This is a genomic window from Sporosarcina sp. FSL K6-1508, assembly GCF_038007465.1.
GTDB lineage: Bacteria > Bacillota > Bacilli > Bacillales_A > Planococcaceae > Sporosarcina > Sporosarcina psychrophila_B.
The window spans coordinates 710,001-767,671 of sequence record NZ_JBBOXF010000001.1 but is presented as its reverse complement, the minus strand read 5'-3'; the positions used below and the strand labels follow the sequence as shown (position 1 = coordinate 767,671).

At 43.3% G+C, this 57,671-nt stretch carries 53 protein-coding genes, 9 tRNA genes, 3 rRNA genes and 1 pseudogene (2 of these 66 cut by a window edge); 54 read left to right on the top strand and 12 right to left on the bottom strand.

Translation table 11 applies throughout. From position 1 onward, the window contains the following. From glmU to spoVT, 7 genes are all read left to right on the top strand, one after another. Positions 1–850, top strand: partial view of a bifunctional UDP-N-acetylglucosamine diphosphorylase/glucosamine-1-phosphate N-acetyltransferase GlmU gene (gene glmU, locus MKZ11_RS03560; RefSeq protein ID WP_340792662.1) — the 3' portion only. Its footprint begins 521 nt before the window's first position; only the last 850 of its 1,371 coding nucleotides appear in the window; its start codon lies beyond the left edge, outside the window; it ends in the stop codon at positions 848–850. 14 nt (positions 851–864) lie between these two features. Further along, entirely contained in the window at positions 865–1,824 is a 960-nt protein-coding gene (locus tag MKZ11_RS03555; RefSeq protein WP_340792661.1) for a ribose-phosphate diphosphokinase, read from the top strand. Between the two features lie 84 nt (positions 1,825–1,908). Next, a complete protein-coding gene (locus MKZ11_RS03550) occupies positions 1,909–2,544 on the top strand; it encodes a 50S ribosomal protein L25/general stress protein Ctc (RefSeq protein ID WP_340792660.1) in 636 nt (211 codons plus the stop codon). A gap of 70 nt (positions 2,545–2,614) precedes the next feature. After that, a complete protein-coding gene (pth, locus tag MKZ11_RS03545; protein ID WP_340792659.1) occupies positions 2,615–3,178 on the top strand; it encodes an aminoacyl-tRNA hydrolase in 564 nt (187 codons plus the stop codon). Positions 3,179–3,232: 54 nt separating this feature from the next. Beyond that, complete coding sequence (locus MKZ11_RS03540; protein WP_340792658.1) at positions 3,233–3,463, top strand: anti-sigma-F factor Fin; 231 nt, start codon at positions 3,233–3,235, stop codon at positions 3,461–3,463. Positions 3,464–3,631: 168 nt separating this feature from the next. Beyond that, on the top strand, positions 3,632–7,162 hold the full coding sequence (gene mfd / locus MKZ11_RS03535) for a transcription-repair coupling factor (RefSeq protein ID WP_340792657.1): 3,531 nt from the start codon (positions 3,632–3,634) through the stop codon (positions 7,160–7,162). Between the two features lie 90 nt (positions 7,163–7,252). Next, on the top strand, positions 7,253–7,789 hold the full coding sequence (gene spoVT / locus MKZ11_RS03530) for a stage V sporulation protein T (RefSeq protein WP_340792656.1): 537 nt from the start codon (positions 7,253–7,255) through the stop codon (positions 7,787–7,789). 45 nt (positions 7,790–7,834) lie between these two features. On the opposite strand, the gene MKZ11_RS03525 is transcribed toward spoVT, so the two are convergent. Both MKZ11_RS03525 and MKZ11_RS03520 read right to left on the bottom strand, forming a co-directional pair. Then, a complete protein-coding gene (locus MKZ11_RS03525; RefSeq protein WP_340792655.1) occupies positions 7,835–8,524 on the bottom strand; it encodes a hypothetical protein in 690 nt (229 codons plus the stop codon). Next, the gene (locus tag MKZ11_RS03520) at positions 8,517–9,341 is read right to left on the bottom strand and encodes an ABC transporter ATP-binding protein (RefSeq protein ID WP_340792654.1); all 825 of its coding nucleotides are present in this window, start codon (positions 9,339–9,341) and stop codon (positions 8,517–8,519) included. The genes MKZ11_RS03525 and MKZ11_RS03520 overlap by 8 nt, the downstream gene beginning before the upstream one ends. Positions 9,342–9,531: 190 nt before the next feature. On the opposite strand from MKZ11_RS03520, the gene MKZ11_RS03515 reads away from it, so the two are divergent. Further along, complete coding sequence (locus tag MKZ11_RS03515) at positions 9,532–10,515, top strand: ABC transporter substrate-binding protein (protein WP_340792653.1); 984 nt, start codon at positions 9,532–9,534, stop codon at positions 10,513–10,515. Beyond that, positions 10,515–12,479, top strand: a complete 1,965-nt coding sequence (locus MKZ11_RS03510; protein WP_340792652.1) for an iron ABC transporter permease — start codon at positions 10,515–10,517, stop codon at positions 12,477–12,479. Before MKZ11_RS03515 ends, MKZ11_RS03510 begins: the two co-directional genes overlap by 1 nt. Before the next feature lie 35 nt (positions 12,480–12,514). Here the strand turns inward: MKZ11_RS03510 and MKZ11_RS03505 are convergent, their stop codons facing one another. The 4 genes from MKZ11_RS03505 to MKZ11_RS03490 form a co-directional block, all read right to left on the bottom strand. Beyond that, the gene (locus MKZ11_RS03505) at positions 12,515–13,210 is read right to left on the bottom strand and encodes an ABC transporter permease (RefSeq protein WP_340792651.1); all 696 of its coding nucleotides are present in this window, start codon (positions 13,208–13,210) and stop codon (positions 12,515–12,517) included. After that, complete coding sequence (locus MKZ11_RS03500) at positions 13,203–14,126, bottom strand: ABC transporter ATP-binding protein (protein ID WP_340792650.1); 924 nt, start codon at positions 14,124–14,126, stop codon at positions 13,203–13,205. Before MKZ11_RS03500 ends, MKZ11_RS03505 begins: the two co-directional genes overlap by 8 nt. Positions 14,127–14,542: 416 nt before the next feature. Then, entirely contained in the window at positions 14,543–15,472 is a 930-nt protein-coding gene (locus tag MKZ11_RS03495) for a sensor histidine kinase (RefSeq protein WP_340792649.1), read from the bottom strand. Position 15,473: 1 nt separating this feature from the next. Then, positions 15,474–16,169, bottom strand: a complete 696-nt coding sequence (locus MKZ11_RS03490) for a response regulator transcription factor (RefSeq protein ID WP_340792648.1) — start codon at positions 16,167–16,169, stop codon at positions 15,474–15,476. Positions 16,170–16,716: 547 nt separating this feature from the next. Here MKZ11_RS03490 and MKZ11_RS03485 point away from each other — a divergent pair. Beyond that, a complete protein-coding gene (locus MKZ11_RS03485) occupies positions 16,717–16,917 on the top strand; it encodes a hypothetical protein (RefSeq protein ID WP_340792647.1) in 201 nt (66 codons plus the stop codon). 580 nt (positions 16,918–17,497) lie between these two features. Here the strand turns inward: MKZ11_RS03485 and MKZ11_RS03480 are convergent. From MKZ11_RS03480 to garR, 4 genes are read right to left on the bottom strand one after another with little or no spacing between them, the layout of a single operon-like run. Further along, complete coding sequence (locus tag MKZ11_RS03480) at positions 17,498–18,820, bottom strand: gluconate:H+ symporter (RefSeq protein ID WP_340792646.1); 1,323 nt, start codon at positions 18,818–18,820, stop codon at positions 17,498–17,500. Between the two features lie 58 nt (positions 18,821–18,878). Then, positions 18,879–19,718, bottom strand: a complete 840-nt coding sequence (locus MKZ11_RS03475) for a class II fructose-bisphosphate aldolase (protein WP_340792645.1) — start codon at positions 19,716–19,718, stop codon at positions 18,879–18,881. 37 nt (positions 19,719–19,755) lie between these two features. Next, the gene (locus MKZ11_RS03470; protein WP_445326975.1) at positions 19,756–21,201 is read right to left on the bottom strand and encodes a four-carbon acid sugar kinase family protein; all 1,446 of its coding nucleotides are present in this window, start codon (positions 21,199–21,201) and stop codon (positions 19,756–19,758) included. 3 nt (positions 21,202–21,204) lie between these two features. Beyond that, positions 21,205–22,098 (bottom strand): 2-hydroxy-3-oxopropionate reductase, encoded by an 894-nt coding sequence (gene garR / locus MKZ11_RS03465; RefSeq protein WP_340792644.1) that lies wholly within the window; start codon positions 22,096–22,098, stop codon positions 21,205–21,207. A 218-nt stretch (positions 22,099–22,316) separates the two neighbouring features. Between garR and MKZ11_RS03460 the strand changes: the two genes are divergently transcribed. From MKZ11_RS03460 to MKZ11_RS03420, 9 genes and pseudogenes are all read left to right on the top strand, one after another. Next, a complete protein-coding gene (locus MKZ11_RS03460) occupies positions 22,317–22,982 on the top strand; it encodes a GntR family transcriptional regulator (RefSeq protein WP_340792643.1) in 666 nt (221 codons plus the stop codon). 101 nt (positions 22,983–23,083) lie between these two features. Further along, entirely contained in the window at positions 23,084–23,536 is a 453-nt protein-coding gene (locus tag MKZ11_RS03455) for a DUF4362 domain-containing protein (RefSeq protein WP_340792642.1), read from the top strand. A 59-nt stretch (positions 23,537–23,595) separates the two neighbouring features. Beyond that, positions 23,596–23,733 (top strand): hypothetical protein, encoded by a 138-nt coding sequence (locus MKZ11_RS03450; protein WP_340792641.1) that lies wholly within the window; start codon positions 23,596–23,598, stop codon positions 23,731–23,733. A 188-nt stretch (positions 23,734–23,921) separates the two neighbouring features. Then, positions 23,922–24,317: a VOC family protein gene (locus MKZ11_RS03445; protein ID WP_340792640.1), complete on the top strand. Its 396-nt coding sequence runs from the start codon at positions 23,922–23,924 to the stop codon at positions 24,315–24,317. Between the two features lie 24 nt (positions 24,318–24,341). Then, positions 24,342–24,479 (top strand): annotated as a pseudogene (locus MKZ11_RS03440) (cysteine hydrolase); the annotation flags it as partial. Between the two features lie 307 nt (positions 24,480–24,786). Continuing rightward, positions 24,787–25,989 carry an MFS transporter gene (locus tag MKZ11_RS03435; RefSeq protein ID WP_340792639.1) on the top strand — a complete coding sequence of 401 codons (1,203 nt, stop codon included), beginning with the start codon at positions 24,787–24,789 and terminating at the stop codon, positions 25,987–25,989. Between the two features lie 186 nt (positions 25,990–26,175). Beyond that, a complete protein-coding gene (locus tag MKZ11_RS03430; RefSeq protein WP_340792638.1) occupies positions 26,176–26,907 on the top strand; it encodes a metallophosphoesterase family protein in 732 nt (243 codons plus the stop codon). Positions 26,908–27,069: 162 nt separating this feature from the next. Beyond that, complete coding sequence (locus tag MKZ11_RS03425; protein WP_340792637.1) at positions 27,070–27,486, top strand: MarR family winged helix-turn-helix transcriptional regulator; 417 nt, start codon at positions 27,070–27,072, stop codon at positions 27,484–27,486. Next, positions 27,477–27,830, top strand: a complete 354-nt coding sequence (locus MKZ11_RS03420) for a DUF3147 family protein (protein ID WP_340792636.1) — start codon at positions 27,477–27,479, stop codon at positions 27,828–27,830. The genes MKZ11_RS03425 and MKZ11_RS03420 overlap by 10 nt, the downstream gene beginning before the upstream one ends. 75 nt (positions 27,831–27,905) lie before the next feature. Here the strand turns inward: MKZ11_RS03420 and MKZ11_RS03415 are convergent, their stop codons facing one another. Further along, positions 27,906–28,079 (bottom strand): aspartyl-phosphate phosphatase Spo0E family protein, encoded by a 174-nt coding sequence (locus tag MKZ11_RS03415; RefSeq protein ID WP_340792635.1) that lies wholly within the window; start codon positions 28,077–28,079, stop codon positions 27,906–27,908. 199 nt (positions 28,080–28,278) lie between these two features. Here MKZ11_RS03415 and MKZ11_RS03410 point away from each other — a divergent pair, with 199 nt between their 5' ends. From MKZ11_RS03410 to MKZ11_RS03375, 8 genes are all read left to right on the top strand, one after another. Continuing rightward, positions 28,279–29,868 carry a putative polysaccharide biosynthesis protein gene (locus MKZ11_RS03410; RefSeq protein ID WP_340792634.1) on the top strand — a complete coding sequence of 530 codons (1,590 nt, stop codon included), beginning with the start codon at positions 28,279–28,281 and terminating at the stop codon, positions 29,866–29,868. Between the two features lie 11 nt (positions 29,869–29,879). Further along, entirely contained in the window at positions 29,880–31,349 is a 1,470-nt protein-coding gene (gene mazG / locus MKZ11_RS03405; RefSeq protein WP_445326974.1) for a nucleoside triphosphate pyrophosphohydrolase, read from the top strand. After that, the gene (locus MKZ11_RS03400) at positions 31,336–31,626 is read left to right on the top strand and encodes an RNA-binding S4 domain-containing protein (RefSeq protein WP_207151349.1); all 291 of its coding nucleotides are present in this window, start codon (positions 31,336–31,338) and stop codon (positions 31,624–31,626) included. Before mazG ends, MKZ11_RS03400 begins: the two co-directional genes overlap by 14 nt. Positions 31,627–31,714: 88 nt before the next feature. Then, the gene (yabP, locus tag MKZ11_RS03395; RefSeq protein WP_179393596.1) at positions 31,715–32,011 is read left to right on the top strand and encodes a sporulation protein YabP; all 297 of its coding nucleotides are present in this window, start codon (positions 31,715–31,717) and stop codon (positions 32,009–32,011) included. Continuing rightward, a complete protein-coding gene (gene yabQ / locus MKZ11_RS03390; protein ID WP_340792633.1) occupies positions 32,008–32,475 on the top strand; it encodes a spore cortex biosynthesis protein YabQ in 468 nt (155 codons plus the stop codon). The genes yabP and yabQ overlap by 4 nt, the downstream gene beginning before the upstream one ends. A gap of 54 nt (positions 32,476–32,529) precedes the next feature. Next, a complete protein-coding gene (locus MKZ11_RS03385) occupies positions 32,530–32,949 on the top strand; it encodes an FtsB family cell division protein (protein ID WP_340792632.1) in 420 nt (139 codons plus the stop codon). Between the two features lie 128 nt (positions 32,950–33,077). Further along, on the top strand, positions 33,078–33,503 hold the full coding sequence (locus tag MKZ11_RS03380; RefSeq protein ID WP_340792631.1) for a S1 domain-containing RNA-binding protein: 426 nt from the start codon (positions 33,078–33,080) through the stop codon (positions 33,501–33,503). Positions 33,504–33,871: 368 nt separating this feature from the next. Continuing rightward, positions 33,872–34,027, top strand: coding sequence for a hypothetical protein (locus MKZ11_RS03375; RefSeq protein WP_340792630.1), 156 nt, complete (start codon positions 33,872–33,874; stop codon positions 34,025–34,027). Positions 34,028–34,316: 289 nt separating this feature from the next. Here MKZ11_RS03375 and MKZ11_RS03370 read toward each other — a convergent pair. Then, positions 34,317–34,390, bottom strand: a tRNA-Met gene (locus MKZ11_RS03370). A 214-nt stretch (positions 34,391–34,604) separates the two neighbouring features. On the opposite strand from MKZ11_RS03370, the gene MKZ11_RS03365 reads away from it, so the two are divergent. From MKZ11_RS03365 to MKZ11_RS03235, 27 genes are all read left to right on the top strand, one after another. Further along, positions 34,605–37,022, top strand: coding sequence for a SpoIIE family protein phosphatase (locus MKZ11_RS03365; RefSeq protein ID WP_340792629.1), 2,418 nt, complete (start codon positions 34,605–34,607; stop codon positions 37,020–37,022). An 84-nt stretch (positions 37,023–37,106) separates the two neighbouring features. Beyond that, on the top strand, positions 37,107–38,510 hold the full coding sequence (gene tilS, locus MKZ11_RS03360; protein WP_340792628.1) for a tRNA lysidine(34) synthetase TilS: 1,404 nt from the start codon (positions 37,107–37,109) through the stop codon (positions 38,508–38,510). A gap of 29 nt (positions 38,511–38,539) precedes the next feature. After that, the gene (gene hpt, locus MKZ11_RS03355) at positions 38,540–39,082 is read left to right on the top strand and encodes a hypoxanthine phosphoribosyltransferase (RefSeq protein ID WP_340792627.1); all 543 of its coding nucleotides are present in this window, start codon (positions 38,540–38,542) and stop codon (positions 39,080–39,082) included. 204 nt (positions 39,083–39,286) lie between these two features. Further along, positions 39,287–41,314 (top strand): ATP-dependent zinc metalloprotease FtsH, encoded by a 2,028-nt coding sequence (ftsH, locus tag MKZ11_RS03350; protein ID WP_340792626.1) that lies wholly within the window; start codon positions 39,287–39,289, stop codon positions 41,312–41,314. A 107-nt stretch (positions 41,315–41,421) separates the two neighbouring features. After that, positions 41,422–42,186 carry a type III pantothenate kinase gene (locus MKZ11_RS03345; RefSeq protein ID WP_340796903.1) on the top strand — a complete coding sequence of 255 codons (765 nt, stop codon included), beginning with the start codon at positions 41,422–41,424 and terminating at the stop codon, positions 42,184–42,186. A gap of 18 nt (positions 42,187–42,204) precedes the next feature. Beyond that, the gene (gene hslO, locus MKZ11_RS03340; protein ID WP_340792625.1) at positions 42,205–43,092 is read left to right on the top strand and encodes an Hsp33 family molecular chaperone HslO; all 888 of its coding nucleotides are present in this window, start codon (positions 42,205–42,207) and stop codon (positions 43,090–43,092) included. Further along, complete coding sequence (locus MKZ11_RS03335) at positions 43,070–43,993, top strand: peptidyl-prolyl cis-trans isomerase (RefSeq protein ID WP_340792624.1); 924 nt, start codon at positions 43,070–43,072, stop codon at positions 43,991–43,993. The genes hslO and MKZ11_RS03335 overlap by 23 nt, the downstream gene beginning before the upstream one ends. Positions 43,994–44,184: 191 nt before the next feature. Continuing rightward, on the top strand, positions 44,185–45,108 hold the full coding sequence (cysK, locus tag MKZ11_RS03330; protein ID WP_340792623.1) for a cysteine synthase A: 924 nt from the start codon (positions 44,185–44,187) through the stop codon (positions 45,106–45,108). Between the two features lie 231 nt (positions 45,109–45,339). Beyond that, entirely contained in the window at positions 45,340–46,749 is a 1,410-nt protein-coding gene (locus tag MKZ11_RS03325; RefSeq protein WP_340792622.1) for an anthranilate synthase component I family protein, read from the top strand. Positions 46,750–46,765: 16 nt separating this feature from the next. Continuing rightward, a complete protein-coding gene (gene pabC, locus MKZ11_RS03320) occupies positions 46,766–47,620 on the top strand; it encodes an aminodeoxychorismate lyase (protein WP_340792621.1) in 855 nt (284 codons plus the stop codon). Further along, positions 47,620–48,471 (top strand): dihydropteroate synthase, encoded by an 852-nt coding sequence (folP, locus tag MKZ11_RS03315; protein WP_340792620.1) that lies wholly within the window; start codon positions 47,620–47,622, stop codon positions 48,469–48,471. The genes pabC and folP overlap by 1 nt, the downstream gene beginning before the upstream one ends. 11 nt (positions 48,472–48,482) lie before the next feature. Then, positions 48,483–48,851 (top strand): dihydroneopterin aldolase, encoded by a 369-nt coding sequence (gene folB, locus MKZ11_RS03310; protein ID WP_340792619.1) that lies wholly within the window; start codon positions 48,483–48,485, stop codon positions 48,849–48,851. Continuing rightward, on the top strand, positions 48,848–49,369 hold the full coding sequence (folK, locus tag MKZ11_RS03305) for a 2-amino-4-hydroxy-6-hydroxymethyldihydropteridine diphosphokinase (protein WP_340792618.1): 522 nt from the start codon (positions 48,848–48,850) through the stop codon (positions 49,367–49,369). Before folB ends, folK begins: the two co-directional genes overlap by 4 nt. Positions 49,370–49,513: 144 nt before the next feature. Next, positions 49,514–49,609: a tRNA-dihydrouridine synthase gene (locus MKZ11_RS03300; protein ID WP_340792617.1), complete on the top strand. Its 96-nt coding sequence runs from the start codon at positions 49,514–49,516 to the stop codon at positions 49,607–49,609. Between the two features lie 252 nt (positions 49,610–49,861). After that, positions 49,862–51,352: a lysine--tRNA ligase gene (gene lysS / locus MKZ11_RS03295; RefSeq protein ID WP_340792616.1), complete on the top strand. Its 1,491-nt coding sequence runs from the start codon at positions 49,862–49,864 to the stop codon at positions 51,350–51,352. 40 nt (positions 51,353–51,392) lie between these two features. Next, entirely contained in the window at positions 51,393–51,545 is a 153-nt protein-coding gene (locus MKZ11_RS03290; RefSeq protein ID WP_340792615.1) for a hypothetical protein, read from the top strand. A 268-nt stretch (positions 51,546–51,813) separates the two neighbouring features. After that, positions 51,814–53,365, top strand: a 16S ribosomal RNA gene (locus MKZ11_RS03285). A 325-nt stretch (positions 53,366–53,690) separates the two neighbouring features. Next, positions 53,691–56,623 (top strand): 23S ribosomal RNA (locus MKZ11_RS03280). 152 nt (positions 56,624–56,775) lie between these two features. Next, positions 56,776–56,891, top strand: a 5S ribosomal RNA gene (gene rrf, locus MKZ11_RS03275). Together the 16S, 23S and 5S rRNA genes with 8 tRNA genes alongside form the textbook arrangement of a ribosomal RNA operon. Before the next feature lie 62 nt (positions 56,892–56,953). Next, a tRNA-Val gene (locus MKZ11_RS03270) sits at positions 56,954–57,029 on the top strand. A gap of 25 nt (positions 57,030–57,054) precedes the next feature. Then, positions 57,055–57,130: transfer RNA gene (locus MKZ11_RS03265), tRNA-Thr, on the top strand. 6 nt (positions 57,131–57,136) lie between these two features. Then, positions 57,137–57,212: transfer RNA gene (locus MKZ11_RS03260), tRNA-Lys, on the top strand. A 31-nt stretch (positions 57,213–57,243) separates the two neighbouring features. Then, a tRNA-Leu gene (locus MKZ11_RS03255) sits at positions 57,244–57,325 on the top strand. Between the two features lie 8 nt (positions 57,326–57,333). After that, positions 57,334–57,408: transfer RNA gene (locus tag MKZ11_RS03250), tRNA-Gly, on the top strand. Positions 57,409–57,415: 7 nt separating this feature from the next. Continuing rightward, positions 57,416–57,504: transfer RNA gene (locus MKZ11_RS03245), tRNA-Leu, on the top strand. A gap of 40 nt (positions 57,505–57,544) precedes the next feature. Beyond that, positions 57,545–57,621: transfer RNA gene (locus MKZ11_RS03240), tRNA-Arg, on the top strand. Positions 57,622–57,645: 24 nt separating this feature from the next. Then, a tRNA-Pro gene (locus tag MKZ11_RS03235) sits at positions 57,646–57,671 on the top strand (it continues 51 nt past the right edge of the window).

The window sequence follows — 57,671 nt, the reverse complement described above, 5'->3', positions numbered from 1 at the left end:
TTGTTTTGATAATCGGACCCTTTTTGAAACATTGAAAAAGGTGAAAAATAATAATGCGCAGGGCGAATATTATCTACCGGATGTTGTCGGTATTTTGCAATCCGAAAACGCACTCGTATCAGCCTATGTGACAGAAGACTTCAGTGAAACAATTGGCATCAATGATCGTGTTGTCTTAGCGGAGGCAGAACGTGTCATGCGCAGGCGTATTGCTGAAAAGCATATGCGCAATGGTGTAACGATTATCAGTCCTGAAAACACATATATAAGTGCGGCAGCCGAAATTGGACGTGATACAGTTCTTCAACCCGGAACGATGATTGAAGGATCTACTGTTATTGGTAACAAATGCGTAATTGGGCCGAATAGCCAGATTGTTGACAGTGTTATCGGTGATCGTACGACCGTGCATTCGTCTGTTGTATTATCCAGCAGAATCGGTTCAGCTACGACAATAGGTCCGTTCGCACATATCCGTCCCGATTCTGACCTTGGCAACAGCGTGAAAATCGGCAACTTCGTTGAAGTGAAAAAGTCAACACTTGGCGAGGGTAGCAAAGTATCCCATTTGAGTTATATCGGTGACGCAAAAGTAGGGGCACGTGTAAATGTAGGCTGTGGCACAATTACCGTTAACTATGATGGGAAGAACAAGCACCTAACAACAATTGAAGATGATGCTTTTGTGGGCTGTAATTCCAATTTAGTTGCTCCGGTTACAGTTGGAAAAGGTGCATATGTAGCAGCTGGATCGACAATTACTAAAAATGTACCAGAAAGTTCACTTGCAATTGCGCGCGCGCGCCAGGAGAATAAAGAAGGATATGCTAACAAACTAAATCTCAATTAAACAGGGGGAACATGATGGCTAATCACTATCCTAACGATAAACTGAAGATATTCTCTTTGAATTCGAACCAAACACTTGCGGAGCAAGTAGCGGAAAAAATCGGACGCCCACTCGGCAAATGCTCTGTCAAACAATTTAGTGACGGAGAAGTCCAAATTAATATCGAAGAAAGTATCCGTGGCTGCGATGTATTTGTTATCCAGTCGACATCGTACCCTGTCAATGAAAACTTGATGGAACTTCTTATTATGATTGACGCGTTGAAACGTGCATCCGCACGTACAATCAATGTCGTTATGCCTTACTATGGTTATGCACGTCAAGACCGTAAAGCGCGTTCACGTGAACCGATTACGGCGAAACTTGTTGCAAATCTTCTTGAAACAGCAGGAGCGCACCGCGTTATTGCAATTGATCTTCATGCACCGCAAATTCAAGGTTTCTTTGATATTCCAATCGATCATCTTGTTGCTGAACCAATCCTTACAGAGTACTTTAAAGGAAAAGGCATTAACAGTGACGAACTAGTAATAGTATCACCCGATCATGGCGGTGTCACACGTGCGCGTAAGATGGCTGACCGCATGAAGGCACCTATTGCCATTATCGATAAGCGTCGTCCTCGTCCAAACGTTGCTGAAGTTATGAATATCGTTGGGAATGTTGAAGGGAAAACAGCTATTCTAATTGACGATATTATCGACACAGCAGGGACAATTACGATTGCGGCAAGCGCTTTAATCGAAAGTGGAGCAAAAGAAGTGTATGCTTGTTGTACACACCCCGTGTTGTCGGGCCCGGCAATTGAACGAATAGACAATTCAATGATCAAAGAATTGATCATTACGAATTCAATCGAACTGCCGGAAACGAAACAGTCTCCGAAAATTAAACAGCTTTCTATTGCTTCGTTGCTTGCAGAAGCGATTGTACGGGTGTTCGAAGAGAAATCTGTCAGCACATTATTTGATTGAACTAAATTTAGATGTTTCATGTCGCTTGTCATTGGGTATTTATTAATTAACACAACTTTTTTTAAAGAAGGGTGATTAAATACAATGAGTACAACCATACAATCAGAAGCGAGAGTACCAGCAAAGAAATCAACATTAACTGAATTACGTAAAGAGGGCTACGTTCCAGCAGTCGTCTACGGTTATGAAACTGAATCAACACCGATTTCAGTAAAAGAGCGAGAGTTACTGAAAACATTGCATATAACAGGCCGTAATGGCGTTATCAAACTCAATGTTCAAGGAAAAGACATTAACGTTGTTCTAAACGACTATCAGTCTGATGCGTTAAAAGGCGATATTCGTCACGCAGACTTCCTTGCTATTAATATGACTGAAGAGCTTGAAGTAGATGTACTTGTACATCTCGTAGGCGAATCCATAGGCTTGAAAGAAGGCGGCGTACTTCAACAGCCAAACCGTGAAGTGACGATTAAAGTGAAACCTTCAGATATTCCGGAGACATTTGATATCGATATTTCACAACTTCAAATCGGCGAATCAATTACTGTCGCTGAAATTCGTGCAAAATCGAAATTTGAAATTTTGAACGAAGACGATCATGCACTTGTTCTAATCTCTTCTCCTCGTACGGAAGCGGAGATGGAAGAACTTGAAAGCGAAGCTTCTGAAACAGAAGCGGAACCTGAAGTGATCAATGAGAAGAAAGAAGAAAAGTAATACGGACAACGGCGCACGGATTCCCGTGCGCCTGTTTTCTGCTTAATCTTGTAAAAGGAAGAGAAAATCGATGAAAATGATAATAGGGCTCGGCAATCCGGGTAAACAATATGAAAAGACTCGCCATAATGTGGGCTTTCAAGTAATTGATGAACTTAGCGATCGTCTGCCGGTGAATACGGTACAAACAAAGTTTGGTGGTATGTATACGGTAGTCCATCGTCCTGAAGGCAAAGTAATGCTCGTCAAGCCACTTACGTACATGAACTTATCAGGGGAATGTGTCCGGCCATTGATGGATTACTTTGAAGTCGATGTGGAAGATATCGTTGTTCTGTACGATGACCTTGATATTGCACCAGGAACGATTCGACTGAGGCAAAAAGGCAGTGCTGGCGGCCATAACGGCATGAAATCACTCATTGCGCATCTAGGCACAGATCAGTTCAATCGAATTCGTATCGGTGTCGGCCGTCCAATCGGTGGTATTAAAGTAGCTGATTACGTTCTTTCGTCTTTTAGTAAAGAGGAAAAACCATTAATTGAAGACATGGTGAAAAAGAGCGCATCCGCATGTGAAGCATGGCTAGGCAAGCCATTTAATGAAGTCATGAACAATTTTAATGGTGTATAAGGAATAAAAAAGCCATCTCTAGCCTATACTTTGAGAAAAGGGGCGGAGAACAAAATGGCGATTCGTTATACATGCCGGCATTGTGAGACTGAAATTGGCATTCTTCCGTTTGAATCTGTGAAGGAGACCGTCCTTCTGCTACAACAGATAGACGAAGGGGAAGCCGAACAATTTCTGACGTATGAAAAAGACGGGGCATTGACGGTACGATGCATATGCGAGCAGTGTGAGCAATCGCTCCAAAGATTCCCCGACTACTATACACTTAACAAATGGCTTCAATAAGATGTACGCTTTGGCGCAAGATGCGTCCAAAGCTTTTTCTGTTTTCCCATTTAGAGGTAGTTCTAAAAGTTCAGACTTGTACAGGATGTACTGACTTCTACGTTACCGCAGGACGTCGCCTTGCGCTGTTCTTAACATATTTTATTATAAAAGAAGGGATGTGCAACATTGGAAGCGCTTATTGATTTGTTTTTACAGGAGAAAGAGATTGGCGAACTAGTAAAAGAGTTGGAGGCAGGAAAAGACCGTCAACTTATCGCAGGTTTATCAGGTGGTGCGAAGTCGATTCTTTTCAAAGTGCTTCAGCAATCGAGCGACCAGCCCATTCTGATTATATCTCCGAACTTATTACAGGCACAGCGTACATATGAAGACCTTGTCAAAATGTTGGGCGATTCGCTCGTTCACCTTTACCCTGCAGAGGAACTTATTGCAGCGGACTTTTCTATTTCCAGTTACGAGCTTCGTGCACAGCGCATCGACACATTAGATCATATGGCGCGGATTGGAAAAGGAATTTATATTACGCCGATTGCGGGCATGAAAAAATTATTGCCGGACAAAGAACGGTGGTTGAACAGTTCGTTATCTACTAAAGTAGGTGCGGAAGTTCATATAGCAGAATGGCTTGATAGACTCGTATCAATGGGCTATACGAGACAACCAATGGTAACGGCACCGGGCGAGTTTGCATTGCGCGGTGGTATCCTGGATTTGTATCCATTGAATTTGGAAGACCCGGTACGGATCGAGTTATTTGATACGGACGTCGATTCAATCCGTACTTTTTCAGCGGAAGATCAGCGTTCAACGGGTAAGTTGGAAACCGTGTCAATTCTCCCTGCCGCGGAGTTCGTTTGGAAAGCTGAAGATTTAACGGCAATCGCGGAAAAACTGGAAAAAGCACTTAGCACCAGTTTGAAAAAGATGAAAGACGCGGAAGCGAAAGAACGGTTAACCATTAATATAACAGGTGATATCAGCTTGATGAGGGAAGGATTCGTACCGGAAAATATGCTGAAGTATGCATCGTTTTACGCAGGAACCACTTCTCTTGAAAGTTATTTCTCGAGTAACGGAATTGTTTTATTCGATGAAATTGGACGAATCCTTGAGGTTGTTGCTTCGCTAGAGTCGGAAGAAAAGGAATGGATGTTAGCCCTTCTTGAAGATGGAAAAATTGTTCATGACGCAAAAACTTCGTTTTCGTTCGAAGAGATGCATGAATTAGTAAAGCAGCGAAAAATGTATTTATCTTTATTTGTCCGTTCGATTCCGGGAATTGTTGTGAAAAAGACAGTGACATTTTCTTGTAAGCCGATGCAACAGTTTCATGGTCAGATGAACTTGCTGAAAAATGAAATGGAACGGTGGCACCAAGGTCATTTCAATGTTTTCATTGTCGCAGACGGCAATGAACGGATGGAGAAGGTCCAATCGATTCTAGAGGATTATGAAATGCATTCCGCCTTGTCAGGCAAGCCCTCGGAAGCAGGCGGTATAATTATTATCAATGGAGATCTGTCTGCAGGTTTCGAGCTTCCGTTTCAACAAATGGCGGTCATAACGGATTCTGAGTTGTTTAAAGGGAATGCAAAGCGGAAAGCACGCCCGCAAAAGATGACAAATGCCGAACGAATTAAAAGTTACTCGGAAATAAAACCGGGTGACCATATCGTTCACCTTCATCACGGGATTGGGAAATACTACGGAGTTGTAACGCTTGAAGTAAGCGGTATTCATAAAGATTACCTCGACATACGGTACCGTGGAGAAGATAAGCTGTTTGTTCCTGCCGACCAAATCGATTTGATCCAGAAATATGTCGCATCCGGCGAAAAAGAACCGAAACTTCATAAGTTGGGCGGAGCAGACTGGAAGAAGACGAAAACTAAAGTCACGGCAGCTGTCAAAGATATCGCAGACGATCTGATTAAGCTGTATGCTAAACGTGAATCGGAAAAGGGACATGCTTTTGCGCCGGACGACGATATGCAAATGGCATTTGAAAATGCGTTCCCTTACGACGAAACAGATGACCAGCTCAGATCCATCACGGAAGTGAAGCTGGATATGGAAAAAGAACGTCCTATGGACCGATTACTGTGCGGTGACGTTGGTTACGGGAAAACGGAAGTTGCTATCCGGGCTGCATTTAAGGCTGTCTCTGACGGTAAACAGGTAGCATTTCTCGTGCCAACTACGATTTTGGCGCAACAGCATTACGAAACGATGAAAGAGCGCTTTTCAGGTTTCCCGGTCGAAGTATCCCTTTTGAATCGTTTTCGTAAAAAAAAGGAACAGACGGAGACATTGAAAGGATTAAAAGCCGGCACGATTGACGTAGTCGTTGGCACACATCGCCTTCTTTCAAAAGACATCGTCTATCATGATTTAGGTTTACTCGTTGTCGATGAAGAACAACGATTCGGTGTAACGCACAAAGAAAAACTTAAGCAGTTGAAAACACATGTAGACGTCCTGACGTTGACGGCAACGCCTATACCGCGGACACTTCACATGTCGATGCTTGGCGTTCGTGATTTATCGGTCATTGAAACACCACCGGCAAACCGTTTTCCTGTCCAAACATACGTTATGGAACAAAACTTCGCACTTGTTCGTGAAGCAATCGAAAGGGAGATGGGACGGGGCGGGCAAGTATTTTACCTGTATAACCGGGTGGAAGACATGGAGCGGAAAGTCGATGAAATTAAACAGCTTGTACCTGAAGCAAGGGTCGGATTTGCGAATGGACAGATGGGGGAGTCTGCGCTGGAAGCAGTCATCTTAAGTTTCCTTGAGGGAGAATATGATGTTCTTGTAACGACAACCATTATTGAAACAGGCATCGATATTCCGAATGTCAATACACTTATTGTCCAAGATGCTGACCGAATGGGGTTATCGCAGCTCTATCAGCTGCGTGGACGCGTTGGACGGTCGAATCGTGTTGCTTATGGCTATTTCCTTTACCAACGCGATAAGGTGCTGACAGAAGTTGCTGAAAACCGTCTCCAAGCGATTAAGGAATTCACTGAACTTGGGTCAGGTTTCAAAATTGCGATGCGTGATTTATCGATTCGTGGTGCGGGTAATCTGCTTGGTTCCCAACAGCACGGCTTTATCGACTCAGTCGGCTTCGATCTTTATTCTCAATTGCTTCAAGAGGCGGTGGAGGAAAAGCAGACAGGCATTGTCAAAGCAGATATTCCAGACTTGGAAATTGTCTTGCCGCTTAACGCCTATATTCCGGATGAATATGTGCTCGACGGATTCCAAAAGATTCAAATGTATAAAATGGTAAAGGCAATCGAAAGTGAAGCAGATTATAATGAACTCGTCGACGAAATGACAGACCGCTTTGGCGATATTCCACTAGAAGCTGATTTGCTACTTCGGGTAGCGCGGATCAAAGCGTGGGGTCGTATTGCAGACGTAGAATCTATTAAAAAACAGCAAAACCTTATTGAAGTTCGTATATCCCCAGAAGGAGCTTCGAAAACGGATGGTGCTAAACTCGTATCCGATTCAATGGAATTTGGCCGTGCGGTTGGGTTCACAATGGAAAATGGTTACCTCGTTATGACAATCGATGAGCGCCATGCAGGAAAGCATACTGCATTTGATATACTTGAGGAAATGATGAGAATCCTTCATACATCCATAAAGGAAACTGTTGTTACTGATTCCGTCTAAAGGGTAAGTTGCATATTTTGTCCATTATTGATGCATACTACAATTGAAATGAAGACAATGTTCAATTTTGTGGAAAGTGAGGCATCATGTATGAAGGCAACGGGAATCGTCCGCAGAATCGACGATCTTGGCAGGGTAGTCATCCCTAAGGAGATCAGGAGGACACTAAGGATCCGTGAAGGGGATCCACTTGAAATATTTACCGACCGGGACGGCGAAGTTATTTTGAAGAAGTACTCACCGATATCGGAACTCGGACAATTTGCAAAAGAGTATGCGGAGACATTGTACGAAACACTTGGCACGCCGGTGCTCATCAGTGACCGGGATGAAATGATTGCAGTATCCGGATTATCAAAAAAAGATTATTTGAATCGTCAGTTATCCCCGGATCTGGATGAGATTATGACGGGCCGTAAAATTGTCACTGAAAAACTTGAAAAGACGGTTGAATGGGTACCTGGACAAGTGGAACAGGTAAAGTCGTATTGTATTGCGCCCATCATTGCTGCAGGTGACACAATCGGTGCTGTCTACCTATTGTCAAAAGTTCATTTCATCGGTGAAATTGAGCAAAAATCGGCAGAAACAGCTGCACACTTCTTAGCAAAACAAATGGAAACGTAAAAACAGCCCCTACAAACCGGTTTTAACGGCTTGTAGGGGCTGTTTTTATTTAGCTAGTGGACAATATGGACATTTATCTGTATTTGGAAGTTCCTTATACAAACAACAGGTCAGTCGTTTATAATTTGCCATAGCATCCAGTGCTTGCTTGTTATTCAAATACTGTTTAAATGGAGAACGGCGCATGGCAGGTTTCCAAGTTTCATCTTCCAATAAAACATCTAAATCTTGCTGTGCAACCGATGAATTTTCTTCAAGCAACATCGAGTACATCCACAAGACATAGCCCCATATATTCTCCCATAAAATTAACTTCGCAATTTTTGTACGCTTGCTTAAATAATCAGCGACGGGATGCCCGTAAGTCTCAAGGATAAAGCGGATTTCTTGTTCACGAATTTGTCCGTTTCTAAAGCCGTCAGATGGAACAGAAAAAAGAATCTTATCATTTTCGATGACTAGCGACACATCTTTTAAATCTCCAGCCCATAGTAAATTATATTCACTCAACACGTGCAGTTGGGCAGCTATGAAAAAGCCATGTCTTCTCATATAAACGGACGTAGCGACAGTAGCTGTCGGTGCACCCGACAAACGTTGAACCAGTTCAAATAGTTTGTCGCTGCCTGATTCGGATAATACATCTGCCACAGATGAAAATACGTTTGACTGTTCATCAACATGCACACTGAAACGCTCCAGTGCAGCTACCTGATCCGCCTGTAAATCAGGCACCTGTATTGCTCCGTAGTTCCGACACAACGCAGCGGCCACGCCCATAAGGAACGCAATGCGGTGTGCCGAAAAGTGGATCTGTCGACACTTGGCACTCCATACCAAATACAGCGCGGACTAACTCGCAGTTAATGATATCTTCGGGTTTTCCTTGTGCATGGACACCGCCATCTTTAATGGCTACGATATTGTGTGCATAACGGGAGGCCAAATTTAAATCGTGCAGGACCATAACAATCGTACGGCCTTTTTGTTCATTTAATTCAAACAGCAAATCAAGAATTTCAATCTGGTGTGTCATATCAAGGTATGTTGTCGGTTCATCCAATAAAATGACGTCTGTATCCTGAGCGAGAGTCATTGCAATCCATGCACGCTGTCGCTGACCACCGGACAGTGTGTCTATTGACTGGTCCCGAAGATCGCTTATCCCGGTCGCTGCCAATGCAGCTTCCGTTTTCTCCGTATCCTCTTCGGTCCATCTTGAAAGCCATGATTGGTGTGGATAGCGTCCTTGTTTCACGAGATCATGTACGGTCAATCCTTCAGGCGACACAGGACCTTGCGGAAGAATGCCGATTTTCTTTGCAACATTACGTGAAGACAGTGAATGGATATCCTTGCCTTCAAGCAAAATAGAGCCATCCGCAGGTTTCAAAAGACGGGCAATCGAACGGAGTAACGTGGATTTACCACAACCGTTACTGCCGACGAAAACAGTAATTTCGCCTTGTGGAATCGACAAGTTCAAGTTTTCAAAGAGAAGGTTATCTTGATAGCCAATCGATAGGTTTTCGGCTCTTATTGAGGTATGCATTGGAATGCCTCCATATCTATAGGAAATCTAAATGATTTTCATTTTCAATTAGAGATAAGCATAGCATATTTGGCAACCATTGAGAATAATAATCAATCATTTAAAAAAACTTTACAAAACTGTACCATCAAGTTTAAACTACTAAATGAGAATGATAATCAATATGCAGATAAATGGAGGAATGTTAAATATGAAAAAATCAATAAAGTCACTGTTTATAGTAGCGCTTTTTGCAGTGTTGTTAGTCGGGTGTTCTTCGAAGAAAGAAGACAAACCTGTAGACAATACGAATGCAGAAGAGAGTATAACAATTACAGGTGTTAACGGCGCAGTGACACTTGATAAGCCGGCGAAAAAAGTCGTTGTATTAGAGTGGACATATGCGGAGGATTTATTGGCAGTAGGTGTTCAGCCGGTTGGGATGGCGGATATAGAAGAGTATCATAATTGGGTGAATATCGATGCGGAGCTAAGCAAAGACGTAGCAGATGTCGGCGGCCGCCAAGAACCTAATCTGGAGGCGATTGCTGCACTGGAGCCTGATTTGGTTATCGGTACAAGCTTCCGTCATGATGGAATGATTGCGGATTTGGAGAAAATTGCGCCTACCGTCATTTTTAACCCATATCCTGAAGATGAAAAAATGGATTTGTATCAAGAAATGATAACAACATTTAACGAAATTGCGAAGGCTGTTGATAAAACGGACGAAGCGAAACAAGTATTAGCAGACTTGGATACAAAGTATGCGGAAGCGACAGAGAAAATCAACAATGCCAATTTGAAAACAAAAGATGTTATCTTGACACTTGCTTACACAGGACCCCAAGCGCCTGAAATTCGTGTGTTCACACCGAACTCAATGGCTTCAATCATTTTAGGCAAAATCGGTCTGAACAATATTCATGTGCCAGACCAATTTGAAGTTTTCGGTTCGAGCACATATAACGTAGAAGGTTTAACGAAGTACGAAAACGCAAATTACCTGTATAGCGTACAAAGCGAAGACAATATTTATGAAAAACAATTAAAAGATAATGCCGTTTGGAAAAACCTGGATTTCGTAAAAGAAGACCGTTTGTATGATCTTGGCGGCGATACTTGGTTATACGGAGGTCCTCTTTCGGCTGAAACATTGCTCAATAAAATCACAAGTACGATGGTGAGTAAGTAATGGCAAGAAAGACTTCGGGAGTACGATCCTTTGTTGTCATGATTATAGGGTTGCTCCTGTTGGTTGTATTATCTTTTATTCATTTAACGCAAGGACAAGCTGATTATTCAATTTCGCAATTAATAAAAGAAGTGTGGACAGAGGGGCGTGTGCAGGACATCGTGCTTTCTCTTCGTCTTCCCCGATTAATGATCGGTATTCTTGCTGGTGGGGCCCTTGCCGTGGCAGGGGCTGTTTTGCAGACATTGACGAACAATCCATTAGCATCTGCAAGCACATTAGGCATTAATGCGGGAGCGTACTTTTTCGTCGTCGTCTCGATGATCTTCTTTCCAACGCTACTCGGTAATTTTCCGTTTTTAGTCGCATTGGCAGGTGCTGTACTGTCATCTGTTCTTGTCGTATTGCTTGCGGGCAAACAAATGGAACCGGTTCGTGTAGCACTGACAGGAATGATCATTTCGTTATTGTTTGCGTCGATGACGGGCTCTTTGCAACTATTATTTGAAAACCAAACGAATGGGCTTTTTTTATGGGGTTCAGGGACGCTTGTCCAGTTAAATTGGGACGGTGTATCATTTGCAGCACCAATTATCTTGGCGTTTTTCATTCTTGCATTAATTTTAGCAAAACCAATGGATACACTGTCACTTGGTGAAGATATTGCATCATCTCTCGGTCAAAACGTCCGGTTTGTAAAACTACTTGCGTGGGCTGTTGCAATTGTGCTTGCAGCTACAATGGTCAGTGTTGTCGGACCGATTGGTTTTGTTGGTCTAATGGCTCCGCATATTGTACGGATGCTTGGCGTTCGCGGACATTTGCATATTTTCTTGCAGTCGTTTTTGTGGGGAAGTGTCATACTGATTGGTGCAGATGTGTTAGGCCGGTTGATCCAGCCAGGACAAGAGGTTCCAGTCGGTGCCATGACCGCATTGATTGGAGGACCGTGGCTGCTGTACTTGGCATGGAAAACTGCAAAAACGCATAGTCGGGGCGACCGTCAAATGGGCGGTACGTTAAAGCCGGTAAAACTACCCGTTGTTATTACAATCGTTGTCGCGCTCATTGTCGTGGTGATCTCATTGGCTTTATCATTTAACGGCTCAGAATGGACGACCGAATGGTTGAAACCTGTTGTGTGGAATTTCCGAGTGCCACGCGTGTTAACGTCGTTTATTGTCGGAGTCATGCTTGCGATTGCGGGGGTCTTATTACAAGGGGTGTTACGAAATCCACTGGCGGATGCAAGTATTTTAGGCGTCACGTCGATGGGTGGCGCCGGTGCAATGATGCTACTTGTATTATTTCCCGCCATCCCGGTTGAATACATGCCTCTCGGCGCAGTTGTGGGAGCTGCCATCGCGCTCGGTATTATTTTAGGGACGTCATGGAAAAACAACTTCCAACCAATGCTTGTTGCGCTCATGGGAATTGCGATATCTGCGTTCGGCTCGGCCGCAACACAAGTTTTTGTTGTAAGAGCAAAACTAGCTGTTGCTGCTGCGCTGGTCTGGCTGTCAGGAAGTACGTATGCAAAAGGATGGGATGATGTACAGCTGGCCATTTTGTTATTCGCGTTGTTCATCGGTCCGGCCATTTACTTGACGCGCAGTTTGGATACGTTGACTTTTGGAGATGATGTTGCGGCGGGTCTTGGACTTTCTGTGAAGTCGACCCGTGTTTGGGCATTGATCGTCGGCGTCGCGATAAGTACGGCGGCTGTTTCGATTGTAGGAACGGTTGGCTTTGTCGGGCTTGTAGCGCCTCATATCGCACGCAGATTAGTCGGTTTCCGTCATCTACCTTTACTGGTTGTATCCGGATTGTTAGGCGGACTGCTTCTAGTTACCGCGGACTTTGTTGGAAGGATTGTCATCGCACCGAAAGACATTCCAAGTGGGCTAGTCGTCGCGCTGATCGGCACGCCGTATTTGCTCTATCTTCTGCGGAAAATGAAATGAAAAGAGAGCTGCCACTGGGCAACTCTCTTTTCATTTCAACTTCTTAAATCTACCTTTTCAATATTCCGAACCGCAAAGTAGGCAACGCTTATACCAATTACCGCTAGTGATAGTGGAATCACAATAATATCATTTAATGAAAAGCCACTATTATTTGAAGAAACAAGCATTACAATTAAAATCGAAGAAATAATTGTCGTTGATGTAGAATATTTTTTCATTCCAAAGTATAGGGGAATGAGGGACATACCTGAAGCAGCGATTGCGTTCATAACAACCAAAGGAACATGCTGTGTAATCGTAGAAACTGTTAACGCATTTGGAAGTAAATGATATCTTTCGTTGATGAAATAAAAAAATGATGTAACAAACAAATTTGAGATGACAATGGAACAGAAAGTAAAAAGGATAATAATTGCTAGTTTTGCGGCAATCAACTTCTTTCTACTAATGGGATACATAAACAACGTAGTAATTGTCTTGCTTTTAAACTCTCCAATAATTAGTTTAGCAATTAATGTAGCAGCAAAAATAATAAATGTGCCTCTAACAATGGAGTCAATGAAAAGCAATACTTCTTGGTGATTTTCAAAATCAGTACTACCTTCGATTTTTGAAATAAACGTAATTAATACCATGAGACCTAATATCACAAAATTTGCGATGACTGCACCTTTTATATACGACCCTAATTTAAATTTAATTATTTCTAACCGCATTAAGTTAGGCACTCACAACACCCCCGTTAATTAACTTCATGAAGTATTCTTCTAACGAACTGGTTTTTCTGCTGATTGCCTCAATCTCAATATCATGCTCAATCAATGTTTTTGAAATTACCTTTTGTGAAACTGTTGATTCATAGATACGAATACATCTCTCGTCAATTAGTTTGAAATTGGCTATAGCCAATTTGTTTTCTAAAATAAAAGCTGCTCCTTTCCCATTATCGACAATAATTTCAATGTAATCTGTTTGGTTTTGATTTATATTATCCATTGATATTTCTTTTATTAATTGCCCATTATTAATCACTCCAATTGTATCTGCAATTTGCTCAATTTCCCCTAAAATATGGCTGGAAATAATAATCGTTATTCCGTATTCTTTACATAGCATCTTAAATAATTCGCGAATATCCTTAATTCCAGCCGGATCCAATCCATTAATAGGCTCGTCTAGTATAAGTAATTCTGGTTTTGTAATAATAGCACGTGCGATTCCCAATCGTTGTTTCATCCCGAGTGAAAAATCTTTCACAGGCTTCCCATCTGTATTTGTTAGCTTTACTAAATCAAGTACATGATCAATTTCCTTTTTGTCGTAATAACCCATGTATTCACAATGAATACCTAATGTTTCCTTTGCGGTTAACTTCTCATAAAAAATCGGATACTCAATAATCGTTCCCATTCTTTTTAGCACTTCGTATGACTTATTTGTTAATGTTTTACCGAAAATTTCGATGTCACCACTTGTTGGTTTTATTAGATTTGTAATCATTTTCATAATCGTTGTTTTCCCAGCGCCATTGGGCCCTAAAAATCCGTAAATTTCTCCTTGTTTAACATGCATATTGACTGCAGAAATAACTTCTTTCCCCCGATATACTTTTGTGAGCTGATTTGTTTGTACAAGATACGTCATGTGAATTCCCTCCGATATGTGGCTCTCTTTAGTATAAGAAGTGAAACTCTCTTTTTTCTTACTTGATTCTTACAAAATTCTTAAGTAAGAAAAAGCTTGTTTAAAACGCAACATTTTTAAAAAGATAAGAAAGTATAAGTTTTTCAACCTGGAGCAGTGTCTAACTCCAGCGCCTAGCCCTTCGGAGGCTCACAGGAAGTGAGTTACGCAGTGGGGAGCGATTGAACTATATCGCTCCTTATTGCCGCAGGACGCGGCCGTACTTAGGCTGCGATCCACATAAGCAATCCAGTTATGTGGCAAAGACCGCCACGTCGTGCCTGCACGGATGCAGGTATGCAGTCGCTGCGACAGGACGTCGCGATCTTAGACTGCCTTCCTTTATCGACTTATGCCCGTCGGAACTACCAAGGCGCTTACGCTTTTCTTAATGAAACGGTGAAGATCGTTTTCTCATATGGGATACTCGATAGGTGAATGGAACCACCCAATAGTTCAACAAGTCGCTTCGTAATCGTTAGTCCAAGTCCACTGCCCTGAAATGATTTGTTCCTTGAATCTTCAAGGGTGTACATTCTTTCAAAGACACGATCTATATGAAACTCATCAATGCCTTTCCCAAGGTCCCACACATCAATATAAATATTCACATCGTCATTTCTTATGGCTAGTCCAATCACATTTCCCTCGGACCCATAAGCAATGGCATTCGATAGTAAGTTGTTCATAATTCTATCGAGTGCTTCCTCATTCCCAAGTGCAAAGACTGTTGTTTCAGGAATTTCAATCTGAATGCCAATCCCCATTGATGTCACGATATCATAGAAGGATAAAATGTTTTTTCGGCAAATTTCATTCACATTTATTTTAGTGATTGGATAATCCGTATCGCCTGCATCTATTTTTGCTAAGTCAAAAAATAGATGAATTAGCTTAAGTACTTCCAGTGTTTTTGAATGGACTCCCGAGAGCAATCGTTGTCGTTCTTCGTCGCTTATAACGGTGTCGAGTTGGAGCATTTCGATATACCCAAGGACAACAGTAAGTGGTGTTTTTAAGTCATGTGATATATTAGCGAGCATCTTCTTTGTGGAACTTTCTAATTTACGATGTGTAGCAATAATTTTTTGGTTATGATCAAGCAACCCATTGATGGCATTGAACAATTGTTGTAATTCTTGATTGCTTGTCACTGCTAAAATCTTTTCGCTCGTATGCTCGGCAAGTATTGATTGCAATTTCTTGTGTGTATAATGGATTGTTGAATTTCGAGCTTTTTTTTCTTGATACTGGGAAAAAATAACGGAAATTAATAAAAATATAATAATCGAAAGAAATAATACCATATTAATAACCTTCTAACTTATAGCCGATTCCCCAAAGCGTTTTAATATATTGAGGATTAGTTGGATCATCTTCGATTTTTTCCCTGAGTCTACTCATATGAACATTAATAATATTTTCATCGCCATAGTATTCATCATTCCAGATTAGGTGATAGATATGTTGCTTCGTAAATACGCGATTTTGATTTGTTGCAAACAACTTCAATATGGCAAACTCCTTTGAAGTGAGTTTTACTGTTTGGTATCTTTTTATGACGGAAAAATTCATTATATCGATTGTTAAGTCACCAATAAACAATACACTTTGCTTTTCTTCTATGGGATTTGAATAAGTCGTCGCCCGCCTAATCGCAGCCTTCACTCGTGCCGAAAGTTCCAGCATTGAAAATGGTTTTGCAATATAATCATCAGCGCCTAATCCAAGTCCTACTGCTTTATCAACATCACTATCTTTTGCTGACATGATTAAAATAGGAAGTGCACTTTTCTCACGAATAATCTTTAACACTTCTAATCCATCAAGCTTCGGCATCATAATATCCAAGATCATTAAATCAAAAGAAGTACTTAAACATTTCTGCAGGGCCTCTTCACCATTTGAAGCGGTTGTAATAAGAAAGCCTTCAATTAGTAAATACTTTTCTACCATTTCACGAATTGATTCATCGTCTTCAACTAATAAAATATGTTTTTTCATCTATACGCACCTCTTATTTTTAACAATTTTATTTTGCCCATGATTCACATTGAACCTACTACTCTCTAATTATTATAACTAACTCGTAGATGTATATATAGAAAAGAATGGAAGTCCGTTGTTGTGAGGCATGGATATCTGTACAGTTCAAATAATAAACCATCCCCGAATTCCTGTTGAGGATTTAGGGGATGGTTTTATTGATTTTTAAATTTTATTTTAAACCTTTAATAAAAATCATAAGTATTTTTCCGCTAGTGACCGATGTAAATCCTCCCTTATTTCCAAATAACACCCTATAAAGTAATCTTTATATGTAGATTTTAAAAAACTACTAAATATGTTGAACAAATGAATACGACATATGCACTCTACAAAGGCTTTTGGGGGGATACTGAAAAGGCTCCAATACTTGGAATGAATCAGAATTCCTCCTAATACCGCTTCGACGCTTTGTGGATGCCTCCCGCGATAAGCCGGAAAGGAGAGCGCTTTCAGTCTTACCGCTCTGGCTACCACGAAGTCGCGTCTTCGCTGGATAGTCTATTTGAGAAAGATCATTTCATTAGCTGTGATGAAATTTGCAACCTGGATTGCGTCTTTCTTGACTATAATTATATATATTGAACTATTGAATCCGGTGTATAAACTGAGCGAAGGCGCCTTAGCAGGGGTAGCCGAAGCCATAAGACTGGCGGCGAAGTTGCTTGGCTTATGGGAAGTCACTGAAAAAGTTCTTTTTTTGTAAGAACTAGTTGATTGTAGTGGAGAGCGGCGACTCCAGCGGGAACAGCACGAGCTGAAGACCCCACAGGAAGAGCCGTTACGAAGAACGGCTTTTGCGAGCAAAAGCGCTAGCGTTGGGAGCACAGGGCAAGAATGCCTTAATTTCTGCAAAGAACGCAGAAATACGGCAAATCGAACCCTTCGTAGTTCGATTGGCTGAAGCCGTGCCCGCGGAAAGCGTCCGCTCGGAACGGAAATCAACGGGATTGAAAGAAATCATACTTTTTCAGTGCCCTCGCTTATGGCGGGAGGCATTCCCTAGCGCTGTAGCGGTTCAATGGAGTTCTTTTTTCAATATATAGTATCTAATAGTAATCATCTTAAAATAACATTTCTCTCGATTAAGAACACCCTAGCGCAGGCGCGACGAAAGGCATCCCCAAAGCGCCAAGCGTTCTACAATCCACACCCCGTATTACAACTCTCTCATTATGGAGCGCTATAGCGGATTCAATGGGATTCTTTAATTCAACATATATACATACAAAAAAAGTGTCTTTTTTCTACCGTGTATTGGTAGAAGAAGACACTTTTTATTCTTATTATGAGATAAGCATATTAATAAGTAAAACACCCGCTAATCCAACTAACGAAAGAATCGTTACCATGACCGACCAAGTTTTAATTGTTTTCCCGATTGAAAGATTAAAGTATTCTTTATAAATCCAGAATCCTGCATCATTTACATGGGAAAACGTGATACTACCAGCACCAGCAGCTAACACCATCAGTTCAGGGCTAACACCCGTCATCGCAACTAAAGGTGCTGCAATGCCAGCAGCTGTCATACCAGCTACGGTAGCTGAACCGACTGCTACGCGTAAAATAGCAGCAATTAACCAAGTTAGAAGTAATGGGGAAAGTGTCGAACCGGCCATGATATCTGCAATATATTGATCAATGTGACTGTCAATAAGTACTTGTTTGAATGCACCGCCGGCCGCAATGATCAATAGAATCATGGCAATTCCACTCACAGCTTCTGTAACGGATTGCATAATCTCTTTCATTTTTTTACCGCGGTTCAGACCAAACGTAAAGAAGGCAAGAATCACAGAAAGCAACAAAGCAATATTGGCATTACCAATAAAGTCAAAGAACGGCATCATTGCTGTATCCGGCATAGCAATTTCTACAACTACTTGAGAAGCGATCAAAATAACCGGCATTAAGGATGTCAGAAGACTCGTAACAAACCCGGGCATTTCTTCCTCTTTAAATTCTTTCGGATTAAATAACCCCTTTGGAATATCCACTTCTAAATCTTCTTTTTTGAACAACTTCGTAAATAGCGGTCCGCCAATAATGATGGCGGGAATCGCGATAATAATTCCATATACTAATGTTTTTCCTATATTCGCATCAAATACACTGGCAATCGCTGTTGGTCCTGGGTGAGGGGGAACAAAGCCGTGCATTGTAATAAGTGCTGCAATTACTGGCATCCCAATATACAATACTGGTACGCCAGCTGCAGTAGCAATCGTAAATACTAAAGGAATTAAGACAACAACTCCTGTTTCAAAAAACAGTGCAATCCCGACGACGGAAGCCGTCAAAACAGCAGCTAGTTGAACCCTCTTTTTCCCGAATGATTTAATAAGAGTTGTAGCAATTCGTTGTGCGCCGCCTGAATCTGTCATCAATTTTCCGAGTATTGCTCCAAAAATGATAATCATCGCCAGACTTCCAAGTGTTCCACCTAAACCGCCTTGTACAGATGCGACTGCGTCAATCGGCGACATCCCTTCTAATATCCCTACTACGAGGGCAACAAGGATTAAAGAGATAAAAGCATTTAACTTAAAAACAATCATTAATAGAAGTAATAGGGCAACTCCTACACAGATAGATACTATCGGCATTGTATCCCTCATTTCCTTAAGTATTAAAAATTAAATCGCAAAACTAGAGATATGGATGTTATTGTTTATTCGCAAACAATTGAACAAATTTCCTCATTACAGGTTCCATAGACTGTTGCATTTCTACCATAACGGTGGAAAGGTGAACCATTTGTTTATTCTCAAAACAATTTTGTAAATAGGAAACGGCAGCCATGGATACCTCTGTATTGACATTGACCTTGCATATTCCAAGTTGTATTGCTTGTTTAATAATAGAATCAGGGGTTCCCGATCCACCATGAAGTACAAGAGGAACATCAACGTTCCGTTGGATTCTTTCTAGAAGCGGTAAATCTATTTTCGGCTCACCTTTATACATACCATGGACAGTACCGATGGCGGCTGCCAAAAAGTCTACCCCTGTTGCTTCAACAAAGTCTTTTGCCGACTGCGGGTCAGTCAACGTGCCATCTCCTTCTTCTTCATCGGAGAATTCACCTTTCGCTAACGAACCAATTTCAGCTTCAACAGACACGCCTGCCATATGGGCAATTTCTGTAATCTCTTTTGTACGTCGGATGTTTTCTTCTAACTCGTAGGTAGAACCGTCAAACATAACGGATGTAAATCCACAACGAATGGCCCGAATAATCGATTCCTTTTCATAAGCATGATCCAGGTGAAGTGCAACAGGAATAGGGGATTTTTCAGCCATTGCTTTAACAAAAGCTGAAAATCCTTCAACGTCAACTGTTGGGAAATAACGTTCTCCTAGCGCGATAATGACCGGTTGATTTTCCTGTTCCGCAACTCGTATCGCTGCTTGGGCAGTTTCCAAATTGTATACATTAAAAGCTGCAACTGCATATTTTTCTTTCTGCGCATGTTGTAAGATCTCTTTCGTATTTACTAACATGTTTAATGCCCCCTTGTCTTACTTAATGAACGATTGTTTACTTATTTAAAATTTCAACTGTTTCTTTTAACGTTGTAACAGCTCCTACATTACCTGGGAAGATAATGTATGCAATTCCTGGAAACTTACTTTCTTCTCCAGTAACCCATACTGGAATTCCGGGCTTTATTTGACCGGCTACTGTTGCTCTTTTTACTTCAAGGCCTTTTGTTCCAATGTCGCTAGATGTAATGCCGCCTTTTGCAATAATATAATTTGGTCTCACTTTCAGGCGTTGCACTATACTTGTAACCGCATCTGAGATTTTTACAGATAGTTTTAACTCTTCTTCTTTTTTGCCTTCACCGAGATCTAATCTTTCGCGCCTCGTATAGACAGTGACTGTTTTACCCGTGCGAACAAAGTTCTCGGTTGTTTCAATCACTCGATCTATTTCTTCTTGGAACTTGGCAGGTTGCAACACAAGATGGGAATCGAATTCAATAAACTCGATGAACTCACTTGTTTTCAATGCTTCTAATTGCTCAGTTGTCTTTTTAACATGAGAACCAACGAGGATTAAACCGCCATGACCCGTTTCTTCTTGAATCAATTCTTCTCTCGTTAGCAGGGCTTTATCACTTACTCCGCCAATCACTTTTGTCAGAGCTGCCGCACTTCTGAACATGAATTGCTTCCCGCATTTCATGGCCTTGATAAGGGCAATGACAAAAACTTCTACATCTACGTAATCGACTGCATTTACGACTACTTTATTGAAATCATTAACTTGAAGTAATTGGTTCGAAATTGTTTCAATATCGAGCGCTCTCAAGCTTTCAAGCGTAATGTACGTAGTATTCGTCGCTTTGAATTCACCACTTGTTTTTTCCTCAACCCATTCTCCTAAATGAGACTTGGAATAACCAAATGTTCTATCCTTCGCAAATTCTGTTTCCCCAGCAGGCACTAAATAATCTTCATATTGCACATAGTGGATATTGTCTACTGTATAGCGGCCGCCTTCTTTGAAAAACGGCAGAATTACTTCCCCGTGATAGTGGATATCTAAAGCTGCTTCAATTGTATTTTTCAACACTTCTGTCTCAAGAGGATAGTGCCCTCTTAAAGTAGAATCCCCGCGACTAATAATGATAAAATCTTTGCTCTGTTTTTTCGCCACTTTTACAATGTTTGCCGCCATTTCTATATGTGCTTTTTCCGTTTCGGCAGCAGTGAATCCTCTAGAATTAGTCAGTATAAAAAACATAGCGTTTTCTTCGCTAAACCCTTGTTCCAAACTTTCGATTGACCAATCCGTGTATACAGAAATATCATGAACCGTTTGAACGCCTGTTGGATCATCATCGAGTACAATGATTTTTTTATTTAAGTCAACTAATTCATTCGCAAGCATATCCTTCACAGCACGTGCATCAGTTGCTTGGATATTACCCAAAACTTCTTGAACTAATCTCTTCTTGTTACTTTCAATTATGGTCATTACTTAAACTCTCCCAACTGTAACTTGTGCAAGTTTTTCATAATACTGAACAATCCCACCGTGATCATCCGCCGCTTTACCGTCGACTTTTAGAGCATGGAAAATTTCCAGTAGCTGGCTGGATAATGGCATAGGAACACCGATGCTATGCGCGGTTTCCATCACGTTTGTCATATCTTTTAAGTTAATATCAATTCTTCCACCAGCTACGAAGTTGCGATCAAGGATTAATGGCACTTTTGCATCTAGAACGGCACTTCCCGCTAATCCACCTCTAATAGCTTGGTACATTTTTTCTACATCGATGCCTGCTTTTGCAGCTAATACTAACGCTTCTGACATAGCAGCAATATTTAAGTTTACGATTACTTGGTTGGCTAACTTCGCGGTTGCTCCGCTTCCGTTCCCGCCGACTAGTGTTATCTCAGAACCCATTGCGAATAATATATCCTTTACTTGTTCAAACACTTCTTCTTTACCGCCAACCATTATCGCAAGCGTTCCGTCTTTCGCTTTCGGTTCCCCGCCACTAACAGGAGCATCTAACATTTCTACGCCTTGTTTTTCTGCTATTGCAGCAATTTCTTTTGAAACGACAGGGGAAATTGAACTCATATCAATAATAACGGCCCCTTTTTTCGCGCCACTAAGGACACCATTTTCACCCAACACAACTTGTTGTACATGATGAGAAGCGGGCAGCATTGAAATAATAACGTCACTATTTTCTCCAATACCTTTTGCAGAATCCGCTTTTTTTGCACCAGCATTTATCAATGTTTGTACTGCTTCTTTATTCAAATCATTCACCATCACTTCGTACCCTTTAGCTAATAAGTTCAATGCCATAGGTTTGCCCATGATACCTAAACCGATGAAACCAATTTTTTTTGACATAACAATTCCTCCTATTTAACTTAGTGTGGATTACTTTATTGTGTTAAATACTTTCAATTAATTGAATTTGTAACCGTTTACAATAACTATAACGGTTATATTGTATACCGTTTTTAAAATTTTGTACACATTTATACTCATATTGTATACGAAAATTTAGTTGTAACAATTATAGCTTTCTTTCTATATCTACATTTGATAAGTTAGTGGTAATTAGGTTGAAGGAAATAGGAGTGAAAGAAGTGACCCAAAACAATAAAAGCCCTCGCTCTGCTTACCATCAAGCATACGAAGTGATTCGTGATAGAATTTTAAACGGAGATATGCCAGGCGGCACCAAAGTTGTAGAAGAAAAATTAGCAGCAGAATTAGGGTTTAGCCGCACACCTATCAGAGACTCACTACGACAACTTGGCCATGAAGGACTTATCGTCAATAAAAAAGTTGTACAGCCTACAGAAAAAGATTTACGCAACTTATTTCAAGTAAGGATTCTTCTGGAAGGTTTCTCAGCGAAATCAGCAGCAACCTATTTGCCGGAGGAAGAATTAAACTCACTTTCCAATTGCGTTAGACTAGGAAGAGAAGGTACAGTCGAAGAGATAATGGACGCTAATGAGCGATTTCATAAAATTATCGTTCAAGCCAGTGGTAACGCTCTAATGATAGATACAATCGATCGCATGAAATCCATAATTTATCTTTTTCGCAAGACCGTAGTGCTTTATAATCGCCCGCGTTTAATAGATGAGCATGAGGAAATTTATGAAGCGATCAAAGCAAGAGACGGTGAAAAAGCAAAACAGCTAATGGAAGCTCATCTGAAGGAGGATTTAGATTTTTGCCTCCATATATTAAGAAGTTCAAATCATAATCGTATATAAATACTAAACGGCCCCCAACTTTCTTGGAATTGGGGGCCGTTTAATATGGAAAAAGGGTTTAAGTCAGTGACGTTGAACTTAATGTTTAAGGAGGGATTTAAGTGAAACCTTGTGTAAGGACTGGATTTATCCTTTTAATCTGTGTATGGCTTGCGGCGTGCGGAAACAGCATACAAGTAGGACATAAAAGCGGAGAGGTTTTTACGCCATATGATACAGATATTGTTCAGGTTGGAAATAAAGTAGAGAATTTGGAAGCCATGGATCAATTTGTGGAGGATTCAAAGAATGGAATAGAAAAAGAAGTTCGCTATATAGTTTTTGAAAATGAAAGCGCTGATCCTACGGCAGTTTATACGTTAAAAGCTCGCACAGATTCAGAAGCTGAATTAAGTTGGGTTGAGATATCACGGGATTGGAATTATGATGCAGAGGGTCATGACATTATTGAGCCGCAACAGTGTAGCAGCGTTTCCAAGGATACAGAACGAGGTGCATTTTATCTTAATGAATGCTTCCATACATGGGAGATTAAACTCATGCCTCTTAGCTAAAAAAACAAAAGTGAGTTAGGTGGAAGAAGAAAGTTAATTAACTCGCAGGAGTGATACATATGATTACTGAGCTCGTTAAAAATTGGACATCAATTTGTGTGAATAAAAACATTGCAGGAATCGGCTCTACAAGAAAAGTATATCGTTGGCAGAATTATGTTTTGAAGGTTCCTCTATATGAAATGGGGCACCTTTAATCTTTATTAGGGATAGCAGTAATTACGGGTTGAATGATAAAAATGAATTAGTGTTGATTGACTATGGGATGAGTAAGAAGCTGTATGAAGAAGCGTGGGTTCCGGCAGCTGAACGAGACCAGGTTAAGCGTTGTTTTACGTGTGGCAAAGAGTAAAATAGTAAACTTGAAAGTTTAGGAGGATGTCAATTGTCAAAAGGACTCATTCATCATCTGGAAATTTATGTTTCTGATTTAAAGAGCACCGTTGATTTTTGGAGTTGGTTTTTAGAGGAATTGGGATATAACCAGTTTCAAGAGTGGGAAGGTGGTATGAGTTGGAAAATAGAGGAAACGTATATCGTATTTGTACAAGCCGAAAAAAGGTTTCTTGATGTACCCTATCATAGGTGTCGGGTGGGTCTTAATCATCTAGCATTTCACGCACTGTCACGTCAGCATGTCGATGACGTGACGGTGAAATTAAGGGATAAAGGAGTAAGGGTACTCTATACTGCTGAGCATCCATTTGCGGGAGGGAAGGACCATTATGCTGTTTACTTTGAGGACCCAGATAGAATTAAAGTTGAATTGGTAGCGCCTTAATTTTCATTAGCTATCAATACATAACTAATTTCAGATGCAACAGCAACCTTTGGAATGAAGGACCAAAATGGTACCTATTATGATGCAGATACTTTACAGGCTATATCGCTAGCGACATTGCATGAAGAATTTGCAACAATACTGACAACAGAGCAACTTTAAAAAAAATACTTATAAAATTTTTCTTTGCTACTATGAAAATTAAACTTTGCGGGGACGATAGCTTTTAAGAAATCTATTGATAGTACTCAGAATATTTGTGTTCGAACACCTCAAATTGACGTATAATGGAGCCATATAACTCATTCTTACTACCTTTATAAACTTTATTGAATATAAGTGTTGTGTAATTAACTTTTGGTTATTTTATTTTGTAATTCAAAACATTAAATTTTAGGAGGCATTTGTCGAGTGTAAAACTACCCTGTATGAATCAGAATTAAATTTTGATTGTAAAGGGGTAGTAAGAATGAAGAGTGCATCTTTCCGTTTTCTATGGATTGGTCAATCAATGGCCAATTTGGGTGATATCTTTTATATTGTGGGGCTTATTTCAATTTTATATGCTTCGACAGAGTCACCATTTGTATTGGCGTTGGTACCGTTTCTCAATATGATGGGCCGTTTTAGTAGTGGGATGATTTCTCCGCTACTGTTAAATCGCTATCCACTGAAGACGCTGCTTGTTTATTCGCAAGTAAGTAAGACACTTTTATTGTGTTTGCTGGCGCTTATCTTAGTATTTCACATGACGCTGAGCATACTTGTTATAGTAAGTTTCGTATTTGCAATTGCTTTTTTAGATGGATGGGCAGCGCCGGCAAGCCAAGCAATGTTGCCGCGCTTGGTTCCCGAAAATGAACTTGTGAAAGCCAATAGCGTCTTTTCCATTATTTACGAAACTGTAAATTTAGGCGGATGGGCACTTGGTGGCCTGCTTGTTGCATTTTTAAGTGGTCAAAATGTTATTTTAATGACGGTGGCATTGTATTTGCTAGCTACTTTTTTGATGACTAAAATAGTTGATCCAACCAAATTCTACAGAAAAAAATCCGTAGGACGTAAGAGCGGTGAGTTAAAAGAAGGTTGGCATATTGTTTGGAGAAATCCGCTATATAAGAGCCTTTATGTGATCATCGTTTTTGAAGCCGTTGGAAATGTTGTATGGATTGCTTCTATCCTCTATGTCTTCGTGAATGAAATTCTTGGTGAGACTGAGGCTTGGTGGGGTTATATTAATACAACATTTTTCATTGGAATGGTCGTTGGTGGGATTATATGTTCACGTTTTACCTCGATATTTGAGAAGAATTTAAAGTATGTTTTGATTACTTTTTCTTTTGGAATCAGTATCCTGACACTTCTTTTTGGTTTATCGACGATTGCTTGGTTGTCCCTTGTCTTTTCGGGACTTAATGGGGTTTTTCAACAACTAAAAGCAATTGCCACAAACACATTTCTTCAAAAATCAGCCAGTTCTGAAGAACTCCCTAAAATTTACGCTGTGGAAAGTGCATTGGTGTCGTTATTATTTGCAGTTTCATCTTTAGTATTTGGTGCTCTTTCCGAAATATGGGATGTCCGAATCACATTTATTATTGCAGCAGTATTGTTAGGGGTGGCAGCAATTTATGCTGTGATCCGTCATCGACGTTTTTTTATTAAGGACTAAAACTTTCCGTTTGAAAGATAATCAGTACGAATAGGTAAACCACTCTAGCTTCGTAGACTTAGGGGTGGTTTACTTTTGGTTTTTACTTATACCCACCAATTAATTTTGCTCGTTTGATAGAGGTTACCAAGAAAGTCAATGAAGTGAAAATGTATTCAATCTTTACAGGACAGGAGGTGATTTCATATGGGAACAAAAGTAGCGGTTATTGCAGACGTTCATGGTAATAGTTCTGCTTTGCGTTCGGTGTTGGACGACATAGATAAGGACTCTGAAATTCAGCATATCTACTGTGTAGGAGATATGGTTGGTATCGGTCATGAAACAAACGAGGTTTTAGAGCTGTTGTTTTCTCGTCATGATATTTCTTTTGTAATGGGCAATCATGAAGAAGAATTTATAGCTATCTTGGAAGGAAGGGAATCACGAAGTATGGGAGGGGAAAAGGAACACCATGAATGGTTAGTTTCAAGAATGGATAAAAAATTCACATCAAAACTAAAGGAATTACCCAAGAAAATAATGGCTGAACATGAAGGGAAAAAGATCTTATTTATTCATTATCACTTAGACTCAAAGAATCAATTTCTTACGATTGATAATGCACCATCGGTAATAAAACTTGATGATCTATATATTGACTCCCCGGTAAATATGGTGTGTTTTGGTCACCATCATCCATTACATTTTTATAAATCAGACCAAAGATTATACCTTAACCCCGGTTCGTTAGGTTGTTATGACAAACCCTTTGCAAGATATGCTGTACTAAATATAGCCGCTAATATTGATGTGGAATTAAAAGAAATCCCTTATAATAATCGGGATTTCTTACTTGCGTATGAAGACTTAAATGTCCCAGTTAAAGATTTTATATTAAAGGTTTTTCACGGGGATCAACATTTATTTTTAGAATAAGAAGGTCTAAAACTATACGGGGTATCCTTCTTGAAAAAGGTACTTTACCTTTTTGTTTTAACTTAGTTGTTGGCTCACGATTTATTTGCACAATAATAAACTCTCCCTTTATATCTTACAATACGATACAATCGTATTGTAAGATATAAAGGAGTGGTATTTGTGAATAGTAAAATTACGCTATTAAATCAATATTGGACGGATATTTATTATCATTTACACTATCCACATAAAGAAAAGATCTCTCACCAAGTGGTCCGTATTCTTCAACTTGTAGATAAACAGGAAGAGATCGGAATCAATGAAATCGCTTCATACATACAAGTTTCACATAATACAGCTTCGGAACATGTTAAGAGAATGATTGAAAAGAGTTATGTAACAAAGGGAAGAGACCCTTCCGATGAAAGAAAGGTAATTCTTTATTTAACGGATTTAGGTGAGGAAGTTTTACATAGAAATACAAGGCTTGATGAAGACAAATTAGAAGAAGTGTTGAACAAACTAGATGATGTTGAAAAAGATTTAGTGGAACAGGCACTAAAGACTTTAAGTGAGCAAGCGAAACAATGTATGTAATAACGAAAATTATTGCTTCAGCTATCGTTATTGGTATTGTTACGGAGATTTCGAGAAGATTTCCTTCTTATGGAGGGATTATAGCTGCTCTTCCGCTGGTCAGTCTACTTAGCATTGTATGGCTGTATGTTCAAGGAGAACAAACAGCGACGTTAAGCAAGTTTGCATTAGGGGTACTTTGGGGATTTCCTGCAACCGCTTTTTTGTTAGTAATCGTTTACATAGCCTTACAAAATTCTGTTCATTTATTCATATCCATCGGTTTAGGAGTATGTGGCTGGTTACTCTTTTTATTGGTTCAAGAAATTGTTTTAAAGTACGTAAAAGTTCTTTTCTTAAGTTAACGAAGCGGTTTATAACAAAAAGGAGCTAAAACCCTAGCGGTTTACAGTTCCTTTTTGTTTGTATGCAGGAGATGGTTATTGTATGGTTCGGATACCTTGATACCTATTCAATAATAGATCCAACTCTTGGCTACATGCGACGACAATCGGATGAGTCAAACCAAAATGTTTTGCTTTAGTATACATATCGTTTCTCTTTGATTTTATGAGTACTGATAAGATCCGTTTTTTTGGAATTGTTTTTATCATTTTTAGCCCCTCCGTTTTCCTTTTTTATCATCTTTTATTTTTAAATGTAATTTACAGTAAGATGTTTACAAATAACATATCTATGTCTTTCCCATAAATTCTAACAATTAAACCTATTTAGTATAATCTTCAGAAAATTATGTCGTTACTCAATCATGGTATAATAGCTACACTATGCAGGAAAGAAAGAGGCACGGATATGGAGCAACAGTGGAATATGAAAACATTTATGAAAGGCGCGTCAATTCTGACGATCTCTGCAATCATTGTAAAATTGTTGGGAGCAGTCTATCGGGTTCCGTTTCAAAACTTAGTCGGCGACAAAGGGTTTTATATTTATCAGCAAGTATACCCGTTCATTGGCATTTTTATTGTCTGGACGTCGTATGGTTTTGCGGTGGCTGTATCGAAGCTGCTTGCGGGAAGTACGAGTCGAGGTGAAGCAAAAGCGATGATGCGTGTGGCATTTACATATCTTCTTATATTATCAATAAGCTTTTTTGTTCTACTAACTGTTTTTGCTCCGTTTTTCGCGCGTTCCATGGGCGATGCTGAGCTCGTTCCTCTTCTGCGGGCGGGCGCGTATATCGTTCTGCTCATGCCGGCATTAGCCGTTTTGAAGGGCTCATTCCAATCGGAAGGGCGGATGGTGCCGGTTGCAGTTTCGGGTGTAGGTGAGCAGGCATTTCGTGTAACGGTCATCCTCGTTGGCACATGGATTGCGGTGCGATCAGGCGCTTCACTTTATACAGCGGGCGAAGTGGCGATGTGGGGGGCGGTTGTCGGAGAAAGTGCTGGTGTTATTATACTTGCGCTCTATTTTCGGAATAAGTTTAAAGGACCATTAGAAAAAGTGGACACATGGCAAGTCGTGAAAGAATTGACGGTTGTCAGTTTGGGGGTCAGTGCAAGTTCACTCATTCTCCTGCTGTTTCAATTAGCCGATTCCTTTACAATTTATAATACTCTCTTATCTAACGGTTTTGCGGAAGAACCAGCTATGGTAATGAAAGGTGTCTATGATCGTGGACAGCCGCTCGTGCAAATGGGGATTCTCATTGCATCGACATTGGCGCTCGCAATTGTTCCTCTCATCGCTCATCACTCGACCAAAAAAGCTGGCCGGGGTGCATTGCCGTTTATCCGGCTAACGTTCAGGACGGCATTTCTTTTCGGCTGGGCAGCTGCTGCAGGACTTGCGCTTGTTTTACCCTATGTAAATGAAATGCTGTTTGAAACACGCGACGGTTCTGTTACACTCATCATTTTCTCGCTGCAAATTCTCTGGTTATCACTTATTTTACCTTTAACGGCGATGCTACAAGGCGCGGGAAGAGTGAAGGTACCGACGCTCCTGCTCATTGGTGGACTGGTTATAAAAATCATTGCTAATCAGCTCCTGATCCCTGTATGGGATGTCGCGGGAGCAGCAATTGCAGGCAATATTGGTTTCGCAGCGATTACAGTCGGACTACTACTGTATTTTAAAAAGGTATGGCCAATTCGCCTTGCACCGGCACGTTTTTATGGATGGGTGATTGTGGCGTCTGTCTGCATGATAGCAGTTGTCTTACCATGGATGATCGTTGCAGACGGGTTTTTATTCGACAAGTTACCGAATCGGGTTGGAGCGACGCTTATCGCATTAACCTCCGTCGCGGCAGGTGCGAGTATTTTCCTTTTCGTCATTATGAAATCACGTATAATGGCAGAGAAGGAATGGTTTCTTCTGCCATTCGGCAAACGTTTGGCTACATTGCAATTACAACTCAATAAGTCTAGGAAATGAAGGTGAATGACGTGCATCAGTTAACAATTATCGGTCTTGGTGCAGGTGACCTTGACCAATTGGCCCTCGGGACATACCGGAAATTAAAAGAAGCAAACCGCATCGTAGCACGCACGGATCAGCACCCCGCTGTTGTGGAATTAAGGGCAGAAGGAATCGTGCTGACAAGCTTCGATGAAATTTATGAAAAACATGATTCGTTCGAGCAAGTTTATGATGAAATCGTAGAACAGCTACTCAACATGTGTGCAGAACAACCAGTGACCTATGTTGTACCCGGGCATCCACTCGTGGCAGAACGTACGGTACAATTATTAGTTGAAAAAGAACGCGAAGGCGTCGTCCAGCTTGAAATTGCGGGCGGAAACAGTTTTCTTGACCCGATTTTCGCAGCATTGCGAATTGACCCGATTGAAGGATTTCAACTGCTCGACGGGACGGATATGAAACGCGATGATGTCCATATGACACAGCATATTCTTATTGGACAAGTGTATGATTCATTCGTGGCGTCTGAAGTGAAATTATCACTGATGGAGAAGTATGCTTACGATCATCCAGTGACGATTGTAACCGCGGCAGGTTCGACGGGCGAGCAATTGATTTCAGTGCCGCTGTTTGAACTGGATCGTGTGACCGAAATTAATAATTTGACGACGGTATATGTTCCTCCTGTAATTGAACGGGAAGCACGGCTGAAAGACTGGTCGACGTTCAGGGATATTATTGCTGCACTGCGCGCTCCGGACGGTTGCCCTTGGGACCGTGAACAAACGCATTCATCATTGAAACGGTATCTGATTGAAGAAGCGCATGAACTGCTTGAAGCAATCGATAATGAAGATGATAATGCGGTGATTGAAGAACTTGGCGATGTGTTGCTGCAGGTGTTCCTACATGCTCAAATTGGCGAAGACGATGGTTATTTTGCTATGGAAGACGTGCTTCAATCGATTGGTTCGAAAATGATTCGCCGACACCCGCATGTTTTCGGAGACAAAAATGTGGAAAATTCCGAAGAAGTTCTTCAAAATTGGCAGGAAATCAAACAACAGGAAAAACCGCAAGCTGAATCACTCTTAGAAGGTCAAGAACGTCCTTCTTCCTCACTTTTAACATCGCTTAATTATCAAAAAGAGGCAGCGAAGGTTGGGTTTGATTGGCCGACAATTGACGGTGCATTTGAAAAGTTTGAAGAAGAATGGATGGAGTTCCGCAAAGAGTTGGAAAGTGGAACGAAATATAGTCAAATGGATGAGCTAGGCGATGTTCTATTCACAATCGTCAACATTTCCCGTTTTCTCAAGCTATCGCCGGAAGAAGCGATGGTCCATGCAAATCAAAAATTCAGCAGACGGTTTTCATTTGTCGAAAAGAGTGTGAAAGATGGACACGGCAAGTTTACTGACTATACACTTGATGAACTCGAAGTATTTTGGCAATTAGCGAAAAAAGGGGAAGATAATCATGAGACTCGATAAATTCTTGAAAGTATCCCGCCTTATCAAAAGGCGTACATTGGCGAAACAAGTGGCCGATCAAGGCCGTATAACGATTAATGAAAAAGTCGCCAAGGCATCGTCCGTCGTAAAAGAAAGCGACGAACTTGCGATCCGTTTTGGTCAGAAGATTGTAACGGTGAAAATCAATATGTTAAAAGATACAACGAAAAAAGACGATGCTGCTTCAATGTACACCATATTGAAGGAAGAAAAACTTGAAAAAGTGGAACCGGAATTCATGGACGACGAAGACTGATCAACATGGCGGGGAATTTCCCTGTCATGTTTTTTTATATCCCGGCATAAGATGGCTGTGAACGTACAAGCAAAGGGGGAAGCATATAATGCAATTTCAAACTGACAGTCCTACGTACGCAATTCCATCAGGAGACCATGTCGTGACTATGCGCAACAGAAAACGAATGGATCTTACATCGGTAAAATCGATCGACCGCTTCGATCAGGAAGAGTTTCTCGTTCGGACATCTCAAGGATTATTGCAAATCCGGGGAGAGGAACTGCGCATCGTTCATCTCGATGTCGATAAAGGGCTCCTTACATTGGAGGGCACGGTCGCCACGATTCAATATGACGAAGAAGAATCAGGCTCAAAAGGTTTCCTCCATAAATTGTTTGGATGAGTCTATCCGTCCAGTTTCTTAGCCTGCTCGCTATGATTGGGACGGGCATTGTTGCCGGAGCATTCATGGACATGATTGGAACAGGTACCGCGCAAGCCGGCAAGAAATCAATTATTCGAAAGCGTGCGGCCTGGCTCGAAGTAATTGGATGGGTACTAGTCGGATGTTGGACTTTTTATATCCTTTATCTTGTAAGGGATGGGGCATGGCGGATATATGATCCGTTTGCACAGATTAGTGGAATGCTACTTTACGTAACTATCTTCTATAAGCCATTCCGCCTTTTCGGAAGGATCTTATTGCTGGTGTTTGTAAAGCCACTCTGGTTCATTGCTCGGCTGATCGTATCCATCATCCGTTATATCGTACGTTTTATCATGAAAGTCATTAAAGTTCTCTTTACACCATTTGTTAAATTGTACCGTATCGTTTCCAGAAAACTCTTTAAAAGAAGAGCGAAATGATATACAATGTATGAACTAACAAATTGTATCGTGTGAAGAGAGGAAGTGCAGAACTTGGAACAAAAGCAGCAGAGGAAATCGTCCGAAAGGGTCGCATCGATTCAAACTGAATATGTCCGCTCACTTCAAAAGAAAGAAACGAGAAAGAATGCGCGGAAAGTCCGTTTATATCGTAGACTGACAGTGTTTGCTTTTGCTGCGGCCATTATTCTCGGTGGTATGACCAATATGTTTATTAACCAGAAACATGCATTGGCGGCGAAGGAACTGCAAAAAGTTGAGACAATGGCCGAGCTTGAAGAGGTGCAAGAAGAGAAGGAGATACTGGAAAGACAACTCGTGAAGTTGAATGACGATGACTATATCGCAAAACTCGCGCGCAAAGAGTACTTCTTGTCTGAAAAGAATGAAATTATTTTCTCAATACCGGAAAATAAGAAAAAAACGGATAAAAAAGACGACAGAAAAGAGTAGTCTTATTGACACTCTTTTTTTATTGGCTATAATAGAAGTAAGGATCCTGTATTTTACAGGGTCATTAATACGGTTGCAAGGCTCCCAGCGCGGGGCCCGCTTAAATTTTAAGGAGGAGCATTTTTTTTATGTCAATTGAAGTAGGCAGCAAGCTAGAGGGTAAAGTAACAGGGATCACAAACTTCGGGGCATTTGTTGAGCTACCGAACGGTTCAACAGGCCTGGTCCATATAAGTGAAGTGGCGGACAATTACGTCAAAGACATTAATGATCATTTTAAAGTCGGTGACATGGTTGAAGTGAAAGTGATGAACGTCGGTGCAGATGGTAAAATCGGGTTGTCGATCAGAAAAGCGAAGCCTGAATCTGAGCAGCGTCCAGAACGTCCTCAACGCCCGCAACGTCCGCGTCAAGGTGGTCGTCCTACTACAGATCGCCCGGAGAACTTTGAACAGAAAATGGCAAAGTTCATGAAAGATAGCGAAGAGCGTCTCTCTACTTTGAAGAGAGCGACGGAATCGAAACGCGGTGGCCGTGGCGCAAGCAGAGGATAACTTGCTAGCTGTTTCAATTCATGAAAAAATGTACTAATAGCATAGAGAAAAGCGGCAAACAAGGGCACTACACTTGTTTGCCGCTTTTTGATTTTTACATATAGAAGGTTTCTGGGATCACTTTGCAGATAAAGAAGAAAGTCATGGGGAATGCATGCGAATTCATGGCAATTCGGAAGATAGTCATGGCTCGCGAGACAGTTCGTGGCAACTTGCTTGGAATTCATGGGGGATGTTCTCGAATTCATGGCAATTCGGAAGATAGTCATGGCTCGCGAGACAGCTCGTGGCAACTTGCACGGAACTCATGGGGAAAGCCCGCGAATTCATGGCAATTCGGAAGATAGTCATGGCTCGTGAGACAGTTCATGGCAACTTGCCTGGAATTCATGGGGGATGTTCTCGAATTCATGGCAATGCGGAAGATAGTCATGGCTCGTGAGACAGTTCATGGCAACTTGCACGGAATTCATGGTAAAAGCCTTCGAATTCATGGCAATCCGGCAGATAGTCATGGCGCGTGAGGCAATTCATGGCAACTCGAGTGGAATTCATGGGGAAAGCCCGCAAATTCATGGCAATCCCGAAAATAGTCATATCTCGCACCAAAACTAGTATGCAAATTCAAAAAACTGTCACAGCTCACCAAATAATCTCTAGATTATTCATTTTAAAAAGCAGTCCCTGCATCGTAAATTCAAGATGCAGGGACTGCTTTTTAAATTAATTATAGTCTTGCTCCAACTCTAAAACGCTTGGTCATAAACCGTCTTATGTCTGTAGAGTCTGAACGGTCTTCTTGTATTTCATTAATGGCGGCAGAGGGGATCGAACCCCCGACCTCACGGGTATGAACCGTACGCTCTAGCCAGCTGAGCTACGCCGCCTTTGTATATTCTAGCAAGTGCTTGTTTCGACTTAATCAGAACAACAATATTTATAATACAATCGAACCAATCATGTGTCAACCCATCTTATGAAAAAAGAAAAAACAGTTCGGAAAGAGTCGAAACATTTTGTTCATTCACTGTCATGAACAGACAATTTCTTTTGATCTGCCTATGTATACTCAAGGCATAGTAGACATAGGGGGAATGGGAAATGAAACTAATGGAACATGTAGTGCGTCCGGTGAGCTATCCAATTGGCATGTATGTCGAAATGATTGGTAAACGAAAAATGCATATTTTAGTTGCGACCCTATTCTTATTTGGTTCTTTTTTCTTGTCGCAAGCCGTATTGTTTGATGCAGCTGTCCCTTTTTTCTTGCCGGTCTGGGCATTGGCGCGAGCGCGTTTCAGAAAGCATCTGATATGGGTGTTCATCGGAGGGATGTTCGGGAGCGCGTTTCTTGGTCTCGGACAGGCTGTTATTCATTTACTCATGCTCGCTTTATTCAATGCGGTCATTAAGTATCCGCTAATGCGGAAGTCAATTCCGCTAACAGTGGCAGGAAGTATCATCGTTGTTCAAGTGTTATGGCAGTTTATTATGCATGTCGGGCAACCGCCAGTGAATGTGCAACTATATATTGGCTTTGAAGCAGTTCTCGCATTGTTCATGACTTTTTTCCTTTTTATCGCATTTCCTGCAGCAGATAGAATCTTTTTCGGCAAATGGACGCCTGAACGGCTTGGTGCAGCATGTCTGGTCGGTGCGATGGCTACTACGGGCATGAGTGGAGTAATGTTAGGCCCTGTATCGGTTTCAGGGACACTCATCCATCTCACAATCTTACTCGCGGCACTTGTGGGAGGCCTTCCGTTTTCAACAACAATCGCAATGATCATCGCTGCTATTGTGGGTCTCGCAGAATTGTCGTTCACGGGAATGATGGCGGTATTTGGCATGACTGGTTTTTTTGCAGGCACGCTACGTCGTTTTGGGAAAGTTGGTATTGCGCTGGGCGGAGTCTCTGTGTCACTATTTTTCCTCATGTATGATTTGACATTGCCGCTTGATACTTCGCACTTTATAACAATTGCAACGGCAACTGTTATCTTTTTACTTATCCCATCGAAGAGACTCGAGCCAATTCGACGTGTCTTTTACCCAGAAAATACGGACACAAATGAAAAACGACAAAAATGGCTTGCTGAACGGCTTGACGAACAACTGTCTGATTTCCAACAGTTCTCTGAATTTATGTCAACGCTTGTTGGCGATCGATTTACATCCCGCACAAGTTCGGATGAACCGTCTGAGCAGGTTGTGCCAAAAATCTGTCAATCCTGTTTCCGTTACTCTAAGTGCTGGGAAAGTGCTGATAATGACATGGGCGGACTTCTTAGCGAATGGGAAGCGACCTATTCTATGACCAAAAAAGCTAAGCGCCATCGGGTTGAGGAAAAGATTAAATATAAGTGCATCCGGTTTAATGGATTGGTGACGGAACTTGAAGAACAGGCCGCTAATCGCTTATTGACGGGGCAACTTCAGCATGGTCGAAAAATGCTTGCGCTTCAATTACGGGATATGAGCACCCATCTCGACAAGATTATGAATGAAGTAAAGGAAGATTTGACGGTTTACAAGCCGGCCGAAGAAGAGTTGGCGAAGCGGCTTCAAGAGAAAGATATTGAATACTTTCAGATTGATGTCTTGTCAGGAGAGCGGGGAGCACGTCGCATTATCTGCTGTATCCCTGAAAAAAGATCTGACTTTGAAACGGACACGACAGTGGCGGAGAGGTTTATACTGCCGATTCTGGAAGAGATGTATGACGAACCGTTCCGCGTCGCAAAATCTGCGGTTCTGCAAGACCCTTTTCCACATATTCAATTGACATTCGGTTCGGCGGTCCGCTTTTCACTGGATTACGGGATTGTTGCGACAGCGGGCGGTGAAACATTCCATGCAGGTGATGCTTATGAAGTGTTCCCGATCCATGAAGGGTTGACGGCGGTCCTGTTGTCGGATGGGATGGGACAGGATTTGAATGCATATCGTGAGAGTCGAAAAGTAATTCGTCTAATGCGGGAATGCTTGGATCGGAAAATGGACCCTGAAACAGCTATGCATACACTTCACTATATGATGTCTCTGAATGGTTTAGATGATATGTACGCTACGCTTGACTTAGCGCTTATCGATTTACAGGACGGTCGCATCTGGTCGTGGAAAGCCGGGTCGATGAGTACGTATATTAAACGAGGGGATGATTTTTTAAGACTTGATAGCAAATCCGTGCCAGTTGGTTTTCTTCCCTCTTTTTCTGTTGAGGCAAAAAATGAAGAGTTAAAATCAGGTGATATTATAATGATGGTAACGGATGGTATTTTCAATGGCGATATCCCGCTTGAAAAACAAGAAAAGACGTTGTATAGCACCCTTGAAAAGTACGGAAGTTTTGACTGTGACAAAATTGCGGACCGCATTATGCAGGAAATGGAGAGGAAGTTCGGTGTGATAGGAGATGACCGAACGGTGTTAATTATGAAAATCGATCACGTACTCCCCAAGTGGTCAAGCTTTACTCCATATTCACAACTTATTTCCCGGGAAAACGTGGTTGGCTGACTATACCCCCCACTTATCTTGAAGTGGGGGTATTCTATGGTAAAATTTAATTAAAGAGTTTGTTGAAAAGGAGGAAGCCCGGCAATGAATAGATTTAAACAGACAATTTTCCATTTCGTAAAAGAATGGTCACTTGTCGCCCCGGGGGACCGTGTTCTTGTCGCCTGCTCAGGTGGCGTCGACTCGGTGGCACTTTTAGATTTCATGGCTTCGAATCGAGACAGGATGGGAATTGAAGTTGCCGCAATTCACGTCGATCATAAATTGCGCGGAGAAGAGTCTGCCGCAGACGGTGCATTAGTGGAAAGGCTTTGTGAAACATATAAAATCCCGTTTTTTGGCGGGAGTGTTCCGGTTCCTGAAATTATTGAGAACGAAGGCGGTAATGTGCAAGCTGTCTGTCGTGACGGACGTTATGCCTTTTTCACTAAAATTATGCAAAAACACCATTATCATATTTTGGCGACAGCGCACCATGCAGAAGATCAGCTGGAGACGGTACTTATGCAAGTGACGAAAGGTAATCGGCCTTCCGGTATTCCTGTAAAACGCGAAGTCGATGGCGGGCTTCTTATTCGTCCTTTCCTGCCAGTCATGAAAGCAGATCTTCATTCATACGTTGCAGAAAATGACTTACATTATCGTGAAGATCCTAGCAATGCAAGTGACGCCTATTTGCGAAACCGTTTTCGTCACCGAATTGTTCCATTTATTCTTGATGAAAATCCGGGAGCCGCTGAAAATGCAGTGAAAATGTCTGGCTGGTTGCAGGAAGATGAAGAGCTGCTTGAAACACTGGCAAAGGACCGTTTTGATAGAATTACCAGATTCACAGAAGCGGGCCTGCCTATCGTTGATGGAAATGCATTTTCCAACATGCACCAAGCTTTACAAAGACGGATGATTACACTACTATTGAGGTATCTTTACAATGGGGAAATTATGCCCGTAAAATATAATTCCGCGCTTATAAGCCAACTATTGCACCATCTATCTTCGCAAAACGGGAATGTATCCGTTCACCTTCCACGCGGTTACCGATTCATTCGGGAATATGACGTGCTGACATTCGTTCGCGATACACCAACTGAGGAAATGGATTCGCAAAAAGTGTTGCCGAAAGGCGTTTGGACCCGCTGGGGAAATGATTTACAGCTTTGTTGGACCGAAGTGGGTAATCTCGATACGGAGTTATTCACGGATACAGATGATACCATGTATTTTGACTTGCCTTATTCCGCGCTTCCTCTGTCCATCAGGAGAAGAGAGGATGGGGATCGAATCTTGTTACCAGGGATGACACATCCGAAACGTTTATCTAGGTTGTTTATCGATGAAAAGGTTGGCATGACAGAACGCGACCGATTACCGGTAATCATTACAGCGCAAGGTGAAATTTGTGCAGTTCCAGGTGTACGGTATGGAGTGGCATTTTCGCGAAACAAGACAGATCAAAGTAAGTACATAGTTAGAACAAGAAAGATATAATTGATTTACATGAAAGAGGAGGAATTTCGATGTTGAAGAAAGATATCGAAGAAGTGCTAATTACAGAAGAAGAGATTCAAGAGAAAATCCGTGAGCTTGGTGCAGTGTTGACCGAAGAATATCAAGACAAGTTCGTACTTGCGATTGGTGTACTTAAAGGTGGGCTACCTTTCATGAGTGATCTCATTAAGCGCATCGATGCTTACATCGAACTCGATTTCATGGATGTTTCAAGTTACGGCAATGCAACTGTTTCGTCGGGTGAAGTGAAAATCGTCAAAGACTTGAACACAAGTGTCGAAGGGCGCGATGTACTTATTATTGAAGACATTATCGATAGCGGGAAAACATTAAGTTACCTCGTTGAACTGATGAAATACCGAAAAGCGAATTCCATTAAAATCGTCACTCTCCTTGATAAGCCGTCAGGCCGGAAAGTGGATTTGAAAGCAGATTATGTAGGTTTCAACGTACCGGACGCGTTTGTTGTCGGTTACGGACTTGATTACATGGAGAAATACAGAAACTTGCCTTATATTGGCGTGTTAAAAAAGGAAATCTATTCTTTCTAAACACTTTTGAAAAATCTTTTAAAGGGCCCGCGGAATTCTTTCTTGACGATAAGAGGGAATTAGCTATTGAACTAAAAAGCTGTCTAGGCTTCAGCGCCTAGAGGCACTTACGCTTTTCCGTCAAGGCATTTCCTTTGTAGGTTGAATCAGACCTGTGATAAGATTTACACTAGTTTTCTGTCTAATGAAATGAGGAGGCTTGGGATGAATCGAATACTTCGATACTTTCTATTATACGGACTGATATTTCTTGCAATCATGGGGATATTCAGTTCACTAAACAATACAAATCCGAAACAAAAAGAGATCCGGTATGATGAATTTATTACTGCGATGGAAGAAGGAAAGGTTACGTCGGTTACCTTGCAGCCAGTTCAGCTTGTCCTTGAAGTGAAAGGGAAGATGAAAGGTTATAAGGAAGGCGAAGAATTCGTAACGAATGTTTTGAACGATGTCGCCATACAAGATGACATCCGTTCACTTGCTACACAAACCCAAACGGATGTTGAAATCTTGCCAACTCCTGTTGCAAGCGCATGGGTATCCTTCTTCACGGGTCTTCTACCGTTCATCATCATCTTTATCCTGTTCTTCTTCCTGTTAAATCAGGCACAAGGCGGAGGCGGCGGTGGTGGCCGTGTGATGAACTTCGGTAAGAGTAAGGCGAAGCTTCATACGGATGACCGTAAAAAGGTTCGTTTCACAGATGTTGCAGGCGCAGACGAAGAGAAAGCGGAACTTGTGGAAGTCGTTGATTTCCTGAAAGATTCAAGTAAATTCGTTGAAGTTGGCGCGCGTATTCCTAGAGGGATCCTGTTAGTCGGACCTCCGGGTACAGGTAAAACGTTATTGGCACGTGCGGTTGCAGGTGAAGCGGGTGTTCCGTTCTTCTCAATCTCAGGTTCCGATTTCGTAGAAATGTTCGTTGGGGTCGGGGCATCCCGTGTACGTGATCTTTTCGAAAATGCCAAAAAGAATGCACCATGTATTATTTTCATCGATGAAATCGACGCGGTCGGACGCCAGCGTGGCGCAGGTCTCGGGGGCGGGCACGATGAACGTGAACAAACGCTGAACCAGCTGCTTGTTGAAATGGATGGTTTCGGTGAAAACGAAGGGGTTATCATCATTGCGGCGACAAACCGTCCTGACATCCTCGACCCAGCACTTCTTCGTCCTGGCCGTTTTGACCGTCAGATTACAGTTGGACGTCCAGATGTAAAAGGACGAGAAGCGGTTCTTCAAGTACATGCGCGCAACAAGCCGCTTGACGATACCGTCAATATGAAGGCTCTTGCACAGCGTACACCTGGATTCTCGGGTGCGGATCTTGAAAACTTATTGAACGAAGCGGCGCTAGTCGCGGCAAGACGCAACAAAACGAAAATCGATATGTCGGATATCGATGAAGCGACGGACCGTGTTATTGCGGGACCTGCGAAGACGACACGAGTCATTTCGAAAAAAGAACGTGATATTGTGGCATTCCATGAAGCGGGTCACGTTGTTGTAGGGCTTATGCTTGATGATGCTGAGATCGTTCATAAAGTTACAATCGTTCCTCGTGGGCAAGCGGGCGGTTATGCAGTCATGCTTCCGAAAGAGGACCGTTACTTCATGACTAAACCTGAACTTCTCGATAAGATTGCAGGACTGCTTGGCGGCCGTGTTGCAGAAGAAATTGTCCTTGGTGAAGTTTCTACTGGGGCTCACAATGACTTCCAGCGTGCAACTGGTATTGCGCGTTCGATGGTAACGGAATACGGCATGAGCGACAAGCTTGGCCCAATGCAGTTTGGTCAATCTCAAGGGCAAGTGTTCCTTGGTCGTGACTTCAACTCCGAACAGAACTATTCCGAGTCGATTGCGTACGAAATCGACCAAGAGATGCAACGTATCATTAAAGAACAATATGCCCGTACCAAAGAGATTCTTACAGGTAAACGGGAGTTGCTTGATTTGATCGCAACGACGCTTCTTGAAGTAGAAACGCTCGATGCCGAACAAATTAATCACCTGAAAGATCACGGCACATTACCTGATCGTCCATATGGCCGATATGGCTTAGATAATTTAGAGGAAGTTAAGAGTGTAGATATAACGGTTGGAGGCGATGACACAGTCATTTCCGATTCGACTGGCGCACCTACGGACCCATCAATCGGTGATTTACCGAATGAGTCTACTGGGGAACAGCCTCTTAAGCCGATCGACGAAGAACGCAGAGATTGAACAAAGAATGAAAGCTGACTGTTTCTTTTGAAGCAGTCAGCTTTTTTCTATCCATAAGAATGTGGTATGATGTGTTGGAAAATGACGAAGTTAGCGAGGAAACTATTATGATTTTAGTGCTGGATACAGGAAACACGAATATTGTCCTTGGTGTCTATGAACAAGGGCAACTTAAACATCATTGGCGTATGGAAACTTATCGACATAAAACAGAAGATGAATATGCGATGCAAGTGAAGTCGTTGTTTTCACACGTTGGACTTTCTTTCGAGGATGTAACTGGCATTATCATTTCATCGGTTGTTCCACCGGTCATGTTCCCGCTTGAACAAATGTGCAAAAAGTACTTTAACCAAAAACCGCTTATTGTGGGGCCAGGACTCAAAACGGGATTAAATATCAAGTACGAAAATCCCCGTGAAGTTGGTGCGGACAGAATCGTTAATGCTGTAGCGGCAATTCATGAATACGGGAACCCGTTAATTATTGTCGATTTTGGAACGGCGACGACGTATTGCTATGTGAATGAAAAAGGCGAGTACATGGGTGGGGCAATTGCGCCAGGTATCGGAATTTCAATGGAAGCTTTGTTCGACCGTGCATCTAAATTACCGCGAATCGAATTAACGAAGCCGGATCATGTGGTAGGGAAAAACACGGTAGCTGCTATGCAAGCGGGGATTGTCTACGGATATGTTGGGCAGGTCGATGGAATTGTTGCACGTATGAAAGCGCAAAGCAAGGAAGAGCCGACTGTAATTGCGACAGGCGGGCTTGCCGGTTTAATCGCAAGCGAAACGACTGTTATTGATGTCGTTGACGACTTCCTTACGCTGAAAGGGCTACATCTAATTTATGAACGAAACATGTAAAAGGAGTAGAGATAATAAATGACTGATTACTTAGTAAAAGCACTCGCATTCGAAGGGACAATCCGGGCATATGCGGCCCGTTCAACAGAAACTGTTGCAGAAGTGCAACGCCGCCACGTGATGTGGCCGACAGCGACGGCTGCTCTAGGACGCTCGATGACAGCTGCGGTTATGATGGGTGCCATGTCTAAAGGTGAAGATAAACTGACGATTAAAGTAAATGGCAACGGCCCTATAGGTTCGATGGTCATCGATGCAAATGCACATGGCGAAGTCCGGGGCTATGCATCAAACCCGCAAACACATTTTGATTTGAATGAACAAGGTAAACTTGACGTCAGGCGTGCAGTTGGAACTGATGGCATGCTGACGGTTGTAAAGGATCTTGGTCTACGAGATTATTTTACTGGACAAGTTCCGATTATATCTGGTGAAATCGCGGAAGATTTCACGGAATACTTCGTTGTTTCGGAACAGGTGCCTTCTGCTGTAGGACTGGGTGTCCTCGTTAATCCTGACAATACAGTGAAAGCTGCTGGTGGTTTTATTGTCCAAGTAATGCCTGGCGCAACGGAAGAAACGATCGGAAAACTGGAAGAGCGTATTGCGAACGTGGAACCAATTTCAACCTTAATCGCTCGCGGTCTGACACCCGAAGAGATTCTGGGAGAAGTTCTGGGTGCGGAAAATGTGGAAATACTTGACCACATGGATGTTTCGTTCGCATGTAATTGCTCGAAAGAACGATTCGGAAATGCAATCATCGGCCTTGGGGAAAAAGAAATCCAAGAGATGATTGAGGAAGATGGAAAAGCGGAAGCACACTGCCACTTCTGTATGGAAACATATGTATATCCGAAAGAAGAGTTGGAAGGTTTTATCGATGAAATACAATCGGAAGCCTGAATCTGGAACGATGGGTTCGCAGAAGCGTAAATTAAAGACAAAGCCGCTTCTTTTGTTGATCGGAATCCTTTTGGCCTTCAATATTTTCTGGTTCATTGGCTGGCTCATACCTGACAAGCCGAAGCAGACAGATGAAGAAGTAGCGTCTGTTGCGGGCAAGCCTATTACAAGGGAACAGTGGATGACGGCAATGGAAAAGGAAGTGGGGCGCGAAACTCTTCTTGACCTGGTCAATGAAAAGGTGATGGCAGTTGCCGCGGAACAATACGGGATTGATGTATCCGATAAGGAGGTCGATCTTGAAATGGCACTAATCCGCTCTGTGGATGGCCGCTCTCATTCGGGTCAAGACGAGGAGAAAATGCGCCAAAAGATCCGTTCTAACCTAATCCTTGAAAAGGTATTAACGAAAGATGTCGTTGTTAAAGATGGCGACATAAAGAAAGCGTATGATGAAAACGTTGCGCTTTACAATATTCAAACGGCTTATCGCACGGCTATCATCGTTGTTCCGACAAAAGACGAAGCAAAACAAACGATTGAGGAACTATCGAAAGGCTCCAGCTTCGACGTTCTTGCAAAAGAGCGGTCGACGGATCTAGCTTCGGCTAGTCTCGGAGGAGATATTGGTTATATTAACGATTCGACTGATTCAATCGACAAGGCAATCGTTGAAGCTGCGTCCGGTACGAAAGAAAATTCGACAAGTGATTTAATCGCCCTGAGCGACGGGACATATGCCGTGATTCATGTTAGTGAAGTGGTAAAAGGGCAATCATTTAAATTTAAAGAAGTAAAAGACCATATTCAGCGTGAAATTGCGCTTGGACAAATTTCACAAACGGTTAGTCCGGAAGCATTCTGGAAAGAGTTCGATGCAAAATGGTTTTACGGTAAATGATAGAGAGCTGTTTGGAAACCGACAAAGGTTGGTGTATCCGAACGGCTTTTCTGTATGTAAGGGGATTAAGTGAAATGAGATAGGGAAAAGATTAAATAATGGCTATTCAATCATTGACAATGTTCACATAATGGGAGTAAAATCAATAGTATAAAGCATATCAAAATAGTAGGGATTGGGAGAGGATCATAATGATGTTAGTTGGAAACTCGGTTGCAGATCTTGTTGGAAAGACGCCCCTTGTTAAGATGAACAGAATGACAGGCTCGGAAGACGCGGACGTTTACTTGAAACTGGAATATATGAACCCTGGATCCAGTGTAAAAGACCGTATTGCACTTGCGATGATCGAAGCTGCTGAAAAATCCGGTGATTTAAAAGAAGGAAGTACAATCATTGAACCAACAAGCGGTAATACAGGAATCGGCCTTGCGATGATTGCGGCAGCAAAAGGATATAAAGCCGTTTTGGTCATGCCGGATACAATGAGTACAGAACGACGCAATTTGTTGCGTGCTTATGGAGCGGATCTTGTGCTGACGCCGGGAGCTGAAGGGATGAAAGGCGCCATTGGAAAAGCGGAAGAGCTTTCAAAGCAAAATGGATGGTTCATGCCTCAACAATTTAACAATGAAGCAAACCCTGAAGTTCATCGTTTGACAACGGGTCCTGAAATTGCGGATGCGCTAGATCGTGTGGATGCGTTCATCTCGGGAATTGGGACTGGGGGCACGATTACGGGTGCAGGCAGTGTTTTGAAAGAGCGTTTTCCGGAAGTTCAAATTATTGCCGTGGAACCAACGGACTCTGCTGTACTGTCAGGGGGAAAACCAGGACCACATAAGATTCAAGGAATCGGTGCCGGATTCGTTCCAAAAGTGCTTGACACAGACATTTATGATGAAATCGTTTTGGTGACGAACGACGAAGCATATGACACAGCGAGACGTGCGGCGAGGGAAGAAGGGATTCTTGGAGGCGTTTCATCAGGCGCAGCAATCTTCGCGGCGCTACAAGTGGCGAAGAAGCTTGGCAAAGGGAAGAAAGTCGTTGCGATTCTTCCGTCGAATGGCGAACGTTATTTAAGCACGCCGCTCTATCAATTTGACGAATAGTAATAAGTGCATGAAAAAGGAGCCGAGATGCTCCTTTTTTTGTTGATTAAAATTTTTTATGTTTGGTTTGTCGTTGTATATGCTCAGTCGGCGGGGGGGATATGATTGGTCTGCCGTGGAATATATCCGCTCCACAAATAAAAAGGAGCAGTCCGCTTTTCTTTTAATAGCATTAAGCAGCTTTCACGCGGTAAGATAAAGATACTAATAGTTAGCGGGAGGAAATCGAGAATGGAAAGACAAAAAGTTGCTTACACGACATCATCAATGACGAAAGAACAATTTTTCTACGGATATAAAGAACTGGCACACATGCATGACAGCCATATTCTCCTTGAAAGTGGACGGGGCGGGGCGTTGTGTATGGCGGGAATTGATCCACTTGTCACGCTACGGACATTGAATGGAGACAAATTGCAACTGATCTGGCGTGATGGGACGGAAGAAGTGCGAGAAGGTGAACCGCTCGAATTACTGTCAGAGTTTGTTCGGTCGTTTGAGATGGAATCGGTTCAAGGACTTCCGGATTTTCAAGGCGGTGTAGCTGGTTTTATCAGTTACGATTATGTTCGCAACTATGAAAATATCCCAACTGATACGATAGATGATCTCGATACACCAGACTTGTTCTTTTATTTATTCGACCGCTGGGCGGTACTTGACGTCAAAACTGAAAAAGTTTATTTCATGACACTCCCAAATCGCGGACTGGTACCTGCAGAACTTAAGGCTGAATGGGTGGCTGCAACCTCAGAAGGGGTGAAAAAACAGGTCTTCATGCCAGGGGAAGCAGAGGAAGTCTCTTTGGATGAAGGAAGTCTTGCAGTATCTGTAACGGGCCCACAGTTTGAGCAGATGGTGCGCGACGTGCAGACTTACATTTCCACCGGTGATGTTGTCCAGGTCAATCTCTCGGTGAGACAGTCAAAACCGTTGACAGCGCATCCACTCGATATGTACGAAGCACTTCGCTCATTTAATCCATCGCCTTATATGGCGTCCATCGGTTCACCGGAATTTGCTGTTGTCTCCGGTTCACCTGAACTGTTGCTGAAAAAGCGCGGGAATGAATTGAGTACACGACCGATTGGTGGAACGCGGCCGAGGGGGAAAGACGAAAACGAAGATGCAACACTTCAAACAGACTTATTGTCGAACAAAAAAGAAACGGGCGAACATATTATGCTCGTAGATCTTGAACGGGAAGACTTTGAACGCGTTTGCGCACCTGAAACAGTGGAAACGGATGAATTCATGGTCGTGGAAAAATATTCACATGTCATGCATCTCGTTTCAAATGTCCGCGGAACAGCTGCAGAAGGTATTTCGAATGCAGCTATCGTCAAAGGTGTGTTTCCGGGCGGTTCAATTACAGGGTCGCCAAAGCTCCGAACGATGGAAATTATTGAAGAACTCGAACCGACAAGAAGAGGTTTGTATACCGGTTCGATTGGTTGGTTTGGCTATAATGACGATTTTGAACTGAACATCGTCATCCGGACTGCATATATCAAGGATGGTATTGCGCATATTCAAGCAGGTGCGGGTCTAGTTGCTGATTCAGTGCCGGAAGCGGAATATATTGAATCGTTGAATAAGGCAAAAGCGCTTTGGCAAGCGAAAGCGATGGCGGAAAAATAAGAATGGAGGGTTCGACATGTGGTGTTGGATGAATGGTGAATTCGTGCGTACGGTGGATTTGAAAATTTCTCCGTTTGATCATGGATTTCTGTACGGCGCCGGTTTTTTCGAAACGTTCCGGACATACGGCGGCAACGTGTTGCTGTTTGATAAACATATGGAAAGGTTACACACTGCGCTCATGGAGTACCGGATTACAATGCCTTATGATGAAACGGAAATTCTTGCGGCGGTCAGGAAGCTCGATGAATTAAATGAAGGGCAAGACGGCTATTTTCGATTAAATGTCTCGGCCGGTGCCCATGATATCGGTCTGTCTCCATCGTCTTATCCGACGCCGAATGTCATTTTATTTAGGAAAGAGCTGGCTCCCACAGTTCGTGGTACAGCAAAGAAGGCGGTTTGGCTAGACACAGCCCGAAATCTCCCGGAAAGCGCTGTGCGCCATAAATCACATAACTTTCTAAATAACGTACGAGGGCGACTGGAATTGCATTCATTGAAAGAAATGGAAGGGCTCTTCGTAACAGCAGAAGGTTCTGTAGCGGAAGGTGTCACCTCGAATGTCTTTTGGATGAAAGGTGGTGTGCTGTTTACACCGGCCATTGAAACCGGGATTCTTCCGGGGACGACGCGTGCCTATATTATCGAAGTTGCTAAATCTGTTGGAATCACAGTAAACGAGGGGTTTTTCGGCAAAGAAGATGTAGAATATGCGGATGAACTATTTGTCACAAATGCTGTGCAAGAACTCGTGCCGTTATCTGCGATTGAGGACATCGTACTTCCGGGTGCTTCAGGTGTGTATTATAAAAAGTTGCACGAATTATACAGGCAAGCAGTAGAAGAAATGAAAGATGGTGGCTGTTGATGGAATTGACTCGGGCACGTGATGTGTATCGATTTGGAAATACGGAAATGGATTTTAAAAAAGAAACAGTAATTATGGGGATTTTAAATGTGACGCCGGATTCGTTTTCGGATGGAGGAAAATATGGTCGCATCGATACCGCTCTCAAACACGCGGATGAAATGCTGCGCAACGGAGCAAAAATCATCGATGTCGGCGGAGAATCGACGCGTCCGGGGCATGTCCCCATTTCGTTCGAAGAAGAGCTTGAACGAACAATCCCGGTCGTTAAGGCATTGACGAAAGAGCTCGGATGCACGGTGTCGATAGATACATATAAGGCGGGTGTCGCGGAAGAGGCAATTCTAGCGGGCGCGCAAATCATAAACGATATATGGGGAGCGAAACGCGAACCGTATATCGCGGACGTTGCGGCGAAGTACAATGTGCCGATCATTTTGATGCATAATCGTGAGAAGGCTGAGTACGAAGGTGACTTTATGGACGAAGTTATCACTGATCTGCAGGAAAGTGTCGAAATTGCAGTTGCGGCAGGAGTGGCGCAAGATAATATCTGGCTAGATCCGGGCATTGGATTTGCTCGAAATGCAATTCAAAATGTATGGACGATGCAAGGGTTAGATCGGATTTCAGAGATGGGCTACCCGGTGCTTCTAGGTACGTCTCGGAAGTCACTAATCGGAAATGTGCTTGGATTGCCTGTTGAGGAACGGTTGGAAGGCACCGGAGCAACCGTTTGTTATGGAATCGAACACGGTTGCCACATTATGCGGGTCCATGACGTGAAAGAAGTCGCAAGGATGGCAAAAATGATGGATGTCCTGACGGGAAAAATGGAGTTCGAACAATAGGAGGATGCAGTATGGATTATATACACCTGAATGAGTTAGAGTTTTACGGTTACCATGGGGCATTGCCTGAGGAAACGAAGCTTGGGCAACGTTTTCGGGTGACGGTATCACTTGCGACAGATCTTTCTGAGGCTGGAAAAACGGATGACTTGGATAAAACAGTGAATTATGCGGAAGTATATAGCGTATGCCGATCAATTGTTGAAGGTAGCCCGGTAAAGTTGATTGAGGCAGTTGCCGAAAAAATTGCTACGGACATATTGAACGAGTTTGCGAATAAAGTGACCGGTGTCCGAGTTGTGCTTATTAAGCCAGACCCGCCCATTCCGGGGCATTATGCATCGGTGTCGGTAGATATAACGAGGGGGAGCTTCGTGTGAATACGGCGTACATCTCAATCGGATCGAATATCGGCGACAGGTTGCATCATCTGGTAGAAGCAGTGAGAATTCTTCGTTTGCGAGAGGGTATAACGGTGACGGCGGTATCTTCAATTTACGAGACGGCACCTGTCGGCTTTACGGATCAAGCAGATTTCCTTAACATGGCGGTAGGTGTTGAAACAGGTTTAGTAGCGGGGGATCTTCTTGAAGTTTGTCAACAAGTTGAACATGAACTCGGTCGGGTTCGTGATATAAGATGGGGTCCGCGAACTGTAGACCTTGACGTGTTGCTGTATAATAATGACAATATTGAAACGGAGAACTTGATTGTACCACACCCAAGAATGCATGAGCGGGCTTTCGTTCTTATTCCTCTTCTTGAAATCGCTCCTTTAGTGGCACATCCAACGGCGGAAGCTAAATTGTTTGCAGAGGAAGCGGCTGTCCGGGATGAAGGTGTTATACTTTGGAAGAAACTTAACGGTGTCGACGAATTACTGCAAGAAGGCGAATGAAGTGCCTCCGGCGAAATAGTAAGTGGAAACAGGTAATTCGCTTGTAGAAGGAAGAAATTAAATGAATGATAGTAAAGAAAGACTAATTAAAATTGGCAATATAACAATGGACAACCAAATTGTTCTTGCGCCGATGGCAGGTATTTGCAACTGTTAGATCAAACAGGCGTCGATGGCGTAATGATTGGACGCGCAGCACTCGGGAATCCGTGGCAACGCGAAAACCCACAATATGATTAATGCAATGGAAACAGCTGATCGATTAACGAGCCTTATGAACGGTTTTGCCGATGAAATGATGGAAAGTGAACAGGCGGCAGTTGGCGTAAGTGCTGTTTGAATCAGATAACTCGGGCGGCCACGTATTGTGGCGGCTCTTTTTTATGAGGTAATCGAAAGAAGCGGATAAGTAAAGCGTGTCCGTGCGGCGCAAATTGTGTACAATAGATGCATGCTATCCAATGAACGGATAATGATGAAGGAGTGAAAGAAATGTCACACTTAGATGAAATGAACGACCAACTTTTGGTGAGACGCCAGAAGATGGAGGATATAAGGGAAGGTGGATTAGATCCATTCGGCTCTAGATTCGAACGGACACATCTATCCAACGAAATTCGCGAAAGGTTTGAAGGCTTTTCTAAAGAAGAGCTTGATGAAACACCGCATGCTGTAACAATTGCCGGTCGTATAATGACGAAACGCGGAAAAGGGAAAGCGGGATTTGCAAATCTGCAAGATCTCGGTGGCCAGGTTCAAATCTATGTAAGACAAGATGCAATTGGTGAAGATGCTTATAAACTTTTCAATAGTACGGATCTCGGGGATATCATCGGAATTTCTGGTACGGTATTCAAAACGAAAGTTGGCGAGCTTTCTATTAAAGCGACTGAATTCACATTCCTCACAAAAGCATTGCGTCCATTACCTGAGAAATTCCACGGGTTGAAAGATGTTGAACAGCGCTACCGTCAACGCTATTTGGATTTGATTGCAACAGAAGGTAGTAAAGAGACATTCATTTTGAGAAGCCGGATCATCCAGTCGATGCGCCGTTACTTGGATGGACAAGGTTTCCTTGAAGTTGAAACGCCGATGCTGCACTCGATTGCAGGCGGAGCTTCTGCACGTCCGTTCATCACGCATCATAATGCACTCGACATGGAACTATATATGCGTATTGCAATCGAACTCCATTTGAAACGCCTCATTGTAGGTGGACTTGAGAAGGTTTATGAAATTGGTCGTGTTTTCCGTAATGAAGGGATTTCGACGCGCCATAACCCTGAATTCACGATGATTGAACTATATGAAGCGTATGCGGATTATAACGATATTATGGAGCTGACGGAAAACATGGTTGCGCATATTGCGCAAGACGTGCTTGGTACGACGGAAGTACAGTACGGGGAAGATCTGATTAATTTAGCGCCAGGCTGGACTCGTCTACATATGGCTGATGCGATAAAAGAATACACGGGCGTAGACTTCTGGAAAGAAATGACGAAGGAAGAAGCTCACGCGCTAGCTAAAGAACACGGCGTAGAAGTGACTGCTATGATGGAAGTAGGACATGTGTTGAATGAATTCTTCGAACAGAAAGTTGAAGAGCAACTTGTACAACCGACATTCATCTTTGGACATCCGGTTGAAATCTCTCCGCTTGCGAAGAAGAATGCGGAAGACGGTCGCTTTACAGATCGCTTTGAATTATTCATTGTACGTCGTGAACACGCGAATGCATTTACAGAACTGAACGATCCAATCGATCAGCGTGAACGGTTCGAATCGCAACTTGTTGAGAAAGAACAAGGGAATGATGAAGCGCACGATATGGACGAGGACTTCATTGAAGCACTTGAGTATGGATTACCACCTACTGGGGGTCTTGGAATTGGAGTCGACCGACTTGTTATGTTGTTAACGAATGCACAATCGATTCGTGACATCCTTCTATTCCCGCAGATGCGTTCGAAGGAATAAGGAGAATAACCGCTATGCAATGGCCTCGAAAGCGCATTGCATGGCGGTTTTTGTTTTATTGAAGAAGAAGTTGAAACTAATTTTGAAATTAGTGTTGCATTTAAAAAGATCAGGTGTTATATTAGATAACGTTGCCAGTCCGACATATCGAAAACAGTCAAACAACGAAAAAGAAATTGAAATTAGTTGTTGACAAGGATGACGTAACTTGGTATGATATAAAAGTTGTCACCGAAACAACGACAACAAGGAACGCTACTTAATTCCAATACAATGAACCTTGAAAACTGAACAGCAAAACGTCAATGAAATACAGCGAGAGTGCCACGTGCACTTGAGCAAAACGTTTCTAAGTAAGCCGACTTATGTCGGATGAAAAGAAACACAACTGAATCTTCGGATTCAGGGGAGGAACTTGATTCCTCCCAAGTCAGCAAGAAATGAGCTATTCATTTTCTTCTATTATGGAGAGTTTGATCCTGGCTCAGGACGAACGCTGGCGGCATGCCTAATACATGCAAGTCGAGCGGAATGATGGGAGCTTGCTCCCTGATTTCAGCGGCGGACGGGTGAGTAACACGTGGGCAACCTGCCCTACAGATGGGGATAACTCCGGGAAACCGGGGCTAATACCGAATAATCAGTTTGTCCGCATGGACAAACTCTGAAAGACGGTTTCGGCTGTCACTGTAGGATGGGCCCGCGGCGCATTAGCTAGTTGGTGGGGTAATGGCCTACCAAGGCGACGATGCGTAGCCGACCTGAGAGGGTGATCGGCCACACTGGGACTGAGACACGGCCCAGACTCCTACGGGAGGCAGCAGTAGGGAATCTTCCACAATGGACGAAAGTCTGATGGAGCAATGCCGCGTGAGCGAAGAAGGTTTTCGGATCGTAAAGCTCTGTTGTAAGGGAAGAACAAGTACGGGAGTAACTGCCCGTGCCATGACGGTACCTTATTAGAAAGCCACGGCTAACTACGTGCCAGCAGCCGCGGTAATACGTAGGTGGCAAGCGTTGTCCGGAATTATTGGGCGTAAAGCGCGCGCAGGCGGTTCTTTAAGTCTGATGTGAAAGCCCACGGCTCAACCGTGGAGGGTCATTGGAAACTGGAGAACTTGAGTACAGAAGAGGAAAGCGGAATTCCACGTGTAGCGGTGAAATGCGTAGAGATGTGGAGGAACACCAGTGGCGAAGGCGGCTTTCTGGTCTGTAACTGACGCTGAGGCGCGAAAGCGTGGGGAGCAAACAGGATTAGATACCCTGGTAGTCCACGCCGTAAACGATGAGTGCTAAGTGTTAGGGGGTTTCCGCCCCTTAGTGCTGCAGCTAACGCATTAAGCACTCCGCCTGGGGAGTACGGCCGCAAGGCTGAAACTCAAAGGAATTGACGGGGACCCGCACAAGCGGTGGAGCATGTGGTTTAATTCGAAGCAACGCGAAGAACCTTACCAGGTCTTGACATCCCGCTGCCCGGTGTAGAGATACGCCTTTCCCTTCGGGGACAGCGGTGACAGGTGGTGCATGGTTGTCGTCAGCTCGTGTCGTGAGATGTTGGGTTAAGTCCCGCAACGAGCGCAACCCTTGATCTTAGTTGCCAGCATTCAGTTGGGCACTCTAAGGTGACTGCCGGTGATAAACCGGAGGAAGGTGGGGATGACGTCAAATCATCATGCCCCTTATGACCTGGGCTACACACGTGCTACAATGGATGATACAGAGGGTTGCCAACCCGCGAGGGGGAGCCAATCCCATAAAATCATTCCCAGTTCGGATTGGAGGCTGCAACTCGCCTCCATGAAGCCGGAATCGCTAGTAATCGTGGATCAGCATGCCACGGTGAATACGTTCCCGGGTCTTGTACACACCGCCCGTCACACCACGAGAGTTTGTAACACCCGAAGTCGGTGGGGTAACCCTTACGGGAGCCAGCCGCCGAAGGTGGGACAGATGATTGGGGTGAAGTCGTAACAAGGTAGCCGTATCGGAAGGTGCGGCTGGATCACCTCCTTTCTAAGGATTATTACGGAATGTAGACCACGGGTCTGCACATTGACGTTTTGCGTTCAGTTTTGAAGGTTCATTACGCTTTTCAAGCAGGTTTATCACTTGAAGAAGCTACTATATGAGCATTCAAAACTTGTTCTTTGAAAACTGAATGAAACGACATTGATAGCAACAAATCAAGTAATCAACGTAGAGAAATTTATTTCTCTAGATCAGCACATGCAAATGAGTTGATCATGCAATGCCTTTTAACGAATTCCGATTTACATCGCTGTAAAGGAGAATTCACCAAAGAGGAATTCAAGAAGCGTAAGCTTGTTGAAAACCGAAAGGTTAAGTTAGAAAGGGCGCATGGCGGATGCCTTGGCACTAGGAGCCTAAGAAGGACGGCACTAACACCGATATGCTCCGGGGAGCTGTAAGTAAGCTTTGATCCGGAGATTTCCGAATGGGGAAACCCACTGTCCATAATGGGACAGTACGTTTACGTGAATACATAGCGTAAACGAGGCACACCCGGAGAACTGAAACATCTAAGTATCCGGAGGAAGAGAAAGAAAAATCGATTCCCTGAGTAGCGGCGAGCGAAACGGGAAGAGCCCAAACCAGGAAGCTTGCTTCCTGGGGTTGTAGGACACTCTATACGGAGTTACAAAGGAATGGATTAGACGAAGCGACCTGGAAAGGTCCGCCGCAGCGGGTAAAAGCCCCGTAGTCGAAAGTCCATTCTCTCCAGAGTGTATCCTGAGTACGGCGGAACACGTGAAATTCCGTCGGAATCCGGGAGGACCATCTCCCAAGGCTAAATACTCCCTAGTGACCGATAGTGAACCAGTACCGTGAGGGAAAGGTGAAAAGCACCCCGGAAGGGGAGTGAAATAGATCCTGAAACCATGTGCCTACAAGTTGTCAGAGCCCGTTAATGGGTGATGGCGTGCCTTTTGTAGAATGAACCGGCGAGTTACGATTCCATGCAAGGTTAAGCAGTGAATGCGGAGCCGCAGCGAAAGCGAGTCTGAATAGGGCGTCAGAGTATGGGGTCGTAGACCCGAAACCAGGTGATCTACCCATGTCCAGGGTGAAGGTAAGGTAACACTTACTGGAGGCCCGAACCCACGTACGTTGAAAAGTGCGGGGATGAGGTGTGGGTAGCGGTGAAATTCCAATCGAACCTGGAGATAGCTGGTTCTCTCCGAAATAGCTTTAGGGCTAGCCTCAAACTTAAGAATCTCGGAGGTAGAGCACTGTTTGGACTAGGGGCCCATCCCGGGTTACCGAATTCAGACAAACTCCGAATGCCGATGATTTATGTTTGGGAGTCAGACTGCGGGTGATAAGATCCGTAGTCGAGAGGGAAACAGCCCAGACCACCAGTTAAGGTCCCCAAGTATTCGTTAAGTGGAAAAGGATGTGGCGTTGCCCAGACAACCAGGATGTTGGCTTAGAAGCAGCCATCATTTAAAGAGTGCGTAATAGCTCACTGGTCGAGTGGCGCTGCGCCGAAAATGTACCGGGGCTAAACGAATCACCGAAACTGTGGATTGACATCTTAGATGTCAGTGGTAGGAGAGCGTTCCAAGGGCGTCGAAGCTAGACCGTAAGGACTGGTGGAGCGCTTGGAAGTGAGAATGCCGGTATGAGTAGCGAAAGAAGGGTGAGAATCCCTTCCACCGAATGCCCAAGGTTTCCTGAGGAAGGCTCGTCCGCTCAGGGTTAGTCAGGACCTAAGTTGAGGCCGAAAGGCGTAGACGATGGACAACAGGTTGATATTCCTGTACCACCTCCCCGCCGTTTGAGTAATGGGGGGACGCAGTAGGATAGGGTGAGCGCGCTGTTGGTTATGCGCGTCTAAGCAGTGAGGTGTGGAATGAGGCAAATCCCGTTCCTATAACATTGAGCTGTGATGGCAAGGGGAGTATTCCCCGGAGTCCCTGATTTCACGCTGCCAAGAAAAGCCTCTAGCGAGGCGGGAGGTGCCTGTACCGCAAACCGACACAGGTAGGCGAGGAGAGAATCCTAAGGTGATCGAGAGAACTCTCGTTAAGGAACTCGGCAAAATGACCCCGTAACTTCGGGAGAAGGGGTGCTCTGGTAGGGTGTTAAAGCCCGAGAGAGCCGCAGTGAATAGGCCCAGGCGACTGTTTAGCAAAAACACAGGTCTCTGCAAAACCGCAAGGTGAAGTATAGGGGCTGACGCCTGCCCGGTGCTGGAAGGTTAAGAGGAGAGGTCAGCGCAAGCGAAGCTTCGAATTGAAGCCCCAGTAAACGGCGGCCGTAACTATAACGGTCCTAAGGTAGCGAAATTCCTTGTCGGGTAAGTTCCGACCCGCACGAAAGGCGTAACGATCTGGGCACTGTCTCAACGAGAGACTCGGTGAAATTATAATACCTGTGAAGATGCAGGTTACCCGCGACAGGACGGAAAGACCCCGTGGAGCTTTACTGTAACCTGATATTGAATTCCGGTGCAGCCTGTACAGGATAGGTAGGAGCCTTGGATTCCGGAGCGCTAGCTTCGGATGAGGCGTTGGTGGGATACTACCCTGGCTGTATTGGACTTCTAACCCATGCCCCTTATCGGGGCAGGAGACAGTGTCAGGCGGGCAGTTTGACTGGGGCGGTCGCCTCCTAAAGAGTAACGGAGGCGCCCAAAGGTTCCCTCAGAATGGTTGGACATCATTCGCAGAGTGCAAAGGCATAAGGGAGCTTGACTGCGAGACCTACAAGTCGAGCAGGGTCGAAAGACGGGCTTAGTGATCCGGTGGTTCCGCATGGAAGGGCCATCGCTCAACGGATAAAAGCTACCCCGGGGATAACAGGCTTATCTCCCCCAAGAGTCCACATCGACGGGGAGGTTTGGCACCTCGATGTCGGCTCATCGCATCCTGGGGCTGTAGTCGGTCCCAAGGGTTGGGCTGTTCGCCCATTAAAGCGGTACGCGAGCTGGGTTCAGAACGTCGTGAGACAGTTCGGTCCCTATCCGTCGCGGGCGCAGGAAATTTGAGAGGAGCTGTCCTTAGTACGAGAGGACCGGGATGGACATACCTCTGGTGTACCAGTTGTCTTGCCAAAGGCATCGCTGGGTAGCTATGTATGGACGGGATAAATGCTGAAAGCATCTAAGCATGAAGCCCCCCTCGAGATGAGATTTCCCATTACGCAAGTAAGTAAGATCCCTCAAAGAAGATGAGGTTGATAGGTCTGGGGTGGAAGCACGGCGACGTGTGGAGCTGACGGATACTAATCGATCGAGGACTTAACCAATTTTGAAAAGGGCTTGATTACCCTGATTCTGTGTAGCGCAATGTCTGTTTTATTCAGTTTTGAGCGAATAAGTACCGTTCATAAAAAAAGTACTTGCAATTAACTTAAGAGTTGTTATAATGAATATTGTCTTTGAGAAAAGATGATACAAGTCTGGTGACGATTGCGAAGAGGTCACACCCGTTCCCATCCCGAACACGGAAGTTAAGCTCTTCAGCGCCGATGGTAGTTGGGGGTTTCCCCCTGTGAGAGTAGGACGCCGCCGGGCTTGTGAAATTCATTACATAGACTTTCAAGAAGGACAAGCAACTATTGTCACAATTATACCCAGGAGGATTAGCTCAGCTGGGAGAGCACCTGCCTTACAAGCAGGGGGTCGGCGGTTCGAGCCCGTCATCCTCCACCATATACTTTAATATTTTAATTCATTCGCCGGAGTAGCTCAACTGGTAGAGCAACTGACTTGTAATCAGTAGGTTGAGGGTTCAAGTCCTTTCTCCGGCACCACTTTTCGAGCCATTAGCTCAGTTGGTAGAGCATCTGACTTTTAATCAGAGGGTCGCAGGTTCGAATCCTGCATGGCTCACCATTTTTATGACTTCTTAGTCATAATTTATATTGCGGGTATGGCGGAACTGGCAGACGCGCTAGACTTAGGATCTAGTGCCTTCGGGCGTGGGGGTTCGACTCCCTTTACCCGCACTTATAATGCGGAAGTAGTTCAGTGGTAGAATACGACCTTGCCAAGGTCGGGGTCGCGGGTTCGAATCCCGTCTTCCGCTCCATTTACAAGCCGGGGTGGCGGAACTGGCAGACGCACAGGACTTAAAATCCTGCGGTAGGTGACTACCGTACCGGTTCGATTCCGGTTCTCGGCACCAAAAAGTACCGATTTGAACTTAATACCATTTCTTTTTATATGCGCTCGTAGCTCAATTGGATAGAGCACCTGACTACGGATCAGGAGGTTGTGGATTCGACTTCTGCCGGGCGCACCATTTTTATTATAATTTATATTACTTCGGGACGTAGCTCAGCTTGGTAGAGC

Coding starts and splice junctions, on each gene's coding strand:
- MKZ11_RS03555 (WP_340792661.1), top strand. CDS start 865: ATGGCTAATCACTATCCTAACGATAAACTGAAGATATTCTCTTTGAAT.
- MKZ11_RS03550 (WP_340792660.1), top strand. CDS start 1,909: ATGAGTACAACCATACAATCAGAAGCGAGAGTACCAGCAAAGAAATCA.
- pth (WP_340792659.1), top strand. CDS start 2,615: ATGAAAATGATAATAGGGCTCGGCAATCCGGGTAAACAATATGAAAAG.
- MKZ11_RS03540 (WP_340792658.1), top strand. CDS start 3,233: ATGGCGATTCGTTATACATGCCGGCATTGTGAGACTGAAATTGGCATT.
- spoVT (WP_340792656.1), top strand. CDS start 7,253: ATGAAGGCAACGGGAATCGTCCGCAGAATCGACGATCTTGGCAGGGTA.
- MKZ11_RS03520 (WP_340792654.1), bottom strand. CDS start 9,341: ATGCATACCTCAATAAGAGCCGAAAACCTATCGATTGGCTATCAAGAT.
- MKZ11_RS03515 (WP_340792653.1), top strand. CDS start 9,532: ATGAAAAAATCAATAAAGTCACTGTTTATAGTAGCGCTTTTTGCAGTG.
- MKZ11_RS03510 (WP_340792652.1), top strand. CDS start 10,515: ATGGCAAGAAAGACTTCGGGAGTACGATCCTTTGTTGTCATGATTATA.
- MKZ11_RS03500 (WP_340792650.1), bottom strand. CDS start 14,126: ATGACGTATCTTGTACAAACAAATCAGCTCACAAAAGTATATCGGGGG.
- MKZ11_RS03495 (WP_340792649.1), bottom strand. CDS start 15,472: ATGGTATTATTTCTTTCGATTATTATATTTTTATTAATTTCCGTTATT.
- MKZ11_RS03490 (WP_340792648.1), bottom strand. CDS start 16,169: ATGAAAAAACATATTTTATTAGTTGAAGACGATGAATCAATTCGTGAA.
- MKZ11_RS03480 (WP_340792646.1), bottom strand. CDS start 18,820: ATGCCGATAGTATCTATCTGTGTAGGAGTTGCCCTATTACTTCTATTA.
- MKZ11_RS03475 (WP_340792645.1), bottom strand. CDS start 19,718: ATGTTAGTAAATACGAAAGAGATCTTACAACATGCGCAGAAAGAAAAA.
- MKZ11_RS03470 (WP_445326975.1), bottom strand. CDS start 21,201: ATGACCATAATTGAAAGTAACAAGAAGAGATTAGTTCAAGAAGTTTTG.
- garR (WP_340792644.1), bottom strand. CDS start 22,098: ATGTCAAAAAAAATTGGTTTCATCGGTTTAGGTATCATGGGCAAACCT.
- MKZ11_RS03450 (WP_340792641.1), top strand. CDS start 23,596: ATGATTACTGAGCTCGTTAAAAATTGGACATCAATTTGTGTGAATAAA.
- MKZ11_RS03435 (WP_340792639.1), top strand. CDS start 24,787: ATGAAGAGTGCATCTTTCCGTTTTCTATGGATTGGTCAATCAATGGCC.
- MKZ11_RS03430 (WP_340792638.1), top strand. CDS start 26,176: ATGGGAACAAAAGTAGCGGTTATTGCAGACGTTCATGGTAATAGTTCT.
- MKZ11_RS03420 (WP_340792636.1), top strand. CDS start 27,477: ATGTATGTAATAACGAAAATTATTGCTTCAGCTATCGTTATTGGTATT.
- MKZ11_RS03415 (WP_340792635.1), bottom strand. CDS start 28,079: ATGATAAAAACAATTCCAAAAAAACGGATCTTATCAGTACTCATAAAA.
- MKZ11_RS03410 (WP_340792634.1), top strand. CDS start 28,279: ATGGAGCAACAGTGGAATATGAAAACATTTATGAAAGGCGCGTCAATT.
- MKZ11_RS03400 (WP_207151349.1), top strand. CDS start 31,336: ATGAGACTCGATAAATTCTTGAAAGTATCCCGCCTTATCAAAAGGCGT.
- yabP (WP_179393596.1), top strand. CDS start 31,715: ATGCAATTTCAAACTGACAGTCCTACGTACGCAATTCCATCAGGAGAC.
- yabQ (WP_340792633.1), top strand. CDS start 32,008: ATGAGTCTATCCGTCCAGTTTCTTAGCCTGCTCGCTATGATTGGGACG.
- MKZ11_RS03380 (WP_340792631.1), top strand. CDS start 33,078: ATGTCAATTGAAGTAGGCAGCAAGCTAGAGGGTAAAGTAACAGGGATC.
- MKZ11_RS03375 (WP_340792630.1), top strand. CDS start 33,872: ATGGCAACTTGCCTGGAATTCATGGGGGATGTTCTCGAATTCATGGCA.
- MKZ11_RS03365 (WP_340792629.1), top strand. CDS start 34,605: ATGAAACTAATGGAACATGTAGTGCGTCCGGTGAGCTATCCAATTGGC.
- tilS (WP_340792628.1), top strand. CDS start 37,107: ATGAATAGATTTAAACAGACAATTTTCCATTTCGTAAAAGAATGGTCA.
- hpt (WP_340792627.1), top strand. CDS start 38,540: ATGTTGAAGAAAGATATCGAAGAAGTGCTAATTACAGAAGAAGAGATT.
- ftsH (WP_340792626.1), top strand. CDS start 39,287: ATGAATCGAATACTTCGATACTTTCTATTATACGGACTGATATTTCTT.
- MKZ11_RS03345 (WP_340796903.1), top strand. CDS start 41,422: ATGATTTTAGTGCTGGATACAGGAAACACGAATATTGTCCTTGGTGTC.
- hslO (WP_340792625.1), top strand. CDS start 42,205: ATGACTGATTACTTAGTAAAAGCACTCGCATTCGAAGGGACAATCCGG.
- MKZ11_RS03335 (WP_340792624.1), top strand. CDS start 43,070: ATGAAATACAATCGGAAGCCTGAATCTGGAACGATGGGTTCGCAGAAG.
- cysK (WP_340792623.1), top strand. CDS start 44,185: ATGATGTTAGTTGGAAACTCGGTTGCAGATCTTGTTGGAAAGACGCCC.
- MKZ11_RS03325 (WP_340792622.1), top strand. CDS start 45,340: ATGGAAAGACAAAAAGTTGCTTACACGACATCATCAATGACGAAAGAA.
- pabC (WP_340792621.1), top strand. CDS start 46,766: ATGTGGTGTTGGATGAATGGTGAATTCGTGCGTACGGTGGATTTGAAA.
- folP (WP_340792620.1), top strand. CDS start 47,620: ATGGAATTGACTCGGGCACGTGATGTGTATCGATTTGGAAATACGGAA.
- folB (WP_340792619.1), top strand. CDS start 48,483: ATGGATTATATACACCTGAATGAGTTAGAGTTTTACGGTTACCATGGG.
- lysS (WP_340792616.1), top strand. CDS start 49,862: ATGTCACACTTAGATGAAATGAACGACCAACTTTTGGTGAGACGCCAG.
- MKZ11_RS03290 (WP_340792615.1), top strand. CDS start 51,393: ATGGCGGTTTTTGTTTTATTGAAGAAGAAGTTGAAACTAATTTTGAAA.